Genomic DNA, 57671 nt, shown 5'->3' on the forward strand with positions numbered 1-57671 from the left:
TTAGATGGATGGGGAAATGGAATAGAGTGTAGCAATCACAATGCCATTAGCAGTGCTAATCCACCATATTGGCAATATATCAGTTCTAATTACCCAAAATGCAATTTGTCTGCCTGTGGCACTGATGTTGGATTACCAGATGGTCAAATAGGTAATTCAGAGGTTGGCCATATTAACATTGGTGGTGGGAGGATGGAGGTGCAAAGCCTACAGCGTATTAATCAGGAAATTGGAGCAATAGAAAGTAATAGAAGTTTGCAGAACTTTATTAGTAATCTAAAGGATAAGAATGGTACATGTCATATAATGGGACTAGTATCGGATGGTGGGGTGCATTCACATCAGAAACACATTTCAACTTTAGCAAATAAAATATCACAATATGGGATCAAAGTGGCGATACATGCATTTCTAGATGGGAGGGACACTTTGCCAAATTCAGGAAAGAAATGCATTCAAGAATTCGAAGAAAGTGTAAAGGATAGTGATGTGGAAATTGCTACTATCTCTGGACGTTATTATGCTATGGACCGTGATAATAGATGGGAGAGAACAATTAAAGCTTATGATGCTATAGCTTTTGCAAAAGCACCATGTCATGATAATGTAATTTCGTTGATTGATAATAATTACCAAAGCAGTATAACTGATGAATTTATTAGACCTACAGTGATAGGTAATTATCAAGGTATCAAGCAGGAGGATGGAGTATTATTGGCTAACTTTCGTGCTGATCGAATGATACAGTTAACTAGTATTTTGCTTGGTAAAGCAAACTACAGAAAAGTAGCAAAATTCTCTTCTATTTTAAGTATGATGGAATATAAAGAAGATTTTCAGATTCATTGCCTTTTCCCTACTATACCTTTTGCTGAAACTTTAGGTCAGGTAGTAGAAGATAATGGATTACGACAATTGCGTATTGCTGAAACTGAAAAATATGCACATGTAACTTTCTTTTTTAATTGTAGGAAAGAAGGACCTTTTTCTGGTGAAGAAAGAATTCTTATTCCTTCACCAAAAGTTAAAACTTATGATTTACAGCCAGAAATGTCAGCTTTCGAGCTTACAGAAAAACTTGTAGAAAAAATTCATTCTCAAGAGTTTTCACTAATAGTTGTGAATTATGCTAATCCTGATATGATTGGACATACAGGCAATATGAAAGCAGCTGAAAAGGCTGTGCTCGTTGTAGACAATTGCATTGCAAAAGTGCTCAATGCTGTAAAAAAGGTAGGTAACTCTGTGCTTATTATTACATCAGATCACGGGAATATTGAGTATGTGTTTGACGAAAAAAATAATATACCTCATACAGCACATACCCTGAATAAAGTTCCGTTTATTATATGTTCTGATTCTTGCGGCAACTTAAAGTTAAGGGATGGAAAGTTATCTGATATTGCACCTACTATTTTACAATTACTTGGAATTAGAAAATCTGGTAAAATGACTGGTAATTCATTAATTATATAGTCATGTTTTTGCCTGTACCTAATTATGCTAATATTAGCTAAAACTAATTCTTAAAGTTTTCTCTGTTAACACTAATGACTTATTAAAAAAATTATTAATATCACTAATACTGCTTACGTTAATACTGCTTACGTTTTTTATACTGATGGATTTATCAATTCTTTTTACCAGGTTAGATAAAACTTTATTAGGCCCAATTTCAATAAATTTATTGGTTCCGCGTTTTAACATATACAAGATCATCTCTTTCCATCTAACTTTACTTATGATTTGCTTGGCAAGTAAAGCTTTTATGACTTTGGGATTACTTTCCTCTTTAGCTGTAACATTTGATACAAAAGGAATTAAAGGACGAGTTATCTTAATATTTTCTAAGAATTTTAAGAATTCTTCATCAGCAGGTTTCATAAGAGATGAGTGAAAAGGACCACTAACTTGCAACTTAATTAATTTTTTCACACTTGTATTTTTGAGCAAATTAGGTAGCATTTCAAGAGCTTCTACAGTACCGCTAACTACTACTTGCCCACCACCATTATCATTTGCAATTTCACAAATTGAATCAATTTGAGCTGATTCCAATATATCTTCTACTTCGCTGATTTCTGCACCTAATAATGCAACCATTCCTCCTTTACATTTCAATGATGCATCATGCATTGCTTTGCTGCGAACCCTCAGCAGCTTGATTGCAGATTCAAGAGTCAATGCGCCTGCAGCACATAGTGCTGTATACTCACCAACTGAATGCCCACAAACATATTTAGCGTTTTGATCAGAGAAAATATGTCTACCAAGCACATACTCCATAGCACGTAGTATTGCAATTGATACTGCCATTATAGCAGGTTGAGCATTTTCTGTAATGGTAAGTTCTTCAATAGAACCATCAAAAATTAAATTAGATAACTTTCTATCTAGTATGTTATCAACTTCATTGAATACCTGCCTTGCAACTAAAAACTCACTATATAAGCTTTTTCCCATTCCTATAAATTGGGAGCCCTGACCAGGAAAAGCAAAAATCATAAAATTACTTTTTCTTTTTATATTAAGAAGACTACATTATTTGGTTTTTGTCAATATTTGGAATACTAATTGACTTAGTGAATTCAATTCACTATTATGTTAATAAACCAATGATTTGTAAGAGGCAATGATAAAAGTTGATTACCATAAAATTACTATAATTATGACAAACGGTCAAGAATTTGAGACTTATTCTACTTATGGAAAGGAAGGTGATAAGATAAGACTTGATAGAGATCCTCTAACTCATCCTGCATGGACTGGAAGTTTAACTGGTGAATCTGCAAGTAGAACTAGCAAATTAGCTAAATTTAATGATAGATATGGTAATATTTTCTAATCTCCCTTCTTATTTTTGAGAACTGACTGAAGCATGTATAAATACAAAAATATAGGCTATGTTGCTTCTCTATCACCGAAATCGCAAAAGGTGTCTAAGCTATTACAGAAGCTTAATTTTGTCAATATAACAGAAGAGAGTAAGCTTGAGTTTGATTTATTAATAGTTGTTGGTGGTGATGGTTTCATGCTACGTACTTTACATAATTACGTTATAGAAAATAAAAGCATGCATGTGTATGGAACAAATACTGGCAATGTAGGTTTCTTAATGAACAAATGTTTTAGTTGTAGTGAGGATTTGATTAACCATATAGAGTATGCAACTTCAGCTCAGTTAACTTTGTTAAAAATGGAAGCTATAAGTACAAGCGGCAAAAGATATCATTACATAGCAGTAAATGAGGTATATGTCTTTAGAAAAACAAACCAAATAGTAGAGATGAATATTATTATAAATGATAAGCTAAAGATGAAAAGATTTAGAGGTGATGGAATAATATTGTCTACTCCCATAGGGAGCACTGCATATAACTTCTCTGCTGGCGGTTCGATCTTGCCGCTAAACTCGAACTTACTTGCGCTAACTTCCATCAATAGTTACTACCCAAGATGTTGGAATGGAGCATTAATTTCAAATGATACAATAGTGCAAATTGACATTAATGACGTAGAAAATCGCCCTGCACTTGTAGTATCAGATTATAAAGAGTTTCATGATATATCGCAAATAAAAATACAGAAAGACCATGAAAACACAGTTACTCTACTTTTTGACAAAGATTATTCATTGGATGAAAGGATCTTTGATAGACAGTTCTTATACTGAATTTTATATTTATCTTTAAGTTAGTATTTACTAGCCATAAATAGCTACAGTGTCCCTAACATATCAGTAACTGTTATAAAGGTCTGTATGCAAAAAAACAAGGTGATGCTAACTTTTTAAGCTAGCAAGTTAAAATAATGAGGTGATATAATGAGCTATGCCAGTATCTAGACAAGCATTTCCAAAAATGTGATGCAGTTAAAATTCACAATTTACAAATCTATTCAACAAATCAGGCCATGAAATGGAGTGAGTGAGGTAAAAACTCCAAGATTCATTATCTATAAGAATAATTGGTCATAGCTTGGGAAAATCAGTGCTTCAAAAAGCAATATTACTTCCCTTTGTGGAAAGGGTAATAGCATTGAAAATAGTTAATCATACCTAATAACTTCTTTAATCAATTCAGATAAAAGAAAAAAAGACCTTGCTAAGTGAAATGTATCGTGCAGTGGAAGGGATTTCTTACTTCAATCATTTTATTTGCTTCTCACTTGCACTAGCCTGGTATTTTTGGCAATAAAAAATAATTTAGAAACACCGAAGAATATTAACTTTAAAAAAATTCGGATGAAAGTTTTTGCTAAGATGTGAGATATCAGATAATGGTGAGGCTATGAAATCTGTGATAAAATACAGCAATGAAGCTCATTCAAATTTTTAGTTTAACATTTGGAGTGGTAAAACAGAATTTGTTGACATCAACAAAACGAAGCAATTGCAAAACTAAAAAAATTATCCTCAATATAGTCTAGTATTTACTGTATTGTTAATTGATGTAGCGATATGGTTGCTACAAATATAGTGCTTTTTTTAGAATTGCTTACAATAAGTGATGTCAATAACATGAAAAGATCTGATTAAAGTCTTCTGAATTAGAATATAGGTTTGTTGTTGCTGTAGGCTAAGCTATACTTATATTAATCACGTACCTTAGCCATATATTACTATAAAGAAGAAAATTGTACTATTCTTAATATCTTTTCAAGAGAGATTACCATGAGAATGGTATGTGAGTCTTTATCAAGGTTAAATAAAAAATATAAAGTGCTTACGGATACTACAGTAAATGAGCCAAAGCAGAATTTGAAGCTTGAGCAAATCATAGTTCCAACCTTATACTTGTCAAAGTACTGTATAGGGAGTAGATTTCCTGTGCAATGTTAATGCTCATAGTTAATTTAAAAATCATCAAAATTTTTGTTGTTAAATAAATTTCACTCTTGCTATAGTTTTACTATTTAGGTGCTTTTAACTCCAGAGAGCATTGCATTCAGTTATGAAAAATTTAATATTAATATCCATGGTAGTAATTGTATTAATGATTATTGCTTTTTATACAAAAGTGATGGAACTGGTTGTTCTCATCTACTTTCATCTATAGAAAATGTTGGTAAGGCGCTGACTTACTTTTAGCTGTAAACGTAGCAAGTTCAATTTTTTAAAGAAGAAAGTTATCCACTACCGAAAGTGGATTCAGAGGTTAAAAAATGCTATATCAGTAAAATTTAGAGATAATAGTAATTGTTGGTTTGATTTTACAAAAAGAACTGGAATATTAGTTTCCAATGAAGTTTTAATAGATGCTAAGGAGTTGAACACTTATGAAAATTTAGCAAATGAAATGAAATGGAAGGGAGACATTAGTACACTCTTTTATAGGTCCATATAACCTATTATTGATTATTTTTTATGATTGCGAAAGATGATTTTGAGGAAATAAAGGAATATTTTAGCAAAATTACAGAAAATGTGGCAAGAAAAATAAGCGGTAGTGGTGCTGTTAGATTTATGCTGTAGAGTTCCCTGTAGTAAAGGGGGTGTTGCAGTAGTAAGTAGATGTTACTTTGCAAGAATTTTTCATATAAAAATGGACATGGAAATGATGATGCAGATAAGCTAAGAATTTTGGCATAATCAATAATAATGGTATTATGGTAAATATTATTGTGAAACAGCATAAAAGAAGGAAAGGATAGAGAAAATACTGTGGCTTTATTGGAGTTTTTTGTAAGCAGGAAAGCTAAGGAATTTTGCCTAAAATCAGGAATAATTATATTATTGAAGGTGTTGGAACTTGTAGTGTATTTATAGAATTTTGAGGCTTTGTTTGCAAAGCGACTACTTCCTGTAAATCTTGAAATACTGCTTGAAAGTGTCATGAAGGCTGATGAATGTAAATAAAAATAGTTCGCCTAGGCAGGTTTTTTGTTATCTTGTTCTTTGTCAACTAGGGCTTTTGTGTGTAAGCCTTGTTTGCAAGAAAAATTTATCATTATCTTAGCTTACCTTAGAATGCAAAAATAATTACGCAGATAAAAACAAGTTGCAACACTAAAGTTCTCTTTGCAAAGTAACCAACTTGGGTTGGGATGTTTTTTAATAATCTTCTACACTTTTTTTTACTTACCGTTGTAAGGAAAGTACATCAGATTCATTATTAGTAGAATTTTGTCGCTTTTCCGTTGATATTCTATAATTACTTGTACTGGAGGTTAGCTATACTAGAGATCAATAGCTAGGTAGAACCATAAGTAACGCAACTGTAAGTGCCATTCTTCGCAGAATAAAACTCTGAATCTTGTTTTCAAACTGACTTCATTATCTTTTTCAGTTTTGCTTTTATTGTTAATCTACTTATTCCAATAAAATTGGAACGCTAATTGTCAGTTAATACAAGTTTTTCGATATAATGAATAGAATTGATCCATAATTTTTATGAATGGGCTATCAAAGGTAGGTAATAAGAAAGTTGAATAAATTCAATTACAACTTTATCTTAAGAAGATATGAGCAATAGAAAGAACTTATTAAGAATACGAGATCTTACGATTGATGATGTAGAAAATATAATAAAACTAGCTAGTCAATATCTGAAAGATAAAGTTGCAAATTGCCATGTTTTAAAAAATAAGACAGTGATAAATTTATTCTTTGAAAACTCAACACGCACACTCGTGTCCTTTGAAATAGCAGCAAAAAGCCTTGGAGCAAATGTTGTGACCTTACCAATGAATTCTTCTTCTATTAATAAGGGAGAAGGATTGAAGGATATGATTAGAACGTTAAATGCGATGAGTCCTGATTACATGGTGATTAGGCAAAAAGATAGCGATATCCTTGATGTGTTAGCTCAATATATTAACTGTTCACTAATTAATGCAGGTACTGGTAGTAGTGAACATCCTACTCAGGCTCTTACCGATTATTTTGTTATCAGAAATCATAAAAATCAAATAAAGAACTTAAAAATTGCAATATGTGGAGATATTCTGCACAGCAGAGTTGCAAGGTCAAATATAAGATTACTAAAAATGCTTGGAGCAAAAATATGCTTGATTGCACCACCGACTTTGATTTGCAGACATTTTTATGAAGTAGATTCAATTTATTATTCATTGGTTGAAGGCATAAAAGGTGCTGATGTAATTATGCTTTTGAGGTTGCAGAAAGAGCGCATGAATAATGGATGCTTTATTTCTTCAGAGAGAGAATATTTTCATTTGTATGGTCTTGATTCACAGAAGTTGTCATATGCAAAACCAGATGTGATTGTTATGCATCCAGGACCAATGAATAGAGGAGTTGAAATTAGCAGCGATATAGCAGATTGTGTTATTTTACAACAGATTGAGTTTGGATTGGCAATACGCAAAGCTGTGCTACATTATTATAATTCTTGCTAATACCAAAAAAATGTGTAACCCTATAAAGCTTATACTTGGTTAGTATGACCTCCACACACGAGGAGTTACCGCATTTAAGCAGTAGCTCTTTGTGTGTTTGTTAGATGCAATTCTACTTATGGTAGATTAAGCGCTTCTGTAATTGAGTACTTTGTGTTAAGTTTTTCTTTAAATATGAGTTATATTCTTGGTATTGCTTCTCAATTTTCGTTAGTTATAGCGGCGAATCTATAGCTATTAGCACTTTGTTACCTCAATGAAGGCTGCATCTTCATGTAGTATTGAAAGCTTTTTTGCATCACAGTCATAAATTATGAATTTACTGTTTCTTTTAATAGAATTTATCTTTCTGCAAGGTACTAACTTTATAATTTAGTGCATGTAGCTTGGCTAAAACTTTAATAAGGAAATTGCTTCTCTATTCTTCAGTATTGTTGAACGAGGCTTTTATGTTACTATAAAGTGTAGTAATGTTTACCTATGCTTTTTCCTTAAAGCTTGGTCATAGTAGAGCTCTTTTCTGTTCTTATGTTATTCCTTTTAACTAACACAGTTTTCTGCTCTTAATTTATTAAAGTATTTCTTTTTTTAAGATGTTTCTAGACTCCGAAACAGATTAATAGAATAAACTTTAGATATATCTTCAAGTTCTTCTTTTGAAATGCCAAGTTGTAATTTGTCTCCTTTATCAACTACTGTTTATTGTTCAGCTTGAGTGGTAAAACCTAATGTTCTTATCTTCAGCACTTGAAGTTGGTCCTTACCAAATTAGAAAATAGCCTTCCTTTTTGAATTGTCTTTGCTTCACCTTAGATAGGGCGTTCTCATCAGATCCTTAAAATAAAGGAAACCATTCAGAGTTTTTCTATATTCTGTTCTGCATAAGCAAGCTATCAAAAAATTTGGATAAGTTTATTCAAATATGTGTGATATATTGTACCTGTTCAATAAGGATTATTGACTTCTTTAATTATCATTCTAGGGAGGCAAGGCTCTCTTATACCTATCACAAACTAATTTTGCAAAATTATAAATTGTTTTCTTTCTGTTAATTATGTAATATCCTCTGCTAAACCTTTTATAAAAACCTGCAAGATCCGACTTAAAAGTTAAATGAAATATTAATGTATAACAAATTCATGCTTAATAATATAATTATAATTGCTGATATAATTATTGTTTGAAGGCAGTATAACACCACATGGTATATGAGTATTGCAGCTACTATTTGAACATTTTTGATATCTTTTCTTTTCTCAAGTAAGAATGATCTGAAGTTAGAAACGTTCCATATGGTAAAAGTAGATTATTACCACCTTTCTTCATTCCAAGGATTCTATCAGAGGGTTTTAAAGTGCTTTCTAAAGTCTTAAGAAGACTTTCATTTGATGGTGACATCATCGTTTTTGTTAGTGAGATCTATAAATTTTTGTTCTGAAATAAATCATGTGAAAGTCAAATTCATTGTTAGCATTTAAAGTTATTTTACTATAAAATGGTAAATCTGTTTCTTACTCATAGGACTTGATTAATTTTGTTTCTTCCTAAGATTTTCCTCATTGTCTTTCAAGTTCACTCTTTGTTGGGTGTTATGTCATATTTATTATACATTTTTAATTTGATTACTAATACTAGTGAGTACAAGTTACTCAGAGACTTTCATGTATAAAATATTATATTTTTCATCTGCTATATTCTTTATTTTCTAGATCTCTAAGATACTCTATACATGCTTTATTGATAATCTTCTTCTGAGAATTCCTTAGCTCCTCCACATTATCACTCAGACTTTTTCTTGTATGTTCTTCAATTTTTCCTTTCAAGCAATTGAAGAGCATCCAACATAATAAGCTTCTTGCACATGAATCTATAAATGCATTATAGTTTAACTAGTCTTGATAATTTGATAGTTGATTAAGTTTGCTTTTATACATGAAACTATAACATTGACTTTATCAGCATATATTTATAGATACAGTTTCTTGATAAGTTCATTTTATAATTTAAAACGTTTTGTCTCTCTATATAAGAATAGTAGCTAATCTGTTACGAACAAATGTATGCTATTTTTTCTAAAAGGTCGTTTATCCCAAATGAGGAAGGATTGTTTTTTCAAATTAGTTCGTAATATGCATGATCATTATAGTCTTGCATTCTCAATAAGTTGAAATTGTTTACTATACTTTTGCTTATTGCTTGTAATTTATCTTTATATAGCTTAGTGCTGCTATTTCGTTTTAATATATGACTACTTATGTTTTGTGTTCTGTTTTGTATTTAGTTTTCAAATATATGTTTCAACTTTAACATGATCTCACAAAGGAAACACAAATTTCTATTTTAGCAAGAAGATGTAAATAGTTGATCTATGTAAACTCATAGAGTTTAGCTAAAGTTCTACATCTAGATTGCTAAATTATATTAGATAGGATAACATATATAATACTTGAAAAGTAAATTGACTTTCATTATGCTAAAGAACTATACTAAAATAACAATGGGTAACTAGCTCAGTTGGTGGAGCACTTGCTTGACGTGCAAAAGGTCACTGGTTCGAGCCCAGTGTTACCCACTTTTATCCATGAAAAGGTTTTATATGATATCAGTGCACAATGGCAAACATTCAGCAGCAGAGTCTGAGCGCTTAATTCGTTCTATAATAATAGTTGCAATAACAATGTTTATGGAAATAGTTGGCGGAATAATTTCACATTCACTTGCTCTATTATCAGACGCAGGGCATATGCTTATTGATCTCTTTGCTTTAGTTTTGAGTTGGATAGCGCATAAATTTTCATCCAAAAAGTCTGATCTGCAAAGATCATATGGGTATCACAGGCTACAGATAATTGCAGCATTTGTCAATGGCTTAACTTTATTCTTCATTTCACTGATTATTATAATAGAGTCAATAAAGAGATTTGTTTTTCCAGTCAATATCGAATGGAAAATAATGTTAATTATTGCTACACTTGGACTGATTGCCAATGTCGTAGTTTTTTTTATATTGCATAGTAAGTGTGAAAGCAATATAAACATAAAAAGTGCTGTATTACACGTTATAGGTGATATTTTGGGCTCTGTGGCTGCTATACTTGCATCAATAATTATTATGCTAACCGAGTGGCAAATAGTAGATCCTATTTTATCAGTATTTGTTAGTGTAGTGATTCTAAGCAGTGGCTATAAGATTCTTAAAAATTCTTGTCATATTCTTCTTGAGGGTACTCCTGAAGGAGTGTCAGCCGAAGGGATAAAAAGCGAGATTGTATCTAGGCTACCTGAAGTTATTGACGTGCACCACATACATGCATGGTCATTGTCTGATAATTATTTTATAATTACCATGCATGCTAAGGTAAGACAAGATGCACAACACACTGATATTTTATATGAGATAAAAAAAATGCTATTAAATAAGTTTGAAATTGCGCATTCCACAGTTGAGATTGAATATGATGAATGTGCGGATGATAAGATATTGAAGATATAGCTCAATGTAATGTTGTCATCAGTATATGGACTTAAATCGGGAGAGGCTTGGGTACCTACCCTAAAAAGGGTTTCCAAGTGCTGAAAACGAGATTCAGTAGTCAAGTTATCTAAAATTTATCTAGAGCTCCTTGTCCCTACCATGCATAAAATAGTTGTTTTGAGTATTTAATGTTCCTTTTTGTTGATTATATAAGCAAATCTATTAATGAGGCATGTAAAAACATCTCTTCTAGAGAATGACAAATAAAAAGTGCTAGTAATTATATTTTTATCAATGAAGGTTTCTGGTCTTCAGAAGATAGAAGAGTTTGCTAATTATAATAGGAAATTTTCTTACATTGACTTGAACATAACCCATGAAATATTGAAAAATATTATTTTCAAGCTAAATGATAAAGATATAGATAAAGTAACTAGAAATGTAGAATTATTACATAAACTTTATTAATATTCAATACTGTGTTCTGAGTATCTTTATTAGTAATAGCAAAAACAATACTAGTGATAATTACAGTAGTGTTATGATATCTCAATATAATAATGATTTATAATTGCTTGTTGTTCAATAAGAAACAGGTCCTATTGTTTTGGATGATGGAAAAGTATCTGCAAAAGCTGTTGAGGTACCTCAACAGTAGTTGGTGCCTCTCTTAGAGTAAGATAAGTAATAGAAATAAAAGGCTGAAAGAGTTATGTGGCTTGTGGGTACAACAAATACCTTTCTAGTACTAGAGCACTTGTATAATGTAGTAAACTTATTAATGTAATAGATATGTAATCATATGGTTTAGTTTTCAACTATGGTCTTAAGTTTAGGTACATGTTATAAATAATTAGTAAGTGATAGTTTATTTTACCTCTGATACATATAAAGCAATAAAAATTCCAATTACATCTAATTAACAAAATGAACAGTATGACGGTGAGTATTGAGTTATAATTTACCTAACCGATCTGATGCAGGCAAAGTATTTATGGATATATAACTTTATTAGGAATTACTATACTAAAGTTCCAAGTATGGAATGCATAGCACATTATAGTAAGATAAAGTTAGGCAGACGCTTCAATTATTAAAATCAAACAAGTAAATTTCTGTTAAAAGAGATAAGGTATGATGATTAGTAGCTTTATAAAGCATTAAAAAATAAGTAAAACCTTAAAGGTCTGTTTCATTGTAGTTTTAGAAAACTAGCTAATAATGTGATGCAATATGGGATGTGTTACCTTTTGGAAATATGAGTTATGTAATTGTTGTTTTTCTGATACAAAAAAGACAATAGTCTATCATTAATCTCTGCTAGAAGTTAAATGCCAAGCCTACCCCAATACTGTGGGTAGATATATCATCTGCGATAGGTATTGGAGTGCTAAAGTAACGGTAACCAAAGAAGGATTTGACTTCTGAGGTTATTGAGTAATCAAAACCAAGCTTTACTTGATAAGCAAACCAAGGAATATTCAGTGGCATTAAATTCTGTGATGATCCATTAACTTTCCTTAGTCTAAAAATCTCTGGTCCTATGCCAAGACTAATGTATGGTGCAATTTTTACACATTGAATACTAGGGGTATAATAAATATTTAATAAAAATGCAAATATACCAGCTGAGCTGTCAAGCATTGTAGTAGAATTGCCGTTTTTAATATTAAACTTAGAATATATAACTTCAAAATCAACTTGGCCGTTTCTTCCAGCATAGTAACCTAGAGATATGCTGTTAAGCCACTGAAAATTAATTTCACCATCAAATTTTTTTACACTTTCAATTTCATCCGCAACTATATTTTTTATTATAGCATCATAACGCCTTTCAACTAGGGTAAATACCCTCTCTCCAATTGCTTTTATGCCATTTACAAATGGCTTTGAGTTATCAGAGTATATCTTACCACTATTAATGCTGATATAAAAATCAAGTTTCATGTCTTTAACTGGTACAATCTTTTTTTTATGAGATTTCCCATATTCAGGACATAAAGATTCTTCTGTATGGATTGAGTTTTTTACACATTGTTTATTGCCTGAGCAACTTTCATTAGTATGAGCAGAAAAAATAGTGCATAAAGTTAACAATACGTAGAAAACAATGGATTTTCTAGTCATGAATAAATTTGAAATTTGTGATGTTACTATACACTATTCTTAATATTAAAAAATCAAGAAAGAATAGTTCCAATTAAATAATCTTTTTCCATTCCTATGATATTAACATTCACAATACTTTTAGCTTCAGCTTTTGATAGAATCTTCACTAGTGCAAAGTTCTCTGCTCTGCCAATATTATTCTGTTCAACCAAAACACTTTGTTTAGTCCCTATCAAAGATTGATAAAAGTTACACATTATTTCTTTATTTACTTCTATCAAGTTTTTTGTCCGTTCTTTACGCACATTCCCCGGTACCTGCGGCATTAGTGCTGCAGGTGTGTTCTTTCGCCTTGAGTATGGAAAAGCATGTAGATAAACTATGTTTGCTTCCTTTAGGAGATTGATTGTGTCCTGAAACATTTCATCTGTTTCTGTTGGGAATCCTGCAATAATATCAGCACCAAATGCTATATCAGGCCTTAGACTTTTTACTTTGTGACAAAATTCTATCGCTTGCTCTCTGCTATGACGACGTTTCATTCTTTTTAAAATTAAATTATTACCAGATTGTAAACTTAGGTGCAAATGCGGTGTAAATCTTGATTCATTGCCTATTAAGTCCATCAATTCTTCGTCGATTTCAGCAATATCAATAGAGGAAAGCCTAAGCCTCTTTAATTCTGGAATATCCTTTAAGACTCTTCTGATCATTGAACCAAGTGAAGGTTTGCCAAATAGATCTTTACCAAAATCAGTAATATCAACTCCTGTAAACACTACTTCCTGATAATTATTTGCTATAAGAGCCTTAATTTGCTCAATAATGCTACTTATTGGTATAGATCTATTGTTCCCTCTTGCCTTGGTAATTGAACAAAATGTGCAGCTATGATTACAGCCATTTTGGATTTCGATAAATGCTCTTGACTTATCCTTGAATTTATTAACTAGGAGAGTACCTTCTTTGTTATTACTGGCTAATATCTCATCATCACCTAGCAAATAACTTGCAGCTTTTAGCTTATTCTGATTGTCCAATACTTTACTTACACCTGGAATACTGCTATATGATTTAGGGTCTAATTGAACTGCACAGCCAACTACAATAATCTCTTTACTTGGGTCATTTTTATGAATATTACGTATTTTTTGCTTCACCTGACGTTCTGCTTCATTTGTCACTGCACAACTATGTACTACAATTACATTTTTTCTCTTTGCTTTTCTTAGTGCTTCCTTAATTAATTCACTTTCATAGAAATTTAGACGACAACCAAATGTTACTACTTCATTCATACTAAAATTTAATAGGTTTTATGACTTTATTACACTAAATACTGAGTGAGTTACTGGATTATCAACTACAATAAATAACCACTGTTTTATCACTAACTTATACCCTTGTGGTTCAACTAGATTTGAATATCAACATGTTGAATCATTTGATACTTATCATGAATAACTAATGTTGGGCTCATTTTAGTTATTTACAACCTTTGGAACTACAAAATATCCATGCTCAGATTTTGTATTGGATAGTATTTCTTCTTTAGTACTTTGAGGATTAACAATATCATTGTGTACATGGATATTCTTTTCTATAGCACCATAACGTACAGGAGAAATATTCTCAGTATTCACTTGTAACAAAGTATCATATATCCAATCAAGCATGGTTAACTCCTTAGAGTAGTGCTCAGTTTCATCATTTGATAACTTAATTCTCACAAGTTTTGCAACTTTAAGCATCTCTTTCTTGGTAATTGTTACTTTTCTCTTGTTGACAAATTCTATTAGTGAAGTAATTACATCTTCTGTTGACCTAACTGTCACCTTTACCTCCTATGATGAAATGAGTCAAAATACATGCAATTGAAATAACTTCTATTTTACTAGTTTTTTCTAATTTGTGAAGTATGGTATCTGTAATTATTAATTTATCTAGAAAGGAAGAAGATATTTTTTCAATTGCATTTCCTGAAAATACACTATGTGTTATACATGAAATTACAGACCTTGCTCCTTGACTTTTTAAAGCAGAAGCTGCATTACATAATGTTCCACCAGAGTCAACTATATCATCAACAATAACACAATTTTTATTTGTTACCTCCCCAACTATGTTCATTACCTGAGATGTACCTGCTTTCTCTCTGTGTTTGTCTATTATAATAATCTCACTGTTCAATTTTATCTTATGTTCTTTTTCTAAAGTATTTGCAAAAGCACGTGCTCTGCCTACTGCTCCAATATCAGGTGCAACTATTGCTAAATTCTCTATATGTGGAATAGATTCAGAAAATACTTTAGAGCAACTCAAATTAGTTACAGGTACATCAAAAAATCCCTCAATTTGGTTTGAATGCAAATCAATAACTGCAACTCCATTTGTACCTGCAGCTTGAATAAGATTTGCGACTAATTTAGCACTAAAAGCGGATTGCATATTATTATTTTTAATAATCCTATCTTGTCTACTATAACCATAGTAAGGAATAATTGTTATTATGTTTTTAGCTCCTAATCTTTTTACTGCATCAATTGTAAGTAGAAGCTCTATTAGATTATCGTTTGCAGGAGGAGAAATTGACTGTATTATATATACATTTTGATTGTGGATATCTTCTTCCACATACACGCTCGTCTCACTATCTGTAAACCTTGATACCTGAACATGTGATGGTTGAATATTTAAATTACTAACTATTGATTTCCCTAACTCTTTACTGGCACTGCCTATTATTATTTTCATAATCTTGTAGCTAAACTTGTAGATTGTAAGATAATAGAAATACGAATTAAATTCAAAAGCTATTTAATAAAATTTTTACTGAGCTCCATTTTTATGGGATATTTCATTTGTCTTTGACTTGTACTGGTTTTAAGTGAAGTAGCTATTACTTAGTGCTGAGATCTATCTTTATTAAATAGCTATTGATTGGATTAAATTCTCTAGATTCAAGCATCATTTAGCATAGGAAATTACTTAAAAATACTGTTAAAATGACATTAAATCTCAGTACTACTCGAACCGCGTTATGTGGATTGTTTTCATTATAGAAGTAATAAAGAAACAAGTGTTAGTGCTTATTATATTTCATGGTATACTATCAGTATCCATATAGTCGTGGTTCTTGGCATGAAGTGCACTTATACTAAAAGTAGTATACAACTTAGATCTAAGGATTATCTTTAGAATTCAATATAAAATTTCCCACTACAGATTATTTCCCATTCTTTTTTAAATTTTTCTAGGTGTACCTTTTTCTCACATTCTAAAAGCAACCCTTCTACACTCTTGTTGTAACTTTCAGTAGTAATTCTTCCTTGGTGGTGCATAAATCGTAAGTAGATCAGGTAAGTATTAACTACATCTGTTTCACAATAATTTTGAACTTCTTGTATCTTCCCGCTGTCATATAGTTCCATAACTTGTGACCCGTTAACTCCAATTTTACCAGGAAGATTAAATGCTGCGCAAACTTCATTCATTTTTACTCTCACAGAAGCTCCGAAATCAGAGAGGTATTCAAGTAAATCACAGTGCCAATCACTACTATATCTTTGGTTGTAGCCGTTCCATTTATCACCAGCTTTGTGAAAATACTCTGCTTGAATGCCATGAACCATAGCACGGTATTTTAATACTGGAATGTCAAAAGTACGTCCGTTGAATGAGACTAATCTTGGTCTTTTTTCAGACATATAATTGAAAAACTCCTTTACTAGTTCTTTCTCACTGAAATTTAATGTACTTCTAGACCTAATTTCTTGTAATGTGAACACTTCATAACCATCCTTGTAGCTTATATTGCATGATAGAAGACTGATGACTATAACATGATGTAGAGGATGGCGAACAAAAGGATTTTGTCCATTTGTCAGTTCAAGGTGGTACTTCATCAATGCATCTCTTCTATCCTTTACATTACTATTGTCACTAATGTTAAGTAAGTTTTTGCCAGAATTTACATCTGGTATAGTCTCAATATCAAACACCAATAAAGAGTTAAGCATTACTTATATACTCTTCAGGGAAATTAGTCCAGAGCCGTACTTTTACAAATAAAAATAGATGGACTTTACGTGCAAATAGCTTCTCCAATTCATCACGTGCTTCAATGCTAATTTTTTTAATACAACTGCCATTTTTTCCTAGTACTATTTTTTTATGACTGTCTTTTAGCACAAATATGATCTGTTTTATGATTAGACTCTTATCTTTTTTTTCTTGAAATTGTTCAGTCCTGATAGCTGTAGAATATGGTAATTCCTTGTGCAAATTTAAGGATAGTTTTTCCCTTGTAGTTTCTGCCGACAAAAACTTTACTGAAGAATCAGTCACTTTATTTTTCCTATAAAACCAAGGACCAGCTGGTGCGATTTCAGATAAGTAGTTCATCAAATCAGAAAGTCCATTTCTCTTAAGTGCTGATATTACGAAAATCCTCTCAAACCTGTAAAGTAAATTCAGGTACTCGTAAGCTATCTTTATCTCGGACTTTTTTGCTAGGTCAATCTTATTAATAATCAAAATGCATTTTGCTTTTATGTACCGCAATCGTGCAAATATAGCCTTGATTCTCTCTAAGTTTTTAAAGTAACTACTTGCATCAACAAGCAACAGGGTAATATCGTTACCCTTAATCGCTGACCATGCAGATCTAACTAAGGCTTTTTCAAGCTTTGTAACTGCTGAAAAAATTCCAGGAGAGTCAATAAAGATGATTTGTGTTTCATTATATACTCTAATGCCCTTTATTTGTGTCCTTGTTGTTTGTACTTTTGGAGTAACGATTGAAATCTTCCTGCCTATAATGCTATTAACCAGTGTAGACTTTCCAGAATTTGGCAGACCAGCTACAGTAACGAATAAGCACTTTTGTTCCTTCACAAAGTAGATTGTAAAAAAAACTAAGGCTTAGTGTCAAGCATATAACTGCGCAAATTCGCTGTAAGAGCTAATACGCTGAATCAATAAGTGCCAATCAACCTAATAAGGCGTTACTCATTGCTTATGAGCTTTCTACTGTTTAGAGATCCAATTCTTGGAGTAGTTTTCTTACAACTGGGCTAATTTAGCTAGTACGAGAAAAAGTGTTATATTACAGTTAACACTGTATAGGCTATTCAACAGTAACAGACTTAGCTAAATTTCTCGGGTAATCAGCATCTAATCCTTTTTTTATTGCAGTAGAGTAAGCAAGGAATTGCATAGCTATGCTATAGATTATTGGAGAGATAAAACTATCAGTATCAGGAAGTTGAACAACATCTATACAAACTTCTCTCAAGAATGGCACTCCTTGCCTGTCGCTAAAAGCGATCACTTTGCCTTTTCTTGCAATAATTTCTTGTATATTGGACAATGTTTTAAAAAATAAATTATCGTATGGGATAATCGCTATAACAAGTACTGATGAATCTATTAATGCAATTGAACCATGTTTCATCTCTCCTGCTGCAATGCCTGTGGTGTTAATGTATGAAAGCTCTTTTATCTTCAATGCTCCTTCCATTGCAATTCCATATGAGCTCCCTCTACCGATTAAAATAGTGCTTCTGTGCTCTAATATACTTCCTGATACATGTTGTACCTTTACTTTATTCAAAACATGTTCTACATATTTTGGGATAGAGTTAATGGCATCACTCATCTGCTTTATTCTCCTTTTACTCAATGTGCCTTTCATTTTTGCAAGCTCTAAGGCAAAGCATGCTAAAACTGCTAATTGTGCAGAAAATGTCTTCGTTGAAGCAACACCAATTTCTGGTCCAGCAAGAGTATGTAACACAATGTCTGAAACTCTTTCAATGCTACTGTTCAATGTATTAGTTATACTAATGATTGTTTGCTTCTGTGATTTTCCATAGCGTAGTGCTTCCATAGTATCTGCAGTCTCACCTGACTGAGATATAAATAACCCAAAACTTCCCTTTTCTAGTCTTATGTTACTATACCTAAACTCTGATGAAATTTCTAAGTAAACCCGAACTTGAGCAATACTCTCTAACCAGTACTTCGCTATTAGTCCTGCAAAATATGATGATCCACATCCGACTATGGTAATATGACTTATCTTGGAGAATAGTTTTTTGTTGTCAGATATCACTTCCATATGCTTTTTATAGAATTGATTTATTGTTTTATTTAATGTACAAGGCTGCTCAAAAATCTCCTTTAACATAAAGCTTGGGTGACCATTTTTGCTAATTAAAAAATTGTTCAAACTATTACTTTCTATATTGCGTTCAACTCGTACACCATTATTATATATAGTAACTCCGCTTGACCTTATTGCTCCGATATCACCATCTTCTAGGTGTGATATTCTTTCTACTAGAGAGCTTAAAGTATTAGAATCAGACATAGCAAGTGAGGTATTGTAATTATAGCCTATTGACAAAGGCAAATTCCTTTTTGCTACGAATAAAGCATCTGGGTATTCTGCAAATAATAAGGCTAAAGCAAATGAACCATGCAAATTTCTTAAGCACTTAGATAAAGAATCAATTGGTGAAGACCCTTCATTAAGATATATGGCTAGCATATTTGGTATAACTTCTGTGTCAGTATCAGTATGAAATTGTATTCCCATTTTTTCTAAGTTTTTTTTTAGCAAATTGTAATTCTCAATTATACCGTTATGAGCGACAACAATGTTGTTTGTATAAATAGGATGAGCATTTTTGAGGCTTGGAGCTCCATGTGTAGCCCATCGGGTATGTGCTATACCAACTGTGCTATTTGACATTTTGCTATTGTCAATAACTTCACATAGCCTCTCAACTCTTCCTTCTGATTTTCTCACTTCTATCTTGCCTTCATTGTTTATGATTGCAATTCCCGAAGAATCGTATCCTCTATGTTCCAATCTCCGCAATCCAGTTAGTAAAGTTGGTATTACCGAATCGCTATCACTTACTACACCAAATATTCCACACACAACCAAGTTTTAAAGTTATAAAGCACTTTTATTGTTATCTTATTCCTTTTTACTTTTATATAATCGAGTTTTATTTTTTTTATCTTCTTTCTTAATTTTGCACTTTTCAGTCGGTTTGAATGCTATTTTTTGAGCTTCTTTATTTAAAACTTCAGATATAGCGGATTTTAGAACTTTTATTTCGACTTTTGGTGCTATTTCTATTACAAACTGTGCATTTGCCTCGTCAAGCTTATTGACTTCACCTATTATCCCACCGGAAGTAATAACAATGTCACCACGCTTGATCTGATCTATCATCTTTCTGAGTTCTTTTAATTTTTTGTGATGTGGACGGATGATAAAAAAGTAAAATACCACAACTATTAATGCTAATGGGATAAGATTAAAAAAAGATGCACCAATGTTTGATGTGTTATTAGCTATATCTGCTGCGAAAATTTCAGAGGTAAACATGTTTAACCATAGTTATTAAATCCTATTTAAATAGGCATACTTAAATGTTAACTATAATACTACTTCATGTCAAGTTTTGGAAGAAAAAGTGGTATTGCAAAGGTTATGCAAATTATTTACTGTGAATATAAATTGCAACTATAATATGGTATCTAGAATAATAAGTGCTATACAAAATAACTTATTAGTCTGTTTCCCCACAGAAACTGTTTATGCTCTTGCTTGTAACGCATTAGATAGTGAAGCTATAAGAAAAATATGCCAAGTGAAGAAGCGTTCTAAAAATAAACCACTGTCTGTATTTGTTGCTGATATTTGTGGCTTAATGGGAATAGCAAAGCTAGATAAAAAATATACTCATTTAATAAATCAGTTTTCTCCTGGCCCAATTACTTATATTTTACCTCTTAAAGGTAAGAATATATTGCCAAATGAATTCTTCAAGGGCAGTGTAGGTATAAGGATTCCTGATCATCCTATTGCAATTTCAATATTGAACAAACTAAAAACTCCAGTAGTTGCAACTAGCGTAAATATTTCAGGGGAACAAAGCATATATAAGGCTGAAGACATACCTAAGCCTATCAAACAACATCTATCAGCAATTGTTGAGGATGACAAATTAGTCTCTGGTGTAGAATCGACTATTATTGACTTAACTCAAGATGAGATCAAGATTATTAGGGAGGGTGTAGTCTCACTTCAAATGGTATGTAATATCCTTTCATACATAGGTTCATAGAATAAAGAATGGGAAAGATAATAGGGCATGATCAGGCTAAAAAGAAGTTGATGAATAACTTAGCTATTCAATCTTGGCTAATCTGCGGTAGAAAAGGTATAGGAAAAGCAACACTCGCAAAGTATTTTTCTAATTGGTTTCTTATAAGGAGCCATAACGAAATGGCATTAGATTTATATGTTGTTGATGATGATCCAATAGGAGTGGAAGTAGTAAGAGAAATGAAGAATTTTCTGTACTTGAGTCCAATTCAATCAGAATGTAAGGTTGTTATAATAGATAGTCTAGAAGCAATGACAAGTAATGCTAGGAATGCAGTATTAAAAATACTAGAGGAACCACCAAAAAACTCCAAGATATTTATAATTAGCCATAAACCATATAATATACAAGATACTATTAAATGCAGGTGCTTTCAGATAAATTTGCTGCCACTGACTTACTCTGAAACAAAGCAAATTGTTTCATCTCAGTGTGAGTTTGATGATCAAATATTTGATGAAGTAGTTACTTTATTTCCTGGAGCACCTGGAATGGTAATAAATGCAATAAATAGTAGCACTTATGAGTCATATAGATGCTTTTATGAATTCCTTTCTAATTTAAATAATTCTGAAGCGATTAAAAAGATAATCAATAGTGAAATTGATCTAGAATTAGCATCGTATATAATACAAACTTTCATTTTAGAAAGTATAAAGGGTGGTGTAAGCAATGTTGAAGTTCTGCTTAATCAGTGGAAAAAAGTAAATGAGCTTTTTGCTTCTGCTAAGCAATTTCACCTAGATAGGAGGCATGTTCTAGCTAATGCAGTTAATATCATGTTGCCGGTTTATGAAATATAATATTTTTGACGTGAGTTTAGGGTTAACTTATTGATTTAATCTTTGAAATATGTGATAGCCTGAGAATGGATTAATACTATATACAATTAGTAGAAGTTCAACATAGTTATCTTTGCAGATGTATAAAACTACCTAAGATACATTAAGGGTTAAGGTGAGATGATTCTAAAAAGCAAAAATATTGTTAAATGCAACTCTTATAAGGTAAGTTTTAAGCTAATAAACTTAGTAATATCCGTCACTAAAAGTTGTTTACTATGTATGATCCTGTTGTGAGAGAAGATTAGTAGGAATTTCTAGAGATTTTAATTATCTTGGTATTAAGTTGAATTAATTATCAATTGATGTTTTACTATATCATAAGTAGTAAGTTTTGATGATATAAATAAAAGTTTAAATTCAGAATTAATTGACCTGTTATCTTCTAAGTTCTACATAGAAGTATATATCAGGCCTATGTTACAAAAGTATAAGATTAATCTACTTGGTAGATTACTAAAAGTAGATTAGATAGAAAAGTAAAACCAGACGATGAATTTGATTATTTTTGTCGAAATGAATACCTTATTATGGTAGCCATAGAGGATGCAAGACAATACCTATAATTCTGGAAGCCTTGACGTAAAAGTGATAAATGTAAACATAAAAATCAGTAAATTTTACATACCGTGAAACAAGATAATACCATCATTCATCTATTAAAAAATGTTATAATCTAAGGATAATGGTTTGAAGTTTATTATAATCATTGAGCTTATTTCTCTATTATTATGGAAGATAGATTGCTTAAGTCAGTAAAAAACAAAAGTTATTTTAGTAAAGCAGTTGAGTGGTACTGTCATAGATATCTATTTTGTGTAGTAGAAAGGTCTTGGATGGTAGTTATAGTATCATTTCTTCTAATGTGCTTATGTTTATTGCTGTTGAATATATATCTTTTATTTCCTGTTAAAAAAAGTTTGAACTTTATTAGGTATACGGATCATGCGGAAGATGAATTTTCTGTAATGCGTAAGCTGGATTCTGATAGAAAGAGAGATGAATACATTCCTATAGCTAAGTATCTACTAATTAAGTATATTAAAGCATATGAATCTAATAAAGTTGTTGAACCAGAGTACAGAAAAAATTTTATAAAAAACAATTCCACCCCTAGGGTTTATCAAGATTTTCAAGAAAAAGTAAACAATGAGACTGCAGATTTACTTTTCTCTGAAAGAGAAGTTAATAATATAAGTGTAGTGAAGTTATCTATTGATCGATCAGTTAAGGAACTAGTTTCCTTTCCTGGGAGGGCAACAGTGATTTTTGTAATCGAGCAAAATAAGAATGTAAAAAATCAGACTGTTGATATCAGCTTTACTTTTTCTAATATAAAGGCTACAATAGATAGTGTAATACCATTTAAGTTTATTGTTGATAGTTATAAATACAGATAACTACATATTGGGTTGCGTAGTTTTAAAATCGGTGCAAAGCTTTTTCTATGGTGTTCTGTAATGCCATAAAGACCTATAGCTTCTATATGTTCTTTTGTTGCATATCCTTTATTTTTGTACCAATTATACTCTGGGTACTGATGATGTAATTTTTGCATTAATTGATCCCTTGTGACTTTTGCAATGACTGAAGCTGCTGAGATTGATATACTCAAGCTATCACCTTTTATTATAGACCTTACTTGCCATTTTGTTTCAGGTGTCTGGTTGCCATCAACTAGCACATAGTCTAATTCTAATCCTAAGTTTATCAATGCACGCTGCATTGAAAGTTTTGTTGCTTGCAAAATATTATGTGAGTTTATTTCCTGTACACTTGCTATTCCTATAGCAAATTTTGCAACAGACTTTATTTTTTCATATAGGACTTGCCTATTTTTAGCAGTCAGTTTTTTTGAGTCGTTGATTCCTGTAATGGTTGTAGTTTTATTGGTAAACACTACTGCTGCAGATATTACTGGACCTGCTAGTGGTCCTCTCCCAGCTTCATCCACTCCAGCTACTATTCCTGGTAACTTATTTTCTAATGCAAAGTTTGGATATATCATGGTTTCTATAGCAGGAAAGCAATAGTAAAGATTGAACAAGTAATAGAAATTATCCAAAATTTCGTAACTATTTCATTTTCTGACCATCCTTTCTTTTCAAAATGGTGGTGTACCGGTGTCATAAGAAAGACTTTTCTTCCACTCCCATGCTTAAATTTTGTATATCTAAAATATGATATCTGAACAATGACAGATAAGGTTTCCATTACTGGGATAGTTCCGATAATAGCTAAGAGCACTTCTTTTTTGATTAAGACGCTAGTCAGTCCTAAAGCTGCACCGATTGATAAGCTACCAACGTCACCCATAAATATTTTGGCAGGGTTTGTGTTAAACCACAAGAAACTTAGAATTGCTCCTGTAAATGCAATGCAGAATAAAACAATGCTCATGCTTGATTGAGTTAAGTATGCAATTAGTCCCAAAGAAACAAAGGAAGTGATAGATTGAGTTGCAGCAAGGCCATCAAGACCATCTGTAAGATTTACAGCGTTAGCGGAACCAACAATTACAAATGTAGCAAATGGAACATACATATAGCTAAAATCAATCATTATTTCTCTAAATAAAAACGTTTTTGTAGAACCTTCAACAAGATGTGTCTTATATATAAACATAACAACGAAGGTAAATATGAGTTGTATAAGTATTTTAGTTTCTGCACTCAAACCTTCATGATTGTCTACTTTTAATTTTAAATAATCATCAATAAATCCGACTAAAGCAAAAAATAGAGTTATAGATATTAGCAACATAGTTTCCAACGTTAGCTGTGTCCAGAGTAAAATTGGCAGTAAAGTAGAGATCAGTATTATTATTCCACCTGTAGTAGGAGTGTTTCTTTTTGTAACTAGATGACTTTTTGGTCCGCATGATCTGATCGGTTGTACACTTTTGCTAACTTTCTTTAGAAATTTTAGAAAGCAAGGGTAGAGAACAAACCCAAAAATGAGTGAGTTAAAAAACACTTTTGCAGATAGATTCATTATATCTTGTTTACTAAATTAAATACTATATCAAATATTTGTTAAGTATCGTAATGCTGATAATTTGGGGTTATTACTCCAATATTTCTCTTTTTCCTGAGTGATTTGGGGCACTAACAATACCTTCCTTTTCCATTCTTTCAATAATGTTTGCAGCTCTATTGTATCCTATTCTCAGCTGTCTCTGAATGTAACTAGTTGAAACTTTTCGATCCCTTTGTATGATAATTACTGCTTGTTTATATAAACTATCTTCTTCATTATCTGCTTCATTGCTAGATTTTATAGAAAAATTTTCATCTTCTTTTGTAACTTCTTCTATGTAATTTGGTTCCCCTTGTGCTTTCAAGTGATTAACTATATTCTGCACCTCATTATCACTTACGAATGGGCCGTGAACTCGAATAATTTTACCACCAGGGGCCATATAGAGCATATCACCCATGCCAAGTAATTGTTCAGCACCTTGTTCACCGAGTATCGTACGACTATCTATTTTAGAAGTAACAGCAAAGCTTATCCTTGTAGGAAAATTTGCTTTTATCACACCTGTTATAATATCTACAGATGGACGTTGAGTTGCCATTATGATATGTATTCCTGCAGCACGAGCCATCTGAGCCAAGCGTTGAATAGAACGCTCTATGTCTTTACCAGCAATAAGCATCAAATCTGCCATTTCATCTACGATTACTACAATGTACGGAAATGTTTCCATTTCAATGGACATTTTTTCAAATAGAGGTTTGCCTGTTGTTGAGTTAAATCCAATTTGTACAACACGCTCAAGTTCCTTCCCACTGCTTATTGCTTCTGTAATCTTTTTATTATAGCTTATTACATTTCGTACACTTAAATATGACATCATGCGGTAGCGGTTTTCCATCTCCTTTATTGTCCACTTAAGGGCAATCAAGGCTTTCTTTGGCTCTGTTACTACTGGTGTTATTAAATGTGGTATTTTATCATATATTGAAAGTTCAAGCATTTTTGGATCAATCATTATCATCTTACATTCACTAGGACTTAATCGATAAATAAGTGAAAGAGTCATAGTATTAATCGCAACTGATTTGCCAGATCCTGTAGTCCCAGCAATAAGCAAGTGTGGCATTTTAGCTAAATCAGCGATGATAGGGTTTCCGCTTATTTCTTTTCCTAGTGCGATTGGAAGATTTAAGTTTGCATTTTGGTACTCTTGAGATTCGAACAAATCACGTAACATAACAATCTCTCGTTCTTTATTTGGTAATTCTATTCCTATAGCATTTTGCCCACGGATTATTGAAATTCTTGCAGAGACTGCACTTACTGAACGTGCAATGTCATCTGCAAGACTGATCACTCTTGCAGATTTTGTGCCAGCTTGTGGTTCAAATTTGTATAAAGTTACAACCGGTCCATAACACACGTTGATAATTTTTCCTTGCACGCCAAAATCATTGAGAACCTGTTCTAATAGGGACAAGTTTTTATTACTTTCCATTCCATTCAGCTGATTTTTATGTAAAGATTTTTCTACTTTAGAAAGTAAGTGAACGCTTGGAAATTCAAATTTACTAAAGGTTGTAGAAACCTTCTTAGTATTTTTTTTCTGTCTTCCTTTTAGCTCTTGCTTAACAGCAATTTGAACGCTTTGTTCTTCTACTACTAACGGTGCAACTAGATTTAGATATTTAACGATTTTATTTGACATAGAAAATGGAAGATTTGAAGAAAGGTAAGCTACTTTTTTGCATAGAAGGAATAAAGATTGAATCGTTCTCTTCCATCCAATCAATCCTAATATTCCTACTAAAAATGCTATTATAAATGTGTAAAATGGGTAGTGGCTAATTAAAATATTTCCTACTATTCCACTGTGCATGTACCTTGCAGTAGTACTAAGTGGGAATTTAGCCAATATAGCACATATTCCTAGGTTAATCAATGTTAGGTAGCTAATTTTTAGCAGCCTTTTTGGTGGCCTAAAAATCAAGAAGTAAACTACAGTCGTAACTATTGTAATGCTATTTAATCCAAAAAATTGGACTAATATATCAGCTGAATATGAACCAACTACTCCACCCCAGTTTGTTACTCTTTCATTTGTAACTGTATTTAAGGATGGGTCTTTATAGTTGTAACTGAAAACTGATATATATATATATATTAGTGCCAATAGGTATATTATTGGCTTCAGATATTTTTTTATCATCTACTTGAAGTAGTAATTCATTGTGTATTTCACAAAGTGAATTGTTATTAGTAGTATCATTATAGATAAATCTAATCCATTGACCGATCCTATGTATCTTCTAATAACCTTTAATGGTGGGTGGATGAGCTTGGTTAAAGTTTGCATTACGCTGCTCACAGCTTCATTATACATGTTAGCTATATTAATTTTAATCAACCAATCCAGAATAACCCAACATATTAGAATGAAGCTGTAAAGATCAAGTATTAGGTTAAGTAAATATATGATTGGGTGCATATATGTCTATCATATGAAAATTACATATAAAGATAAATGCCTATTTCCCCTAAATCAATCCCCTTTCTAAACTTAAAGTTTTTCATTGTTTTATCTTTTACCTCACAACCTGTCATTAGTGTAGGACCTAGCTATAATGCTATGCATAGAAGCTTCCATAAATGTTCATTTTTTGAAATGACCTTCTCCAACTGAACTAGCAATAGAGTTCCTGTTTGTAGGATTGTTGTAAGTCTTAAATAGCGCTTTACTTTAAGTAGAATGTGAATATCATTTAGAATATATTTTTGAGATCTGTATGTCAGAGGTTGCAAGTGTAAATGTAAAAACTAAAGAGCAAAGTTATGTATGTGGCCAGGTAAGTTTTAGCGTAGGACGTGCAAATCTTCTAAGTACGTTATCTAAAATAAGCGGAGTAGTTGAAAGACGTCATGCGATAGATGCTTTAGCGTGTATAAATATCATGGCACAACATAGTAGCATAAAATTAAAAGCAACTGATCTTGATATTTCAATATTTGCCTCACTTGCTGCAGATGTATTAATGGAAGGAGAAATAAAAATCCCAGCTCATACTTTACATAGTATCATAAAAAAACTACCAGCTGATTTAGATGTTCACTTTGAAATGAATGATCAGGAGAAACTGTTGATATCTTGTGGAAATGCAAGCTTTTCTTTACCAAATGTAATTTCAAATAACTTTCCTCTTCTTGAAGAAGGAGATTATAAACATGGTTTTACTCTACTAAATACGGATCTAATAGATCTATTAACTAAGACAAAGTTTGCAGTATCGTTGGATGATACAAGGTACAATTTAAATGGAATATACCTAAGTTTAGATGAGCAGTTTCTATATTGTATTGCAACTGATGGACATCGATTAGCATGTGTAAAGAGACTAAAACCCCAAAACATCAATGTGGAACTTGGTGTAATTATCCCACGCAAGACTGTCATGGAGCTACTGAAAGTGTTAGATAGTTGTGAAAAAGTTGACATAAGACTTTCAGATAGAAAAATCAAATTCACATGTAGTGGGTACACGATGATATCAAAGTTGATAGATGGCACCTTTCCTGATTACAAGACTGTTATCCCTACATACCGGGATAAGCAAATGATCGTTGAAAGCAGTAAGTTAGCTAACGTTATAGATCGAGTTTCTGTTGTAGTATCTGATAAGATAAAGTCTGTAAAATTCTTTTTACAAAAGAAACTATTAACTCTACACTCAAGCTCTCAAGAATGTAACGATGCAACTGAGTCTATAGAGGTAGATTATAATGGAACAAATGTAGAAATAGGGTTTAATTCGCGTTATTTACTTGATGCATTATCTTGTATAAGAAACAAATGCAAGTTTAGTTTTACTGATGCTAGTAGTGCTATAATTATCACTGACGAGGATGATCCGAATGCATTATATATAGTGATGCCAATGAGAATATAAGTTAATAATCTACCTTCACCAAGTATAAACCGCAAGGTGGTGCAGTCATTCCAGAAGATTTTCTTTTGCGTTGATTTAATATATTTATCATTTCTTGTGGATCAGTTTTGTTTTTCCCAAATTCAACTAAAGTGCCGACAATGATTCTTACCTGATTATGTAAAAAGGAAATAGCAGATATTTTAATGTATATATGATTTCCATTCTGGACTATCTCAATATCATCAATTGTTCTTATTAAATTTTTAGCTTGGCAGCTTTTTGAACAGAAACTTGAAAGGTCATGTTTCCCGATCAAGTGTTTAGCAGCCTTACGCATAGTGTTTACGTCAAGTGGAGCAAATATCTGCCATACATAACCAGCTTCGAGAGCTATAGGGGCATAGCGATTAATTATTCTATACTCGTAATGCCTTTTTTTTGCTGAGAATCGTGAGTGAAATGCATTATCTACAATTTCTACGTTGAGTACAACCACTGGAATAGATTTAAGATGGTAATTTATTGCAGCTCTTATTTTATGAAGATTGAATTCTCTTTCCATATCAAAATGAGCAACTTGCCCTAAAGCATGAACTCCTGCATCAGTTCTTCCAGCACAATGTAAAGTAATTTGCTCTCCACTAAAATTAAATATCGCATTTTCTATGGTTTCCTGGATTGAGTTAGCAGAATGCTGCTGTTTTTGCCAACCTGAGAAACTGCTACCATTGTATTCTGCTGTTATTTTATATCTCACTGCAAGTTTGTCTGATTTTCTATTTATAATATAATTCAAGTCAGGTCATTTATCTATGACAATGTTATTCTTTAAGTTAAAAATTCTTGGCAGACTATTTACATTTAGTTAACATGAAAATTATGCAAGTTGATAAGTGATCTATGATGAGTGATATAGAGGAAAGTAATGATGATAAACAAAAAGCACTAGGAAATGCAATAAGTCAGATTGAAAAAGCTTTTGGTAAGGGTGCAATAATGAAATTAAAGCAAAACCCTATAGAGAAGATAGATACAGTATCTACAGGATCGATTGGACTTGACTCAGCTCTTGGCATTGGTGGATTACCAAAAGGACGCATAATTGAGATATTCGGTCCTGAGAGCTCTGGTAAAACTACTCTTGCTTTGCATGTAGTTGCTGAAGCCCAAAAGAAAGGTGGATTGTGTGCTTTTATTGATGCAGAGCATGCATTAGATATCATATATACCCGTAAGATTGGGGTGAACACTGACGATCTGGTAGTTTCACAGCCAGATACTGGAGAGCAAGCTTTACATATTGTTGAGTATTTAGTATGTTCTGGTGCGATTAATGTGGTTGTTGTTGATTCAGTTGCAGCATTAACCCCAAGAGCTGAAATTGAAGGAAATATTGGTGATCAGCATATAGGACTACATGCAAGACTTCTAAGTCATGGGCTTCGAAAGCTTACCTCAGCAGTTTCAAGAGCAAACTGTGTATTAATATTTATTAATCAAATTCGTATGAGAATAGGGGTAATGTATGGAAGTCCTGAAACTACTACAGGTGGAAACGCATTGAAATTTTATTCTTCTGTAAGACTTGACATAAGAAAAGTTGGTACAATAAAGGATAAGGAGAACATTATAGGTAATGAAACGAGAGTTAAAGTTGTAAAGAATAAAGTTGCTCCTCCATTTAGGGAGGCAAAATTTGACATAATATACAATGAGGGCATATCAAAACTTGGAGAAATAATAGATATAGGAACAAGGCTTGGTATACTTGGGAAAGCTGGCACTTATTATTCATATAACAACACTCGCCTTGGACAAGGGAAATGGAATGTAAAAAATTATCTAAAGACAAACAAAGGAGTTGCAACTGAAATAGAAATCAAAATCAGAGATTTATTTAAAAATCTAGATAATCATATCCCTCACGAAGATGAGGGTGAGCAACTTTTAGAAGAGTCAATATTGTAATCTTTCATTCATGGAATAATGGATTTCTAAGTAGAAAAGAGGTATAGATAGAGGTAAAAGGAACTAAATATAGTGGTCTATCAAGAAGGCTTTTTTCTTCTATTCTAAGTACTCCTTCCTAGATATCCAAGTCTACGTTTATACTTGTGATATTTTCCCTTATCTAGTTGAGTAAGGTTTAGTTGCTTTAAATAGCACAACTGCTAATTCAATAGTAGGATTACTATTGACAACAGTAGTATACAGTGTTGGTTATCATTTTAGTAGATTATTTAAAAATTTTTTATTCTTTGTTTCTATGTGAACTTGTTTTTTTATTTACTTCTGCAAGATTATCGTTTTCTTACGTTGACCATAGAATTTATCTTCTATTAATTTTGCATTACATCTATTTGCTTGATCTGAATTATCCTGATGGTAGTTCAGTGTTACCTTGTGACCTTGTTTATTAGTCTGTTGTTTTCTTGAAGTTTGCTTAATTCTTTCCTGAGTTGTAATATTATGGTTCTAACTTTTCAAATAACCATGGATTTCTTCACTTTCTTATTTTATGACAGCTTTTCTTGATTTCTTACTTCTACTGTCTATGATCTTTTTATTTATCTTACCAGAATATGATGTATTTTTAGAACTAGTATAGTAGTGACATCATATCACTGTTGCCAATCTATAAGGTCAATAGCGTATCATTTATATTTTTATATATTATATCTTGCTTCTGCTTAAGTCATTTTAAGCACTTATTATCTGTAATATTTCTGGCAATTGTTTATGTTATTGGTTTTTCCTAACTATTTATTTTTTAAAGTCATAGAAAAGTACTTACTTTTTAAAATAGCATTAAAAATAGCAAATTATAGGAGTAATACTTTTAAAGTAATAGTTAAAATAGAAGGATATACAGCGGATTAAAATAACACACCACTAGAGTTTTTATAAAGGAGAGGCAGCAAAACACTTCTGATGATCCCGGCGCGAATCGAACGCGCGACCTACTGATTAAAAGTCAGTTGCTCTACCAGCTGAGCTACGGGATCACTGAATTTATTGGGTATATGATATATCTTTTACACATTTTAATCAAACTAAAGTTTTTATATATGCAGAATATATATCATAATTAAGCTTCTTGACAGCAGCTTAACACTTCTTGTATTCTAGTCTAGTCAATTTACTCTACGACAACTGGGGGCATAGCTCAATTGGTAGAGCATCTGTTTTGCACGCAGAAGGTCAGCGGTTCGACTCCGCTTGCTTCCACCAGTATTTTTAATATGTTGTAAGTTACTGTAATATTTTATTTTAACTAGCTATACTTACATATAGCTCAGATAACTCTTAAAGATAAATTAATGGGTTAGCAAAAAAGCTTCTTGTGATAAGTTATTAATATTGTATATTATATTATTTTTAATAAAATTTGAATTAAAATATATGAATAGTGATGATCCGTCTGTAAATCCTTCAGTTAATATCAAAAAACTGTTGTCAAACAGATTCATAGAAGAGGTGCATCAAGGTCAGTTCGAAGGTCGAGATGACATTTTATTCCAAGATTCTTTCGTCAAGAAAATTAAAGAAGGTGATGTAGTAGAAGGCGTAATTACAAGGATAAATTCTAATGATATTGTAGTTGATGTTGGCTTAAAGTCTGATGGAAGAATTCCAATTAAAGAACTAGGCTATAGTGATAGAATTGCTGTTGGTTCTAAAATTAGAGTGTATGTAGAAAGAATCGAGGATTATCATGGTAACGTATCTCTTAGCCGCGAGAAAGCAATTAGAGATGAAAAATGGCATAGATTGGAAGAGAGTGCAGCTACTCAAACTGAGGTGAGCGGAGTTATTAAACGTTCAATTAAATGCGGTTTCGTTGTTGATCTTGGAGATGGAATAAGTGCTTTTTTACCTCTAAGTCATGTAGATTTGAAGCAAGTAAGGGATACTAAGCACCTTATTGATACTGAACAAAAATTCATTGTACTTAAAGTGGATAAGAAACAAGGCAACATTGTAGTATCAAGAAAGCTAGTGTTAGAAAAATTACATGCTGGGGAAAAAATTAAGTTTTTAGAATCTTTAAGTGAAGGTGATGTAATAGAGGGAAGAATAAAAAGCATTACTCATTACGGGGTATTTGTTGGCATTCATGAGTCAGATGCAGTAGGGATTGTCGATGGCTTATTGCATATTACAGATATCTCTTGGAGTAGAGTAAGCCATCCATCTGCAATTTTTACTTGTGGCCAAAGCATAAAAGTCAAAGTTATAAAAATAGATAAAGAAAATGCAAAAGTCTCTCTAGGAATGAAGCAGCTAGAGGATAACCCTTGGTATGATATAGAGTCAAAATATCCAGTTGATGGTGTGCATAAAGGTCATGTAACGAGCATAGAAGATTATGGAGTGTTTGTTGAACTTAAACCTGGAATTGAAGGGTTGGTACACTCATCAGAGATAACTTGGGTTAAGAATAATTTGCCAGTTAGTAATTTTGTGGCTAGAGGGCAGGAAGTATCTGTTAAGATACTTAGTGTTGACACTGTTAAAAATAGGATGAGTTTGAGCATGAAAAGATGTGTAGATAATCCTTGGCAAATATTTACTAATAAATATCCTCCTGGCTCTATTGTCTCTGGTAGGGTTAAGAGCAATACTGGATTATATATGTCCATTGTTTTTGATGATTGTGAAATAGATGAGAATGTGGAGGGGGTAATTTATGCACAAGATATAAGCTGGTCTAGGAATGGCTTAGAACAAATAAAGAAATATAATATTAATGATATAATAAAGGCAAAGGTAATAAGGGTTAACGTAAGTCGAGCGAGAATTTATCTCGGTATAAAGCAAATAGAGTATGACCCTCTTGTAGAGCTAATAAAGAAAGTGAAAATAGGTGATAGAATGAAGGCCATTGTCAGTAAGAAAGAAGATAATGGGTTAATTGTTGAAATTGAAAATAATGTAGCTCTCTCAGTAAGTCAAGAGCATCTATCAGAAAATAGGAGGTTTTCTATATCAGAAAAAGTAGAAGTAGAAGTTTTGGGTATTGAAGCATATAATATAATACTCTCGGCAGAGTAATTATGGCTTTAGAGCTTCATATAGATGTTAATAAAATCTAGTCTAGTAACAAAGGTGGCAAAGAAGCATCCCCTTCTTGGATAAGAAAGTCATGGAGGGCTATCGTTAATAGGCTTTTTGAAGCACTTTCAAATGCATTGAAATGCTTCAATAGAATTGAAATTAAGAAATTTGGTTCTTTTTCTATTAGGAGCTATAAATTAAAGAAAAAAAAGCACTTAGTGGCACGAAAGTTTACAAGAGTTCAATACTTTAGAACTTATTTTTGTAGCAGTAAAAAATTATCTGATTTAATAAATGAGTAAGGGCTTATATTCTACAAGATAAAAGTTTTTTAAGTTAGTGCTAAAGTTTTTAGCATTATTGTATTAAATAATGGAGATGATATAATCATAATTATTGCCAGACCTTGAAGGAGATTCTTAATTTTTAAATTAACAAGAAGTTAAATGAAGTAAACTGAAGGTACAAGGGATATAGAGATAAGAATATGACATTGAAGTTAAACATGGTGAGTAAGGTTATTGGTGGGTAATTAAAGAGTTAGTTTTAATAAAACAAATAATCAAGTTCATTATTTTACTATTTATATTGAGAGGGGGGTCTACTTTGCAAGTTATATAACAATATAATTCATAATCATCAAGGTTAACTATTTTTTCATACTCAGTTAGTTCTTCTAGAGAGAACTTATCTAGATACTTTAGTGCAAAATGCCCCAGAAGTATATCAGTCTCTTTGCATCCTCTATGTAAGCTTCTATACATCAATTTTCTTCTTAATAAAGAGGTATTCACCATTTTTGTTAAACCAATTCTTAATATATGGATCAAATTAAACGCTTGTCAAGCAAGGTGTGTTTTAATACAATTAATATTTTATTCAAGACCTTAGATAGAAGTGGAGCTGATTTCTAGTCTTATCCATCAATTTAGCAATGGAATATATTATTTTATCTCATTTTCCTTGATTATCTCTATTATAATATTTGTACATGAATATGGCCACTATATTATAGCTAAAGCATGCAAAGTAAGGGTTGAGTCTTTTTCTATAGGCTTTGGTCCTGAAGTTTTTGGTTTCTATGATGAATCTGGAACGAGATGGAAATTAAGTGCTATTCCACTTGGTGGTTATGTTAAAATGCTAGGAGATAATAGCACAGTAAATGCTTCAGCTAACCAACAGGAGCTTACTGAAGTAGAAAAGTTGTATTCACTTCATACAAAACCGAAGTATAAGAAAACAGCAATAATTTTTGCAGGGCCATTTGCTAATGTAGTATTAGCTGTTGTAGCTTTTACGTTATTTTTTAGTATAACAGGCTACCATCGTCCTCCACCGGTAATTGGGAGTGTAATCAACGGTAGCGTAGCAGACCAAGCTGGTTTATTGCCAGGTGATATCATTACACAGGTTAATGAATGTGAGATAAAATATTTTGAAGACATTTCACGTGTTATGATGTCAAGCCCTGAGACTAAAATAGAAATCAGGTATATTCGAAATAATGAAAATTATAAAACTACCATGACTCCATTAATAGTTGAGGATAAAGATCTTTTTGGTGATGAGATAAAAAGAAAGACTATAGGGATTACTTCAGTTAATGTACCTGTAGTAAAACAATCATCTTTCCTTGAAGCTATTAATCTATCCGTAAGTGAAACTTATCGTGTTATGCGCTTAACAATTAAAGCTCTCTTCCAAATTCTTATTGGCAAGCGAAGTATAAATGAAATAGGTGGACCAATAAAAATTGCAAAATACTCTGGACAATCAACTAAAAAGGGGTTTGTTATGGTTTTGTATTTTATAGGGGTTCTTTCGGCCACTTTATCTGCAGTTAATTTATTACCAATCCCACTACTAGATGGTGGACACTTATTTAACTATGTCATAGAGGTAATTATACGTAGAGATTTAAGTCCTAGTTATCACAAATATGCAGCTACTTTTGGTGCTACTATATTATTTTTGATGATGGCAATTGCAATCTTGAATGATATAAAACATCTCTTTTAAGATGAATATGAAGAGGATATTTTATATACTAATATTGGTTTTTATTTGTGTTCCTGATTTGCTTCTTGCTTTCGAAAACGATAATAAAATCCAGATAAATAACATTGAGTGTGTTGGTAATGAACGGATCAGTGATCAAACGATAAGATTTTATACAAAGTTAGAACCTGGTAATTATGTAAATGATGATGACATAGATTCAATTACAAAGGGTTTATATAAAACAAAATTGTTTGCTAGTGTTAGCGTTTATATTAACGATATAAAAAATCTAGTGGTAAAAGTTCAAGAAAATCCAATAATCAATAGGATAATATTAAAGGGTAATAAGCTGTTCAAAAATAAAGAGCTATTGAACAATGTAATTGGATCAAAACCTCTAACCATTTTTACTGAAATAAAGCTGCAGAATGACTTATTAAACTTAGCTTCAACTTATAGAAATAATGGCAAAGTTAGTGCTAAAATTAAATATGAGCTAGGTAAACTTGATGGCAATAGAGTGGATTTAGTCTTCAAAATAAAGGAGGGCAAAACATCTAGAGTTAAGGATGTAAGGTTTATAGGTAATAAGAACTTTTCTGAAGACGAATTAGAGCAAGCTATTGAAGTGAAAAGTAATAATATATTTAGTAGGTTATTTATGATCTTCTTTAAGGATATAGATCATTATTTCCCACGGTGTTTGTTAACTAGCAAAGAATTGCTTGATCGTTTTTATTCTTCTAAGGGCTATATTAAGAATAATGTTGAAGCAATTGCTGAAGTTGATAGTGACAATCAAGTTATTCTAACTTTTTTGATTGATGAAGGCAAACAGTACTTGTTTGGAAATAGCAAGGTTAATATTGAAACTAAAATTCAGGATTCACTAGAGGAGGAAATATTAGGTCTAGTAACTGAAGAAGATGGTAAAGTATTTGATAAGTTTAAAGTTAGTAGTGTAGCAGAGAAAATAGGCAAATATTTAAGTGAGAGAGGATATCTATTCGCAAAGGTTGAACCAGAATATAAACAGCATGATAATATTGTGGATGTAGCTTATAAAATACTGCCTGGTAATAGGATTTATATAAATCGAATTACGATTGACGGTAATGACCGTACTTTAGATAAGGTGATTAGAGGTAAGCTAAGCGTAGTAGAAGGTGATTTATATAATATATCTGAAATTCAGATGTCACATAAAAAATTAGTTAGCAGTGATTTTTTTGAAGCAGTAAAGATAAATAGCTACGCAGTTAACGACAATACAGTAAATCTTGACTTGAATATTAAAGAAAAAAATACTACTTCATTATACTTAGGAGGAGGAGTATCCCTTCCAGGAGGGTTATTTTTAAAAACTGACTTTAAAGACCGCAATTTGTTTGGTAGTGGAAAAGAGCTTTCCTTTGCTTTTGAGAAAAACCAATATACATTCTCAACTGGTTTGGAAGCTATTGAGAATAACTTTAATGACTCTGATACATCCCTAGGTGTAGGTGCGTTTTATGAAAAGCAAGATAAACCAAATACTGCTTTCAGTAGTCGTGACGTGGGGCTCTTTATAAAATTATCACATAGAATTACAGAAAATTTAGCTAATCTCTTTCGCTACTATTATAAATACAACTATATATACTCAGGTAATAATAGTGGGAAAGTTGGCAATATCTCTAAAATGGTACTAGATCAAGAAGGTGAGCATCACATTTCATCATTAGGGTACACACTATCATATAGTAAACTAGATAATCTCTATGTTCCAAGGCAGGGATATTTATTAAGCTTGAGCCAGGATATCTCAGGACTGGGAGGAAATGTAAATTTTCTTAAGTCTGAATTTTCGTCCTTTTATGCACACCCTATATTAAGGACCATAGATGATGATACAATATTACGCTTTAAAATGTCTGCAGGTCATATTTTTTCCTATACTGATAAGGATCTAAGTATTAGCGAACACTTTTTTAAAGGTGGGAATGAGATTAGAGGATTTGACCTCTCTGGTATTGGACCAAGGACAAAGGGGAAAGGAGAGAGCTTGGGTGGTAAGACTTATTTTAATCTAACACAGCAAGTAGATTTCCCGCTACCAAAGTTGTATGATTACCTTGTTGTGAAGGGTTCATTGTTTATTGACTATGCAATGCTTTTTGGCATAGATGATAAAAATAGGAAATATGTATGTGGGAAAGGCTATTATGATAGTAAACTTGTGAGAGTATCTCCTGGATTTGGTTTTTCAATGCCTTCTCCTTTTGGGGGTAGGGTTAGATTAGATTTTGGTTTTCCTCTAGTCAAAGAGCCTTATGATGTAATACCATCATCAAATATTAAGTTTTCTATTGAAACTGGAGCAAAATGAAGTACACACAATTTTTTATATCAGTTATTGCTTTAATTATTTCTCTGTTTGCAGCTCATAAGGCTATAAAACAACATCCTCCTCAGGGAGCGTTCAATGCAAAAGTTGCAATCATTGATAGTGATCGAGTTATCAATGAATCTCTTGCAATACAAGGTATACAACGACAAATAAAAGAGCAAAGCTCTAGGCTGCAGAGAGAGTTTGAGAGTGAGCTAGAAAAATTTAAATCTTCAAAAGAAGAGTTTGAACTTCTATCAGAGGAAGCAAAAAAAGAAAAAACAGAACAGTTTAATAAGCATGCTGTGAACGCTAGAGATAACTATGCTAAAAAAATGTCGTATTTGGAAGAGGGATATAAGTATGCAATAGATGATATTTTTAGTCAAATAAAAGAAATTGCTAAGAGAGCTGCAGAAAAAAATAGTATAGATTTGGTGCTCTTTCTTCCAAAGAAGAACCAAATTTTATACTCTATTGCTAAAGTTGATTTATCGGATGTATTATTAGAAAACATAAACAAAGAAATACGTGAGTTTACTTTGAAAACCATTAACTAGACAGGTTAAGATAACATGCATCTCAATATCAGTGATATTGTAAAGATACTACCACATTCTTACCCATTTCTTTTAGTAGATAGGGTGATAGAGTGTAACCCTGGTAAAGATATAAGAGCAGTCAAAAATGTAACTTTCAATGAGCCATTTTTTGTTGGTCATTTTCCTGGTTATCCAGTAATGCCTGGGGTCTTAATAATTGAATCTTTAGCTCAGGTATCTACAATATGCATTTTGTGTAAGGGAAGTCAAAACATAGCAAAAAATAAAGTTGTTTACTTTATGTCCATTGAAAGAGCAAAATTCAGGAAGCCAGTCGCTCCTGGAGATACACTGATTCTTCAAGCTAAAGTTAAAAGTACACGTTTAGGTGCGTGTAAGTTTGAGTGTGTTGCATATGTTAGTGAAGAAAGGGTTGCAGAAGCAATAATTTTAGCTATGTTGCAGAGCATATGAAATTTTCATCTAAAAAACAGTAGATGCCCTGTGTGATTTAGTAATGCAACTGAATTTTAATATCTCATTTTCGGATTTATATACCAGAAATGGATTAATAAGACTAGATAGGATATTTTTAGATTATATCAAATCATGCGATGGAAATTTATTTTCTTTATTAGTTGAAGCAAGAAAAAAAGCAGCTTCTTTCTTGGTATCATTTAAGCTAGCTTCAGCTAATTCTACGGAATTATCCAAGTGTTTAGGATTAGAATCTAGTAAGCAATCAATATCAAATGTCCAAATGATGATGGATAGCCAACTAATTGTGGATCTTTCTTACTTGCTTGATAAATTTATCGCAAAGCTTTTTAACATTGAAAAAGAAGTAGAGGAGCTGAGAGAGGAGTGCAATGATTTTGCTCTAATATATAAATGCAAGAGATTATTTGTTCATCGCTATGCATTGAAGAAATATGCTGACATAGCAAATATTGATATTAATTATATTACTAGAGAACTAAACCGTTTTCTCCCTCTGCCAGTAACAGAAAAAAAATTTGCTAAGCAAGTAATTTACTGGTTAGAGAATAAAGAAAATCATAAAAGCGAGATAGAGCTTGCAGCGCAGTATGCAGCGTGGAGAGTAAGGAATAAACAAAGTGTACTCTTCAGTATTCATAAGAAAACTTACTATGAAAACCTTGTATCATTCTCTAGAAAAAAAGTAGATGGAGTTGAAGTTCTGTATTCAAAAGAAGTAGAAAGGCGATATGGTTTTGATTTGACAAGTGAAAAGATAAGCTTGAGTAAAGAATTAGATAATGTTCATTATTGCATATTTTGTCATAAGCAAAATAAGGATAGCTGCTCAAAAGGATTAATCAACAATGATAAGACTTTTCAAATTTCTCCGCTCAAAGTCGAGCTGCACGGCTGCCCTCTAGAGCAGAAAATATCAGAAATGAATCTAGTAAAAAGTAAGGGATACAGCATAGCCAGTCTTGCGATTGTGATGATAGACAATCCACTATGTGCAGCTACTGGATACAGAATATGCAATGACTGCACAAGTTCGTGTATATATCAAAAACAAGAACCAGTAAATGTGCCAATGGTTGAAACAAAGATTTTAGATGATGTGCTGGGCTTAGCATACGGCTTTGAGGTATATTCCCTACTTAGTCGTTGGAATCCTCTGAATTTTCAACGGCCACTGCCAAGAAAAAATACTGGCAAAAACATCTTGGTTGCAGGCATTGGCCCTGCTGGATTTAATTTAGCTTATCATTTGCTAAACGATGGACATAACGTTATTGCTATTGATGGACTGAAAATTGAACCTTTGAAAGATAATTTTCAACCAATTAAAGACTTTAAACATGAAAAATTGAGTCAACGTTTAGCTGATGGGTTTGGTGGGGTAGCAGAATATGGGATTACTGCTAGGTGGAATAAGAATTATTTAAAGGTTATCAGATTATTACTGGAAAGGCATAAGAACTTTGCACTTTACGGAGGTGTTCGCTTTGGTGGTACAGTAACTGTTGATGATGCATTCAATCTAGGATTTGATCATATTGCATTAGCGCTTGGCTCTGGTAAGCCGCGAATGATTGATGTTAAAAATATGCTAGTTCGCGGAGTGCGCATGGCATCGGATTTTTTAATGTCATTACAGCTCACAGGTGCTCTAAGGTTTGATTCAATAGCAAATTTGCAAGTTCGTATGCCTATAGTTGTTATAGGTGCAGGACTTACTGCAATTGATACTGCAACTGAGGCTTTGGCGTACTACCCAGTCCAAATAGAAAAATTTCTTCTTCGCTATGAAGTGTTAGTTAGTAAATATGGTAAAAACTACATCGAAAAAGATTGGACAGAAGAAGAACATGGAATTGCAGATGAGTTTATATCGCATGCACGACTGATTCGTGAAGAGTATGATCTAGCAAAAAAAGAGAATAGAGAAGCAAGAGTATTGGAGTTAATGCAGAGTCTTGGTGGAGTAAAGGTTGTATACAGAAGGTGTTTAAAAGATTCTCCAAGTTATCGGTTAAATAGCAAAGAAGTACAGAATGCTTTATTGGAAGGAATTTACTTTGTCGAAAATCTAGAGCTGATTGAAGTTATAACAGATAAGTATAATCATGCTGAATCGATAAAACTAAAAGACATAAAATCTGGAGAGACCAAATATATAAAAGCGCGTTCTATTCTTATAGCAGTAGGTACTGAACCAAATACAGTGATTGCGACAGAAGATGAGAAAACTTTTAGATTAAGCAATGGATATTTTTCTCACCTAGACTCATCAGGAAGAGAAGTAGGTCAAATATTCTCTCCTAAGATGCAAGATAAAGATAGAATATTAGTGTATAAGCAAGGTAGCAAGACGATTAGTTTTTTTGGTGATCTTCACCCTTCATATAGAGGTAGCGTTGTAAAAGCTATTGCTAGTGTTAAAAACGGTTACCCTATTATTTCTCGCCTTTTAAGTGAAGTTAGTTCTACTTCAGCTCATGCTTTAGAATTACACCACCAACTGTATGAATGTTTTAATATAGGAGAAATTTCTTCCAAAAAGAGCTCTACTCAAGCGGTAGATACTGAAATCCAAAAAGAGTCTCAAGAACGTAATGATAAAAAATTTTTTAGCAGAATTAAAAAACAGTTTACTGCGAGGGTTGTGAAAGTTCAATATTTAACTGATAATGTGATAGAAATAGTGGTAAGAGCACCACTTGCTGCAAAAAACTTCCAACCTGGACAATTTTTTAGGTTGCAAAACTTTCAAAAAAATAGCAGAAAAACTAGCCTTGCTATGGAAGGTATAGCTGTAACTGGTACTGAAGTGGATAGAAAAAGAGGAATTATTTCCACAATTGTGATTGAAATTGGTGGCTCTACTAGTTTATGTAAGCATCTTCAAAAAGGTGAGCAAATAGTTCTTATGGGCCCAACTGGCTGTCCTACTAAGATTTATTAGATTTGTTCCACTTTAATTATGTTACAATGAAAATTATATTGGGAAAGCATTATAACATATCGCTCAGTACTTATCTCCCAAAGGGAACAATATTACATAAAGTAAGATGTAATAACCTTTTGATGAAAACTGAAGGAGTCAATAGATTTATCCTAACTGAGGAGTAATAGAAGGAAAGCTTTCTTTTCATAAAGAAAAAGATTATAAAATATAAGTTTATACAAAATATGTGTCAAACTTCCTGACATAATGGTGCTGATATAAATGTTATTATAAAAAGTGATATAGTAGGAATATTTGTAAAGTTGGAATTATCAAGTGTACTATATGATACAGTATTGATTAATCAAGTTGTGTTGCTAGAGTAGGTATAGGGAAACGTTAATGCTGTATCAGCTTGTTAATGAATAAATGAGCGTTGACATAAAAATATCAATATACTGACTAGTTTTTTGAAGGATATTGCAATAATTTTTGTTATTTAATTCTCTTTAGGAGCTTTTTGTTTAGTTAGTGCTGAAGTGATGTAACTAATTAGGTTGGTGTTATTTCAATGCTTTGCCTATTATTCTATGACAATATTGTTAGCCTTATATTGTAATAAGATACTATGATATATGTACTATAAAGTTAGTAATAGTTAGCTTTTTTCTGGTTATAAAAACGATGCCGATATTTATTTCAAAAAATAAATAATTTACTAATACTCTTGTGTAAATTTTAAATAAATTAAACACAAATCTAGCATTATGGAATGAACATGGTATAGTGATTCTTACCTCACTATTAAAGCTATCGGTCAGGTTAAATTTAATCTGACCGATTTTCCTTTTGCTTTGTGATATAAATATTATAGCTAGTTATTAGTAATTAGAAATCAATTGCATAGGGGATTGTTTTTATTTATTAACTTTAATATAATGAGCTATGTTAGCTTAAATGAGCGTGAAGTTTTATAAATTCCAACTATTGCTTCTGCTAGCTATATTAATAGCTATAGTACTAGTACTACCTGAGGGCTTTGGCACACCATTAAACTGGTCTTACCCAATTCTGAATTTTGATTTATCTTTTCGTATCATATTAACATCTTTTTTATCGTCTGCATTCCTAATCATTCTATCCGCAGAAAACTTTAGCTTTCCAGAGATGTTATTTTCTTTTGCTTACACTATTAATGTATTGTGTGTGATATTATCTAATCAGGTAATACTAGTTATAGTATTCTGTGAACTAATGGCTATTAGTTCATCTTTTATTATTGCAGACAGCAGGAATGCTGAGCCTGCATTGAGGTATGCTTGTATACACTTTTTCGCTGGAACTATACTGACAGCAGGACTGGCAACTCAAATCTCTGAACTAATAATCGTAGGACTGCTAATAAACTGTGCTTGTTTTCCTTTTTCGTTTTGGGTTGTTGATGCATATCCTGCTGCATCATTACATGGTACTGCGTATCTCTCTTTATTTACTACTAAAGTTTCTTTTTTAGTTATGCTTTTACACACTTGCAGTACACACATCAAAGTTTTAGCTTTCTTTGGTTCTATTACTGTAGTTTATAGCATCGTATTTGCTTCTCTTGAGCAAGATATTCGCAGATTCTTATGTTACTACGTTGTAGGTCAAATGGGCTTACTCATTATTGCAGGGAGCTTACTCAGCTTTTCAAAAAGAGCAGTGCCAATTTTAACATTGCACATAGTTTTCTCCCTGTTTTACCAATCACTGTTGTTTGTAGTTGCTAATTCAATAATTTCAAAAACAAAAATAATTAGTTTCAGTAGGGCTAGTAGGCTCATATCAACTGAGGGTATATGTGCTGTAATAGCAGTACTTACAATGGCCGGATTTCCTGGAACAGCTGGATTTATCAGTAAATCGTGCATTATGGCTGAAATTGAAATGAATGGTGCTGATTTAGAGTTATACAAAGATTTATACAAAGCTCTAAGTTTGCTGCTTTATTTAAGTGTGGGTCCTAAGTTTATCTATTATATATTTATTATCAAAAGTAAGTTAAACCCTTTAAGAGAAAAAAATAGTAGAATAACAATGATTATTTTAGCACTTATATGTATAGTTGCTGGTAATCCTTACTTACCTATTTATAATAAATCCTTAATTTTCAGTCTTATATATAACATAAACAATGTCTGGTCTCAATTTAACTTACTATTACTTGCCACTTTGTTATTTATTCCTTTGCGTAGATTCTTTTTGCCGAGAGTAAATTTTAAAATGGATATTGATTGGATTTTTAGATTTCTTATACCAAATATTGTTTTGTTACTTAGTAAGTTAGCTTTTAAGATAAAAAAAATATCTGCTAGCATATTGCAAAACTTAGCTGACTCATTTACTAATTTGTGTTGTAATAGTACTAATAAACTCAAAGAAGTTCTGGACTATAATTCAGTGAGTTTTGTTTCAGCTTCTTCTCTTTTTTTAGTTGGTATTCTATTAGCGTTATTATGTTTAAATCTTTAACTGAAAATTTGAATTTTATATTCAATAAGCTCAAGGGAAAATCAATTATTTGTGAAGATGACTTCAGCCTTGCTATGCGTGAAATACGTATAGCCCTGATTGAAGCTGATGTCTCCCTTGAAGTTATAAAGAAATTTATTAACGATATTAAGGAAAAAGTAGTAGGGGAGCAAGTTATAAAAAGTGTTTCTCCAACGCAAATGATAGTTAAAATTGTGCAAGATAGTTTAGTTGCAATTCTTGGGTCAGAAAAAAGTGAATTGAATTTAGCAGTCAGGCCTCCAGCTGTAATCATGATGATAGGATTACAAGGTGCTGGGAAAACAACTACCTCAGGCAAGCTTGCTTTGAAACTCAGAAAACAAAAGAGAAAGGTAATGCTTGCATCCTTGGACGTTTATAGGCCAGCTGCTCAGAAGCAACTTGAAATACTTGGAAAACAAATAGATATACAAACCTTACCTACAATAACAGGTGAGGAGGAACCTATTTTAATTGCAAGAAGAGCATTGGAGGTAGCAAAAGATGGTAGTTATGATGTATTAATACTAGACACTGCAGGTAGGATTCATATAGACAATAATATGATGGATGAGTTAAAGGCTATAAAGAAAGTAACTTTACCTGTGGAAGTTATTTTAGTAGCTGACGCAATGATGGGGCAAGATGCAGCAAATGTAGCTAAGTCATTTAATGAAACAATAGGTGTAACTGGTATTATTCTAACTCGTATTGAAGGTGATGCACGCGGTGGTGCTGCCCTTTCTATGAAATTAACAACTAATTGCCCGATTAAATTTATTGCTTGCGGTGAAAAATTAAGTGACCTTGATGATTTTTATCCTGATAGAGTTGCGAAAAGGATTCTTGGTATGGGTGATGTTGTTTCATTGGTTGAAAGAGCTGCAGAGATAGTTGGTCGAGAAGAAATTGATAAGATACAAAAAAAAATGAAAAAAGGCAAATTTGACTTAAACGATTTGGTAAAGATGCTAAAAACTCTAAAAAAAATGGATGGTATTAGCAGTATAATGAAATTCATTCCTAGCTCATTCACAAAAAAGCTAAGTAGTGGGGTGCCAGATGATAGCAAAGTGAAAAAATATATAGCTATCATAAGTTCGATGACTAAGGAAGAGAAGAGAGATCCTGGCATTTTAAATGGCAAGAGAAGACTCAGAATTGCTAAAGGTTCTGGGACGAGAGTATCAGATATTAATCTTTTAATTAAGCAATATATTCAAATGAGTGCAATGGTTAATAAATTCAGTAAAATTGATCACAGTAAACTCAAAGAATCTGATTTAGTAGACATATTAAGTAGGAAATAAAACTGCTCTTTGTGTTAGAAATTTATTAACTTCTGAACAGAATTATTTAAGGCTTATATTTTTATATCTTCTGTTTTCTCAAAATTTGGACTACTTGCTTGATAACTTTGGTGAATTTTTTAATTTTTTCTTTGTCTTTTTTTATGCTCTAGTCTTAAAGAATTTCTTATTTTTATCATCGATTAGTAAATTAATTATCTTACGCTTACTCTGAGTTTCTTCCAGAAGTTTTTCATTGCTCCTTTTCAACTTTCATTTCCTTGAATAAGTTCGACTAAACTATAATAAGATTTTCATTGTTGTAGCATCTTTAGTATGCTTGATTATATATAATATTTGATAAGTTTGAGTTACATCATAATTGATATAAAATAATTGTCTCTTCCCAAATATAGAATTTATATTACAATACCTAGATTATATGAAATGAGGTACTTTATGAGTGAGAAAAAATTAAAAGCTGCTGTCGTTTTATCAGGATGTGGGCATCTTGATGGCACTGAAGTAAGAGAAGGTGTACTGAGTCTACTTGTTCTTGATCAGCAAGAAGTTGAGGCTAAATGTTTTGCGCCTGATATTGATATTACACAGGTTATAGATCATAGATCAAAGGGGAAAATGAAAGAAAAAAGAAATGTACTTGTAGAAGCAGCAAGAATTGCAAGAGGTGAAATATGTGACATTAAAGAAGCAAAATCTGAAGGTTTTGACATGTTAGTGATACCAGGTGGGTATGGGGTTGTGAGAAATTTATCTGATTTAGCTGAAAATAAAGACACAATAACAGTATTGCCTGAATTCGAAAAGTTAGTTTCTGAGTTTTTCATTGCAAAAAAACCGATAGGTGCAATATGTATATCACCAGCAATAGTCGCTTTTATTTTAAGTAGCAGAATTGGGAAAGAAAAGAATAGAGTTAAGGTAACAATAGGGGATGATAAAGAGAAGTTAATAGAAAGACTAGGTGGTGAACATATAAAGTGTGATACAGAGTTATCAATAGAAGACGAAGAGCATAATGTGTTTTCCTGCTCTGCTTATATACGTAGTGATGAAGGCATGTGCTCTGTATATCAAGGAATAAAACACATGATTGACAGCATGGTAAGAAGGATTAATAAAAGAAGCTAGTCTCTACTTAGACTCATTATATAACTAACTGTTGAATTTTGTGTTTTTAGTTATATTATAGTTAAGTGTACTTGGTGTATACATAGTTTTTTAAATAGTAATGTAAAGGTACTCTGTATGTCAGGTGATTTGTGGGGGTTTTTTATGGATGTTCCTACTGAAGGTTATCTAATTGAAAGTTCATATTGTGCTGGTGGTGAGTGTAGTTATTATACAGGGAATATTGATCCAAATAACATTTGGGAGCTTAATCTAGCCTCTCTAGATGGAAAGATAGTAAAGAGGATTGGGGTTGATGTAATTAACTTTTCTGAGCCAAGAGTACGTTTTAGTATGGATGAAAATGGTGAAAAGGTCAATTTAGATATTTCTCCTGAGAATTGTGCAGTAACAGAGGACGGATTTCTTTGTATCAATAAAGACAAACAAAATTATAGACTTAAGTTCTTGATAAAGAAAATGTAATTTATATCTTGGTCTTGTATGTAATGTTCAACATAGTTGCTATTTTAGCTATAGTATATCGCTCTTCTCTTCTATGGTGTAGTGCATTGCTAATACATGGTTAGTGGTTATGTTTGCTTTTCTCTTCCCATTTCATCTGCTGGGTATAGCATGTGGCAATTTATTTATCTTCAAATGCATTTTTTATAACAGTTTATTATTCAATAGTGCTTATCTTTATTGAATGCTAAAGTTTTACTGTGAAGTGCCTAATTTTATAGAGTTACAAATGTTCTATACTGAAGCCATCGTAAGAATCTAAGTGTTTAACGTCTTCTTACTAAGATAAATAACATGATTAAACTTGTGTACTCTATGTATTGTTCTGAGTCATTTCTTCATATATTATACTTTTTTTTGCCGGTGGTTTTCTTAAAATAGCTAAACGTACTCTCGCCAATGTTATCAAAGTGTATGGTGGCCCTTAGTGTAAGAGGATACTACTTTGTTTGTTATATGATACAACTCTGATAGTGTTTTTATCATCGATTTTACTTGACAAAGCAAATGTAAGCAAATTATTGTAGGTAATATATAAGTTTTGTATCGTCATAAAAATTTGTTTTATATATAATGATATTTTGTCAATAGTTCCTTGGGAGTTCCTTCTTATGAGGAAGTTTCTCTTTCGAGTAAATATTTCATATAATCCTTTGTATTTAAGCAAATTTAAGATGGAACGGAGCTATGCTGCTATATTTTCTGAATTACTTGACTTTTATTAAATCTATACATGATGATATTGTATGTGCATTTATTGTTATTGCGCCACTTCTATCGAAAATGAATGTTGCCTTATGCTAAAATGTTCTTTTTTGAGTTTTCTGTAGTACTAGATAGTTAAGTCTCTACAAAAAATTTATTATTATAGATATAAACAATGGTACTATAGAAATATAATGAGCACGGTTTATTTTTGAGGAATACTTGTATAAGGTCTGATTTAGAAAAATGGAAATTATTTTAGCTGAACCACGTGGGTTCTGTGCAGGGGTCAAGAGAGCCATAGACATGTTAGCTATTACTTTAGAAAAGTATAAGGGTAAGCGGCAGGTCTATGTGCTACATGAGATTGTTCATAACAAATATATAGTAGAGGATTTTAAGGAACAAGGAGTGGTTTTTGTGAGTAGTATTGAGGATGTTAAGGATAATAATGGAATACTAATTTTTAGTGCACACGGAGTATCAAAAAATATAGAAGAGGAAGCAAAAAGGAATGGTATTCAAGTGATTGATGCAACATGTCCATTAGTTGGTAAGGTGCACAAAGAAGCAAAAAGACATAAAGATAATGGTAGAGAATTAATTCTAATTGGGCATGAAGCCCACCCAGAGGTTATTGGAATTAGAGGAAGAGTAGATAATCTTATCACTTTAGTGGGGACTATGGAAGATGTACATAATTTGAAAGTTAAAAATCCAGATAATTTGTCCTATGTCACACAGACTACTTTAAGTGTTGACGATACTAAAGAAATTATTGCTGCTCTGAAGCTCAGGTTTCCAAAAATTACAGGTCCTGATTTAAGAAACATATGCTATGCAACACAAAATAGACAGAGTGCTGTAAAAAAATTAGTTGACCTTGTAGACATAGTACTAATTATAGGAAGTAAAAATAGCTCAAACTCGAATCGTTTATTAGATCTGTGTATTACAAAAGGAAGAAGGGCTTATTTAGTTGATAACTACAGCTGTGTGAACAAGAACTGGCTGCAAGGTATAAAAAAAGTAGGCATTACTGCAGGTGCCTCTGCTCCCAATATATTGGTTGATGAACTAATAGATTACCTAAAAATAAGTATGAGCGCAAAGATTTCAGTTATGTCAGGTGGTATTACTGAGAATGTTAAGTTTAGAATAACGGATTTAGTATGAGGTACATTTTATTTACTTAAGTATCTATAATAGTTTTGATAGGCTTCCTGTATGAAAAAACTAAGAAAAGGTATATTGGCGGGTAAAATGAGATAAAACGTGTACCTTCATTTAAAAATACATGACTCTATTCTTAGCAGAAAACCTGTGTGGTAGACTCTATTAGTATTTCTACTGTAGTAAAATAAGGGTTTTTGACATGGAAAATAGTTTTTTAGTTAAAGTGAAAGGGATTGTTACCGGATGGTACGAGAATACATCAATGGTGGAGAACTTTTGTATTATAAAGACAGATTTTTGATCTTTCTTTCAGGGAAGATATTACGTTAAGTAAATTTAAGCTATCAGTGAGCCAAATTAGCTCCGGAATTCAATACTTTCAATTGACTTGATGCATACAAAGTTTTTAAAAACTGATAGCTTCTCCTCTTACATTCATGTAAGATATATTTTTAGTTCTTCCAAAAACTCTTTATAGATTTAGGGTAGAGCTTGTGGCTTAGTTCAATAGCTATAACAGTTACACAAGTGTTAGTTACTAGTACTAATAAACAAGATGATAACTCTTTCTAGAGCTTGTAGTTTATTGACTCAATTATCTAAATTGATGCACTGCTTGCAAATGTACAGTAGCTTTTTTTGATAAGTAAGAATGACTTTATCATGAACGAGTAAGAAGTATCGAGGAGTTTTACAATATTGCAGATTCTTACTCGCTCTACGTTTCTCGCTAGAAGCAATGGTTTCAATGATAAGCAACTTTGATAATTGAGGATCTGCGATTTTATTTTCATCTATCTATTTAGCATCTAATTTTGCCTTTCTTGGGTTGCTGTATAAAAAATATGTTCGATCTCTGATTGTAGGTATGTAAATTTCTCACTACATTATTAATATTAAATCTATTTTGATTAAGTAAGGCAACTTCTTATCTCTAGAACTGTAAGTCCATGAGATCATATTACTTAAAGCTTATCTTAAAAACATAATCTTTTATTTGTTGAGATTAATGGTTAAGTTATACTGCTATCCTGTATTGATAGAGTCAATTAGTATTGTGCAAAATAAAATAGGATTCTTAACTGTTTTTGCTTTAGTTATCAGTAGTCAGATTGGATCTGGTATTTTTATACTTCCTATCAGTATTGCACCATATGGTATTTATAGCCTTATAAGTTTAGTAATATCAGGAGCTGGTGCTGTATCTATTGCTTTAGTGTTTGCTACACTATGTACGAAATTTCCAGAGACTGGAGGACCTCATATCTATGCAAAATATGCTTTTGGTTCAACAGTAGCTTTCTTTGTAGGTTGGACTTATTGGGTAATCTCCTGGGTTAGCACAACAGCTTTAGTGGTTGTTGGTGTTGGATATCTTACACCACTTTTTTGTGAAAATATCCAAAATATGAGTTTGATTTTAGAGTTACTATTACTCGTTATTATTACGCTAGTAAATTTAAAAGAAATATCTACTGCTGGATATGTTGAACTTCTGATTGTGGTTGTAAAAGTTTTTGTGTTAGTTGTAATACCAATAGCTGCATTGTTTCTTTTCGATAAGAACAACTTTATTATAAGTGAAGAAATCTCAAGTCTTACAATAAAGGAAATCCTTGCACGTTCTACACTGCTGACTTTATGGTGTTTTATTGGAGTTGAATTAGCAACATCACCTGCAGGGTCAGTAGATAATCCAAACAAAATCATACCAAAAGCTGTAGTACTTGGTACAATCTGTGTTGCTATTATATACTTTATTAATAGTTTTGCAATTATGGGATTAATCAACGGTAACGATTTAGTAAATTCAAGGGCACCGTATGTTGATGCAATAAAAATTATGTCTTCTGGTAATTGGAATTTGGTCATTTCTATAATCGCATTTATCTTCTGTATTGGAAGCTTAAATGCGTGGGTTTTGTCTAGTGGACAAGTTGCTTTTGGTCTTGCAAAAGATAAACTCATACCACAATTCTTTGCCAAGAAGAATAGGTATGGATCTCCTTTTTTTGGAGTAATAACAAGCTCGATTGGAACTGCGATTTTGCTTATTTTTACATCAAACAAAAATTTTACTAGGCAGATTACATCAATTATAGATTTTTCTGTAATTTCATTCTTATTTGTATATCTTATATGCAGTCTTGCTTTTTTAAAAATTACCATAAAGGAAAGAAACTATTACAAGCTTTTAATTGGCATTATATCAACAACCTTTTGTTGCTGGGTAATACGTGAAACTTCTGTAGATAACTTGCTAGTTTCAAGCTTATTTACAGTAAGTGGTATACCTCTTTACTTATTTTGGTACCGCAAATCTTCTTAATAATCTGATATTAAAGTCTTAATAGTTGACGTTTACGGACCAAGATTCTTCTCCTCTTTATCCACCTGCTCAATATTGCTCCTCTTGAGCTTACTACATACTTTTTCTATATGCTTATCATTTATATGATCCTCATTTTTTGTCTCCCTAGAGCGGATTGTTTGTAATCTCAGTTTTTTATGTATTCCCTTTTCAGATGTGAAAATCTTTGCTAGAAGGCCTCCTATCACTGGTATCGATTTTAGGAAATCTCTTGCCTTTGAAGGATGTTGTTCTGTTTTTGCAAACTGTGTTTTTATGATTTTTACTGCATACTTTTTATCATCAAAATTTATCTTATATTTTTTTTGTAAAAGAACATTTTGAACTCTTAAATTTTCAATCTTCTCAGTTTCTTGAGTCATATCTGGTACAGGTTTTACTTTGCTCTGATTGTATTCATTACTCATCTTTTGATTATCGCGTAATATTACTAATATTGTGCGATAATAACTAAATTGCAATTAATTTCAAAGTAAAAATGTTAAAACAATTGTAAGTTTATCAGCAAGAGTCTAATATATACTTAGATTTAGAGGTTTTATCTATGGGACATAGGATTGCTGTGATTGGAGCAACTGGAAGAGTAGGGCGCGAGATGCTAAGTATACTAGCTGAATTTCAAGGTGAAGGAAAATTTTCAATAGATTTTATTATTGCATTTGGATCCAGAAAATCAGAGGGCAAAAAGGTGAGCTTTTGCAATGAGGAATTAACTGTATCATGCCTTGAAGGTTATGACTTTGTTGGAGTTAATATAGCTATTTTTTGTGCCGGATATTATATTTCTGAGAAATATGTGCCGATTGCCACGAAAGCAGGATGCATCGTAATAGACAATAGCTCCTATTTTAGAATGAAAAGAGGTGTACCACTGATCATTCCTGAGGTTAATAAGGAAGAGATTATAGGGTATAAGAATTATAACATAATATCCAATCCAAATTGTACTGTAACACAGATGCTGTTAGCACTACACCTATTGCATAAAGAAGCGAAGATAAAAAGGGTTATTGCTTCAACTTATCAATCAACTTCTGGCGCAGGTAAAGCAGCAATGGATGAGCTTTATGACCAAACAAAAAAAGTCTTTATGAACGAGACTAAAAACCCTGAGGTATTCCCTAAGCAGATAGCGTTTAATTGTATTCCTCACATAGGAGAGTTTATGGAGGATGGCTCTACAGAAGAGGAATGGAAAATGCAAGAAGAAACAAAAAAAATTTTAGGGGAAGATATAAAATTAACTGCAACTTGTGTCAGAGTTCCTGTTTTTATTGGTCATGCTGTAGCAGTAAATATTGAGTTCGATCAGTGTATAACTGACGAACAAGCTCGTGAAATACTTGGTAAATCTGAAGATAATGGAATTTTGATATGTGATAGACGAAAAAATGGTGGTGAATATGCAACTCAAATTGATGTTGTACAGGAAGATGCAGTGTACATATCTCGTATTAGGAGAGATAATACAGTCAAACATGGATTAAACATGTGGATAGTAGCTGACAATTTGCGCAAAGGTGCAGCACTAAATATAGCACAGATCCTTGAGGTTTTGACTAAGGAATATTTGTAAATTAATAACTTAAATCTATGTTAACATGTCCCATTTTACGCTTATCCCTAATCTCTTTTTTCCCATATATTGTTAAGCTAGCTTTTTTATCGCTTAAATATCTATAGGAATCGTATATGCTATTACCTATTATATTCTTTGTCATACAAGGAAAGCGCAATACTACTTCTTGCATGGGTAATCCACATATTACTCTGACTAACTGTTCAAACTGGCTAATGTTGCATGCATCTAGACTCCAGTGGCAAGAATTATGAGGTCTTGGAGCAAGTTCATTGACTAACAGATCATTGTTTTTAGTAATGAAGAATTCAATTGCTAGGATCCCTATTATGTTAAGGGCACATGCCATTTTCTTCGCAATTTGCTGTACCTCTTGAATTAGCTTGCTTTCTATTTTAGCTGGTACAACTGAAGTATCAAGTATCCCATCAATATGGGAATTTTCAGCTATTGGGAAGAAAACCACTTTACCATTTCTGTCTCTTGCAATAACTATTGAAATCTCTTTTGCTAGGTCAATGCCTGCTTCAAGAATACGTTGTATATTCCAGTCGAAAGAAGCAAATTGCTCTGCTTCAGAAGCATTCCCAATTACATATTGTCCTTTACCATCATAACCCATTTCTGTTGTTTTTATTCTTAATGGATAGCCAAAAGTTCTGCTACTTTCTAGTAGATCATCATAACTTTGTATGCTTTTATAAGCAGCAGTTTTGATACCTAAATCTCTGATAAAGTCTTTTTCCCTAAGTCTATTTTGTAAAATATGTAGTGCTTTTTTACTAGGATAAAAGTCTACATATTGCGATATGATATCAACTGCATTACATGGAACATTTTCAGATTCAATAGTAACTAAATTCACACTACGTGCAAAGGATTCAAGTGACTTTTCATCAGATAGATCTGCTATTGTTAAGTTGTCAGTAACAGAGCAAGCAGGGTCATCTTTAGCGTTGGCAAAAACATGTGTTCTCTGCCCAAGCTTTGCTGCTGCAATAGCAATCATTTTACCTAACTGTCCACTACCTATTATGCCTATCATTATTTTATCAAGTTATGTTCATTTATCACTGATAATTAGAATACGACAATATACTTGAATAGTCCATAAGAATGGTATACAACTAAAGTGTTGTTTTCCTGTTTGCCATGATGACTCTAGAATATACACTCACTACTAACTCTGTTGAAGTAACAGTTCTACCAGTTTATATTGAAGAACAATCTATTCCTTATGAAAATTGCTATGTATGGGTGTATAATGTTAAGATAAAAAATAAAGGCTCATCGACTATTCAATTACTAAGTCGCCATTGGCAAATAATAGATTACAAGGGAAAGATAAATGAAATTGCAGGTATTGGAGTTATTGGCGAGCAACCTGTAATTAAGCCTGGAGAGGTATTTAAGTACACGAGCGGAACGTACTTAAATGCTCCATCTGGAGTAATGCAAGGCAAGTATGAGTTCTTAAACGAGGAAAACACGAAAACTTTTGAAGTTATGATACCACCTTTTTCTTTGGACAGCCCGTATACAAATATTAGGCCACATTAAGGCTAACAATTTTCTTAAAAGTATTTATTTTTACTTTCATCATCAAACTTAAACAAAACAGTTTTGGAAATTGAGCCTTCCTTCATTAAGGAAAATAGGACAGCTTCTATATAATGCTCATCTCTTATGAAGTAAGTGAGCAAAGATTTTGGTTATGCTATTTTTGATGAGAAGGACATGAATATTTAAGCATATGAAAATAGACTCGTAACCTACAGCGTGTGAGGTGTCCAGTCAATTTCATCTGATATTTTCTTATTCCTGATTTTATTGACTGAAAGGCATAACAAACAAAAGTGGAATAAGTACGAATGAATTAAAGTACAAATGTTTCCACTAAGCTGGTTTCTTTGGTGTATTTCTCTTGCTTTTATATTGTTTCATCAATAGTTATCAATGATATAATAAAAAGTAATTTTGTGGTACCCAAAATAGGCTGAGTATTTATTGTAGAAAAAATTGAAGGATAATACACTATGATTGATGCTCCTATAAATGTTATTATAACGAAAAACTTACTTTTTTGTGAGAAAATTTCAAGTCTTGATGTTGCAATGACTAGGTTGCTAACATTTTGACTGAGTGTACTAGTGTATAACTGTATGGTATAAGGTCAAAATCCTATCATCTAACTCGATGTTTTTTCATGTAAACCAGTAATTACTTTATTCCAATTAAAAGATTTTTCTTAAAAAACTTTATATTAGGTTTAAAGAATTCTAATCTATTGAAGTAAAAAAGCTATACTATGTATCTAGGAATTGATGTCATGAAAAAGTAAAGCAGACTTAAAAATTCTGTTTTCAAGAATAGAAAAAAACTTGGTTATCTAAGTCTACATTATTCAAAACATAAAAGATATGCTACCAGCCTATATCATCAAAACTAGTGTATTTGATATATTTTTATGTAGAAGTGTACTTTATATAGGTAAAGATTTAAATATGATTAAAAGAAAACACAATTTTTTAAGAAGAACAAACTTCCCACTTCCTAAATAGGGATGGGAATAACGTTATTACCTAGTAAAAATAGCATATAGAATAGTACAACATTAAAGAATATCTATAAATACCCTAAATTCTAGTGAGAACGGAAAAAGAAAATAATGCACATATCCATGCCATAGAAAATAGGTAATACAAGGTGCATATGGAGTACTCTAATAAATGTTATGTATAATTAGATATTGCTAGATAATAAAAAAAGAAGAATTTATGGTAATAAACTCCCTTAAATTGATTGAGTGATTTAGAAGATGATCTTAACCATGCTCTACAATGTCTAAATAATAGCACCACTGTTAACAGTAAAGATAGCAAGCACACTCACACCATTATAATTCTTTATCTCCTTTAGCAGAGAAACATTAATGAAGCTTCTTCAAAGTAAAGATGTTTTAATAAGATCAAAGAAAATAGAGAAGAAATCATGTCACACAATTTCTCCTCGCAGAGGAGCTAAAACTAATATAAAAAAATGATAATAAAAGACCTTTGTTAAGAAGAATGAAATAACTGGCTAGTTTAAAAATCTAACACTTAAGGGTTTTCTAATGTTAGAACCGTCTTCTTCTAAAACTCTTGCAGGAGTTTTTGATAGGTTTACAACTGAAGTTCTGTATCATTTTAGTATCAAGTAATATTGTTTATGAAAAATGCATTCTTCTTTTTGGAGCGCACTTACCATGACTTGAAGTTTGCTAAAAGAGATATAGAAAACATATCACTAATAGCACAGTTTTTTTTCCAATTTCTGAAGTTTACAATCAGAACAAACTACTTGACCACGTGAGACTAATTCCAGCTTGCTCATTGGAACTCGATTCGAGCAGGATATACACTCTATTTTGTCACTAGGAGTAAGTAGATTATTAACAGCAATTCTGTCATCAAAAACAAAACATTCGCCTTCCCAATTACCACTCCTATTATTGGTCTTCTCAAGATAAGAAAGAATACCACCCTTAAGATGGTACACATCGTTAAATCCAATACTTTTTACATAGGCTGTAGATTTTTCACATCTAACTCCGCCAGTACAATACATAGCTATTTTAAAGTCCTTATTATTTTTAAGGAAAGACTTTGCCCATTGAGGAAATTCACGAAAATATTGAGTGTTTGGGTTGATTGCATTCTTAAACTTACCTAGTTTTATTTCGTATTCATTCCGTATATCTATCACTAAAACATCAGGTTGAGAGATAAAATTATCCCAATGTTCCGGGTCAATATATTTACCTCGAAACGAAATATCAAGATCTCTTATTCCTAAGTTTACAATTTCTCTTTTTAATCTTACTTTCATCTTACTAAATGGCTGAAATCTTGCTGTGCTTTCTTTCCATACAAGATCTTTTAATCTGTAATCGGAACGTAAAAAGTCAAATACTCTATCAATCGCACCTCTCGCACCAGATACAGTCGCATTGATACCTTCTTCTGCAAGGAGCACAGTGCCTTTCAACTTAACATTATTGCAGACAGCTCCTATTGCATCTTTCATGTCATAGTAATTAG

43 protein-coding genes and 3 tRNA genes (2 of these 46 running past the window's edge) are annotated in these 57671 nt (G+C 32.1%); 27 read left to right on the forward strand and 19 right to left on the reverse strand.

Annotated elements, in window-relative coordinates; genetic code table 11:
- Positions 1–1476, forward strand: partial view of a 2,3-bisphosphoglycerate-independent phosphoglycerate mutase gene (gene gpmI, locus GOY13_RS00635; RefSeq protein ID WP_175813940.1) — the 3' portion only. It extends 30 nt beyond the left edge of the window; 1476 of the gene's 1506 nt are visible here — the last part of the coding sequence; its start codon lies beyond the left edge, outside the window; it ends in the stop codon at positions 1474–1476.
- Between the two features lie 33 nt (positions 1477–1509).
- Here gpmI and fabD read toward each other — a convergent pair whose 3' ends face one another.
- Positions 1510–2505, reverse strand: a complete 996-nt coding sequence (gene fabD, locus GOY13_RS00640) for an ACP S-malonyltransferase (RefSeq protein WP_175813941.1) — start codon at positions 2503–2505, stop codon at positions 1510–1512.
- A 127-nt stretch (positions 2506–2632) separates the two neighbouring features.
- On the opposite strand from fabD, the gene rpmE reads away from it, so the two are divergent.
- The 5 genes from rpmE (at position 2633) to GOY13_RS00665 (ending at position 10852) form a co-directional block, all read left to right on the forward strand.
- Positions 2633–2845: a 50S ribosomal protein L31 gene (gene rpmE / locus GOY13_RS00645; RefSeq protein ID WP_175813942.1), complete on the forward strand. Its 213-nt coding sequence runs from the start codon at positions 2633–2635 to the stop codon at positions 2843–2845.
- Positions 2846–2878: 33 nt separating this feature from the next.
- Positions 2879–3673 (forward strand): NAD kinase, encoded by a 795-nt coding sequence (locus tag GOY13_RS00650; RefSeq protein ID WP_175813943.1) that lies wholly within the window; start codon positions 2879–2881, stop codon positions 3671–3673.
- A gap of 2789 nt (positions 3674–6462) precedes the next feature.
- Complete coding sequence (locus GOY13_RS00655) at positions 6463–7359, forward strand: aspartate carbamoyltransferase catalytic subunit (RefSeq protein ID WP_175813944.1); 897 nt, start codon at positions 6463–6465, stop codon at positions 7357–7359.
- A 2499-nt stretch (positions 7360–9858) separates the two neighbouring features.
- Positions 9859–9931 (forward strand) — tRNA-Val (locus GOY13_RS00660).
- Positions 9932–9955: 24 nt separating this feature from the next.
- A complete protein-coding gene (locus GOY13_RS00665) occupies positions 9956–10852 on the forward strand; it encodes a cation diffusion facilitator family transporter (RefSeq protein ID WP_175814405.1) in 897 nt (298 codons plus the stop codon).
- A gap of 1302 nt (positions 10853–12154) precedes the next feature.
- Here GOY13_RS00665 and GOY13_RS00670 read toward each other — a convergent pair.
- The 8 genes from GOY13_RS00670 to yajC form a co-directional block, all read right to left on the reverse strand.
- The gene (locus GOY13_RS00670) at positions 12155–12961 is read right to left on the reverse strand and encodes a P44/Msp2 family outer membrane protein (protein WP_175813945.1); all 807 of its coding nucleotides are present in this window, start codon (positions 12959–12961) and stop codon (positions 12155–12157) included.
- 53 nt (positions 12962–13014) lie between these two features.
- Positions 13015–14241, reverse strand: a complete 1227-nt coding sequence (gene mtaB / locus GOY13_RS00675; RefSeq protein WP_175813946.1) for a tRNA (N(6)-L-threonylcarbamoyladenosine(37)-C(2))-methylthiotransferase MtaB — start codon at positions 14239–14241, stop codon at positions 13015–13017.
- A gap of 183 nt (positions 14242–14424) precedes the next feature.
- Positions 14425–14778, reverse strand: coding sequence for an Asp-tRNA(Asn)/Glu-tRNA(Gln) amidotransferase subunit GatC (gatC, locus tag GOY13_RS00680; protein ID WP_175813947.1), 354 nt, complete (start codon positions 14776–14778; stop codon positions 14425–14427).
- Positions 14768–15697, reverse strand: a complete 930-nt coding sequence (locus GOY13_RS00685) for a ribose-phosphate diphosphokinase (protein ID WP_175813948.1) — start codon at positions 15695–15697, stop codon at positions 14768–14770. Before GOY13_RS00685 ends, gatC begins: the two co-directional genes overlap by 11 nt.
- A 440-nt stretch (positions 15698–16137) precedes the next feature.
- Positions 16138–16962, reverse strand: a complete 825-nt coding sequence (locus GOY13_RS00690) for a 3'-5' exonuclease (RefSeq protein ID WP_175813949.1) — start codon at positions 16960–16962, stop codon at positions 16138–16140.
- The gene (gene era, locus GOY13_RS00695) at positions 16955–17839 is read right to left on the reverse strand and encodes a GTPase Era (protein WP_175813950.1); all 885 of its coding nucleotides are present in this window, start codon (positions 17837–17839) and stop codon (positions 16955–16957) included. Before era ends, GOY13_RS00690 begins: the two co-directional genes overlap by 8 nt.
- A 232-nt stretch (positions 17840–18071) precedes the next feature.
- Entirely contained in the window at positions 18072–19892 is a 1821-nt protein-coding gene (gene glmS, locus GOY13_RS00700) for a glutamine--fructose-6-phosphate transaminase (isomerizing) (RefSeq protein ID WP_175813951.1), read from the reverse strand.
- 39 nt (positions 19893–19931) lie between these two features.
- Positions 19932–20348, reverse strand: coding sequence for a preprotein translocase subunit YajC (yajC, locus tag GOY13_RS00705; RefSeq protein ID WP_175813952.1), 417 nt, complete (start codon positions 20346–20348; stop codon positions 19932–19934).
- 145 nt (positions 20349–20493) lie between these two features.
- Between yajC and GOY13_RS00710 the strand changes: the two genes are divergently transcribed.
- From GOY13_RS00710 to GOY13_RS00720, 3 genes are all read left to right on the forward strand, one after another.
- Positions 20494–21090, forward strand: a complete 597-nt coding sequence (locus GOY13_RS00710) for an L-threonylcarbamoyladenylate synthase (RefSeq protein WP_175813953.1) — start codon at positions 20494–20496, stop codon at positions 21088–21090.
- Positions 21091–21098: 8 nt separating this feature from the next.
- Positions 21099–21935 carry a DNA polymerase III subunit delta' gene (locus GOY13_RS00715; protein ID WP_175813954.1) on the forward strand — a complete coding sequence of 279 codons (837 nt, stop codon included), beginning with the start codon at positions 21099–21101 and terminating at the stop codon, positions 21933–21935.
- A 770-nt stretch (positions 21936–22705) separates the two neighbouring features.
- Positions 22706–23374 (forward strand): VirB8/TrbF family protein, encoded by a 669-nt coding sequence (locus tag GOY13_RS00720; protein ID WP_175813955.1) that lies wholly within the window; start codon positions 22706–22708, stop codon positions 23372–23374.
- Here the strand turns inward: GOY13_RS00720 and GOY13_RS00725 are convergent.
- From GOY13_RS00725 to GOY13_RS00740, 4 genes are all read right to left on the reverse strand, one after another.
- Positions 23359–23982, reverse strand: a complete 624-nt coding sequence (locus GOY13_RS00725) for a ribonuclease HII (RefSeq protein WP_175813956.1) — start codon at positions 23980–23982, stop codon at positions 23359–23361. The two genes, GOY13_RS00720 and GOY13_RS00725, sit on opposite strands and share 16 nt — an antisense overlap.
- 5 nt (positions 23983–23987) lie before the next feature.
- A complete protein-coding gene (gene mraY, locus GOY13_RS00730; RefSeq protein ID WP_175813957.1) occupies positions 23988–24968 on the reverse strand; it encodes a phospho-N-acetylmuramoyl-pentapeptide-transferase in 981 nt (326 codons plus the stop codon).
- Positions 24969–25041: 73 nt separating this feature from the next.
- Entirely contained in the window at positions 25042–27165 is a 2124-nt protein-coding gene (locus GOY13_RS00735) for an FtsK/SpoIIIE family DNA translocase (protein ID WP_175813958.1), read from the reverse strand.
- Positions 27166–27444 (reverse strand): YggT family protein, encoded by a 279-nt coding sequence (locus GOY13_RS00740; RefSeq protein WP_175813959.1) that lies wholly within the window; start codon positions 27442–27444, stop codon positions 27166–27168.
- A 298-nt stretch (positions 27445–27742) separates the two neighbouring features.
- On the opposite strand from GOY13_RS00740, the gene dnaN reads away from it, so the two are divergent.
- The gene (gene dnaN / locus GOY13_RS00745; protein ID WP_175813960.1) at positions 27743–28900 is read left to right on the forward strand and encodes a DNA polymerase III subunit beta; all 1158 of its coding nucleotides are present in this window, start codon (positions 27743–27745) and stop codon (positions 28898–28900) included.
- Position 28901: 1 nt separating this feature from the next.
- Here the strand turns inward: dnaN and truA are convergent, their stop codons facing one another.
- Positions 28902–29639: a tRNA pseudouridine(38-40) synthase TruA gene (gene truA / locus GOY13_RS00750; RefSeq protein ID WP_175813961.1), complete on the reverse strand. Its 738-nt coding sequence runs from the start codon at positions 29637–29639 to the stop codon at positions 28902–28904.
- Positions 29640–29782: 143 nt separating this feature from the next.
- On the opposite strand from truA, the gene recA reads away from it, so the two are divergent.
- Entirely contained in the window at positions 29783–30850 is a 1068-nt protein-coding gene (gene recA, locus GOY13_RS00755) for a recombinase RecA (RefSeq protein ID WP_369800340.1), read from the forward strand.
- A gap of 964 nt (positions 30851–31814) precedes the next feature.
- Here recA and GOY13_RS00760 read toward each other — a convergent pair.
- Positions 31815–31887 (reverse strand) — tRNA-Lys (locus GOY13_RS00760).
- A 150-nt stretch (positions 31888–32037) separates the two neighbouring features.
- Between GOY13_RS00760 and GOY13_RS00765 the strand changes: the two genes are divergently transcribed.
- From GOY13_RS00765 to GOY13_RS03485, 3 genes are all read left to right on the forward strand, one after another.
- Positions 32038–32113: transfer RNA gene (locus tag GOY13_RS00765), tRNA-Ala, on the forward strand.
- Between the two features lie 171 nt (positions 32114–32284).
- A complete protein-coding gene (locus GOY13_RS00770; protein WP_175813962.1) occupies positions 32285–33937 on the forward strand; it encodes a 30S ribosomal protein S1 in 1653 nt (550 codons plus the stop codon).
- Positions 33938–34074: 137 nt separating this feature from the next.
- The gene (locus GOY13_RS03485; protein ID WP_246214310.1) at positions 34075–34242 is read left to right on the forward strand and encodes a hypothetical protein; all 168 of its coding nucleotides are present in this window, start codon (positions 34075–34077) and stop codon (positions 34240–34242) included.
- Positions 34243–34458: 216 nt separating this feature from the next.
- On the opposite strand, the gene GOY13_RS00780 is transcribed toward GOY13_RS03485, so the two are convergent.
- On the reverse strand, positions 34459–34737 hold the full coding sequence (locus tag GOY13_RS00780) for an FAD assembly factor SdhE (protein WP_175813963.1): 279 nt from the start codon (positions 34735–34737) through the stop codon (positions 34459–34461).
- 100 nt (positions 34738–34837) lie between these two features.
- On the opposite strand from GOY13_RS00780, the gene rseP reads away from it, so the two are divergent.
- From rseP to GOY13_RS00835, 11 genes are all read left to right on the forward strand, one after another.
- A complete protein-coding gene (gene rseP / locus GOY13_RS00785) occupies positions 34838–35962 on the forward strand; it encodes an RIP metalloprotease RseP (RefSeq protein WP_175813964.1) in 1125 nt (374 codons plus the stop codon).
- A gap of 7 nt (positions 35963–35969) precedes the next feature.
- Complete coding sequence (gene bamA, locus GOY13_RS00790) at positions 35970–38312, forward strand: outer membrane protein assembly factor BamA (protein ID WP_175813965.1); 2343 nt, start codon at positions 35970–35972, stop codon at positions 38310–38312.
- Positions 38309–38872, forward strand: coding sequence for an OmpH/Skp family outer membrane protein (locus GOY13_RS00795; RefSeq protein WP_175813966.1), 564 nt, complete (start codon positions 38309–38311; stop codon positions 38870–38872). Before bamA ends, GOY13_RS00795 begins: the two co-directional genes overlap by 4 nt.
- A 15-nt stretch (positions 38873–38887) precedes the next feature.
- Positions 38888–39328, forward strand: coding sequence for a 3-hydroxyacyl-ACP dehydratase FabZ (fabZ, locus tag GOY13_RS00800; RefSeq protein ID WP_175813967.1), 441 nt, complete (start codon positions 38888–38890; stop codon positions 39326–39328).
- 43 nt (positions 39329–39371) lie between these two features.
- Positions 39372–42299, forward strand: coding sequence for an FAD-dependent oxidoreductase (locus GOY13_RS00805; RefSeq protein WP_175813968.1), 2928 nt, complete (start codon positions 39372–39374; stop codon positions 42297–42299).
- Positions 42300–43244: 945 nt separating this feature from the next.
- The gene (locus tag GOY13_RS00810) at positions 43245–44792 is read left to right on the forward strand and encodes a proton-conducting transporter transmembrane domain-containing protein (protein WP_175814407.1); all 1548 of its coding nucleotides are present in this window, start codon (positions 43245–43247) and stop codon (positions 44790–44792) included.
- Positions 44777–46123 carry a signal recognition particle protein gene (gene ffh, locus GOY13_RS00815; protein WP_175813969.1) on the forward strand — a complete coding sequence of 449 codons (1347 nt, stop codon included), beginning with the start codon at positions 44777–44779 and terminating at the stop codon, positions 46121–46123. The genes GOY13_RS00810 and ffh overlap by 16 nt, the downstream gene beginning before the upstream one ends.
- Positions 46124–46561: 438 nt before the next feature.
- A complete protein-coding gene (elbB, locus tag GOY13_RS00820; protein WP_175813970.1) occupies positions 46562–47254 on the forward strand; it encodes an isoprenoid biosynthesis glyoxalase ElbB in 693 nt (230 codons plus the stop codon).
- Between the two features lie 117 nt (positions 47255–47371).
- Positions 47372–47719 (forward strand): hypothetical protein, encoded by a 348-nt coding sequence (locus tag GOY13_RS00825; RefSeq protein ID WP_175813971.1) that lies wholly within the window; start codon positions 47372–47374, stop codon positions 47717–47719.
- Between the two features lie 990 nt (positions 47720–48709).
- Positions 48710–49639: a 4-hydroxy-3-methylbut-2-enyl diphosphate reductase gene (ispH, locus tag GOY13_RS00830; RefSeq protein WP_175813972.1), complete on the forward strand. Its 930-nt coding sequence runs from the start codon at positions 48710–48712 to the stop codon at positions 49637–49639.
- A gap of 1057 nt (positions 49640–50696) precedes the next feature.
- Entirely contained in the window at positions 50697–51968 is a 1272-nt protein-coding gene (locus GOY13_RS00835) for an APC family permease (protein WP_175814408.1), read from the forward strand.
- A 32-nt stretch (positions 51969–52000) separates the two neighbouring features.
- On the opposite strand, the gene GOY13_RS00840 is transcribed toward GOY13_RS00835, so the two are convergent.
- Positions 52001–52417 carry a hypothetical protein gene (locus GOY13_RS00840; RefSeq protein WP_175813973.1) on the reverse strand — a complete coding sequence of 139 codons (417 nt, stop codon included), beginning with the start codon at positions 52415–52417 and terminating at the stop codon, positions 52001–52003.
- Positions 52418–52554: 137 nt separating this feature from the next.
- Between GOY13_RS00840 and GOY13_RS00845 the strand changes: the two genes are divergently transcribed.
- Positions 52555–53586 (forward strand): aspartate-semialdehyde dehydrogenase, encoded by a 1032-nt coding sequence (locus GOY13_RS00845; protein ID WP_175813974.1) that lies wholly within the window; start codon positions 52555–52557, stop codon positions 53584–53586.
- A gap of 1 nt (position 53587) precedes the next feature.
- Here the strand turns inward: GOY13_RS00845 and GOY13_RS00850 are convergent, their stop codons facing one another.
- Positions 53588–54634 carry a 5-(carboxyamino)imidazole ribonucleotide synthase gene (locus GOY13_RS00850; RefSeq protein WP_175813975.1) on the reverse strand — a complete coding sequence of 349 codons (1047 nt, stop codon included), beginning with the start codon at positions 54632–54634 and terminating at the stop codon, positions 53588–53590.
- A gap of 110 nt (positions 54635–54744) precedes the next feature.
- Here GOY13_RS00850 and apaG point away from each other — a divergent pair, with 110 nt between their 5' ends.
- Positions 54745–55149 (forward strand): Co2+/Mg2+ efflux protein ApaG, encoded by a 405-nt coding sequence (gene apaG / locus GOY13_RS00855; RefSeq protein ID WP_175814409.1) that lies wholly within the window; start codon positions 54745–54747, stop codon positions 55147–55149.
- 1728 nt (positions 55150–56877) lie between these two features.
- Here apaG and trhO read toward each other — a convergent pair.
- Positions 56878–57671, reverse strand: partial view of an oxygen-dependent tRNA uridine(34) hydroxylase TrhO gene (gene trhO / locus GOY13_RS00860; protein WP_175813976.1) — the 3' portion only. 43 nt of this gene lie beyond the right edge of the window; 794 of the gene's 837 nt are visible here — the last part of the coding sequence; its start codon lies beyond the right edge, outside the window; it ends in the stop codon at positions 56878–56880.

It is taken from the genome of Wolbachia endosymbiont of Cruorifilaria tuberocauda (genome assembly GCF_013365475.1).
Classification (GTDB): domain Bacteria; phylum Pseudomonadota; class Alphaproteobacteria; order Rickettsiales; family Anaplasmataceae; genus Wolbachia.

Coding starts and splice junctions, on each gene's coding strand:
- fabD (WP_175813941.1), bottom strand. CDS start 2,505: ATGATTTTTGCTTTTCCTGGTCAGGGCTCCCAATTTATAGGAATGGGA.
- rpmE (WP_175813942.1), top strand. CDS start 2,633: ATGATAAAAGTTGATTACCATAAAATTACTATAATTATGACAAACGGT.
- GOY13_RS00650 (WP_175813943.1), top strand. CDS start 2,879: ATGTATAAATACAAAAATATAGGCTATGTTGCTTCTCTATCACCGAAA.
- GOY13_RS00655 (WP_175813944.1), top strand. CDS start 6,463: ATGAGCAATAGAAAGAACTTATTAAGAATACGAGATCTTACGATTGAT.
- GOY13_RS00665 (WP_175814405.1), top strand. CDS start 9,956: ATGATATCAGTGCACAATGGCAAACATTCAGCAGCAGAGTCTGAGCGC.
- GOY13_RS00670 (WP_175813945.1), bottom strand. CDS start 12,961: ATGACTAGAAAATCCATTGTTTTCTACGTATTGTTAACTTTATGCACT.
- mtaB (WP_175813946.1), bottom strand. CDS start 14,241: ATGAATGAAGTAGTAACATTTGGTTGTCGTCTAAATTTCTATGAAAGT.
- GOY13_RS00685 (WP_175813948.1), bottom strand. CDS start 15,697: ATGAAAATAATAATAGGCAGTGCCAGTAAAGAGTTAGGGAAATCAATA.
- GOY13_RS00690 (WP_175813949.1), bottom strand. CDS start 16,962: ATGCTTAACTCTTTATTGGTGTTTGATATTGAGACTATACCAGATGTA.
- yajC (WP_175813952.1), bottom strand. CDS start 20,348: ATGTTTACCTCTGAAATTTTCGCAGCAGATATAGCTAATAACACATCA.
- GOY13_RS00710 (WP_175813953.1), top strand. CDS start 20,494: ATGGTATCTAGAATAATAAGTGCTATACAAAATAACTTATTAGTCTGT.
- GOY13_RS00715 (WP_175813954.1), top strand. CDS start 21,099: ATGGGAAAGATAATAGGGCATGATCAGGCTAAAAAGAAGTTGATGAAT.
- GOY13_RS00720 (WP_175813955.1), top strand. CDS start 22,706: ATGGAAGATAGATTGCTTAAGTCAGTAAAAAACAAAAGTTATTTTAGT.
- GOY13_RS00725 (WP_175813956.1), bottom strand. CDS start 23,982: ATGATATATCCAAACTTTGCATTAGAAAATAAGTTACCAGGAATAGTA.
- mraY (WP_175813957.1), bottom strand. CDS start 24,968: ATGAATCTATCTGCAAAAGTGTTTTTTAACTCACTCATTTTTGGGTTT.
- GOY13_RS00735 (WP_175813958.1), bottom strand. CDS start 27,165: ATGATAAAAAAATATCTGAAGCCAATAATATACCTATTGGCACTAATA.
- GOY13_RS00740 (WP_175813959.1), bottom strand. CDS start 27,444: ATGCACCCAATCATATATTTACTTAACCTAATACTTGATCTTTACAGC.
- dnaN (WP_175813960.1), top strand. CDS start 27,743: ATGTCAGAGGTTGCAAGTGTAAATGTAAAAACTAAAGAGCAAAGTTAT.
- recA (WP_369800340.1), top strand. CDS start 29,783: ATGATGAGTGATATAGAGGAAAGTAATGATGATAAACAAAAAGCACTA.
- GOY13_RS00770 (WP_175813962.1), top strand. CDS start 32,285: ATGAATAGTGATGATCCGTCTGTAAATCCTTCAGTTAATATCAAAAAA.
- GOY13_RS00780 (WP_175813963.1), bottom strand. CDS start 34,737: ATGGTGAATACCTCTTTATTAAGAAGAAAATTGATGTATAGAAGCTTA.
- bamA (WP_175813965.1), top strand. CDS start 35,970: ATGAAGAGGATATTTTATATACTAATATTGGTTTTTATTTGTGTTCCT.
- GOY13_RS00795 (WP_175813966.1), top strand. CDS start 38,309: ATGAAGTACACACAATTTTTTATATCAGTTATTGCTTTAATTATTTCT.
- fabZ (WP_175813967.1), top strand. CDS start 38,888: ATGCATCTCAATATCAGTGATATTGTAAAGATACTACCACATTCTTAC.
- GOY13_RS00805 (WP_175813968.1), top strand. CDS start 39,372: ATGCAACTGAATTTTAATATCTCATTTTCGGATTTATATACCAGAAAT.
- ffh (WP_175813969.1), top strand. CDS start 44,777: ATGTTTAAATCTTTAACTGAAAATTTGAATTTTATATTCAATAAGCTC.
- elbB (WP_175813970.1), top strand. CDS start 46,562: ATGAGTGAGAAAAAATTAAAAGCTGCTGTCGTTTTATCAGGATGTGGG.
- GOY13_RS00825 (WP_175813971.1), top strand. CDS start 47,372: ATGTCAGGTGATTTGTGGGGGTTTTTTATGGATGTTCCTACTGAAGGT.
- ispH (WP_175813972.1), top strand. CDS start 48,710: ATGGAAATTATTTTAGCTGAACCACGTGGGTTCTGTGCAGGGGTCAAG.
- GOY13_RS00840 (WP_175813973.1), bottom strand. CDS start 52,417: ATGAGTAATGAATACAATCAGAGCAAAGTAAAACCTGTACCAGATATG.
- GOY13_RS00845 (WP_175813974.1), top strand. CDS start 52,555: ATGGGACATAGGATTGCTGTGATTGGAGCAACTGGAAGAGTAGGGCGC.
- GOY13_RS00850 (WP_175813975.1), bottom strand. CDS start 54,634: ATGATAGGCATAATAGGTAGTGGACAGTTAGGTAAAATGATTGCTATT.
- apaG (WP_175814409.1), top strand. CDS start 54,745: ATGACTCTAGAATATACACTCACTACTAACTCTGTTGAAGTAACAGTT.